The organism is Candidatus Dojkabacteria bacterium, from assembly GCA_016927995.1.
GTDB lineage: Bacteria > Patescibacteriota > Dojkabacteria > JAFGLO01 > JAFGLO01 > JAFGLO01.
The window spans coordinates 1-57,428 of sequence record JAFGLO010000006.1; the positions used below are offsets into that span (position 1 = coordinate 1).

The following is a 57,428-nucleotide window of genomic DNA, read 5'->3' on the forward strand; positions in this document are numbered from 1 at the left end:
AGTTAAACAGTAATCCGGAAGATACCTATGAGAGAAGTGGCAAGCTTTAACAAAAAAATAAAACAGATAAAGGGTTCACTTCGAACATAGGAATCAACGGAAGCTTGCGCAGTAAAGCATTACGAATCACCAACAAAAACAAAATATACCATTTAGGCTCAAATCACGGTACAATACATCGAAAGATTATTTAAAATTCTAAAAAATATGAAACAGGAGATAAAACAAAAAGAGTCACCAGTTGTCAAAGAGAAGGAAAAACCGAGATTCGGAGTAAGAGATTTTATTGAATTTCTAAAAAACACCAAGACCATTATTGCCTTTTCTATTGCAATAATAAGTGGAAATGCAGTAAACGAACTTGTTTCGGCCCTTGTAAACGGAATTATTACACCCGCAATCGAACTTATAATTCCTAAGGGAGAATTTGAAACAATAACCGTTAAGATTGCAGAAAGTGAATTCCTAATCGGACAATTAATCTCGGCTGCTATTAACCTATTTATAATTCTTGTGCTTATATATATATTCGCAAAATTTGTCTCGAAAGATGACGATCTACTTAATCAAGCTGTTGTAAAAAAGGCAAAAGCAACTGTCAAAAAGACAAAATAATCTAACCGATCTAACCTAATAATGCTTATTGCGCACCCGGCACTTGGATACCTTGTCGGAGAAACCTACAAAAAAAAGAAAAAACTAAAGCTTAGCGACTCTCAAACCGTATTTTGGGTAGTATGGGCGGTAGTAACCGGAATCGGTCCCGACTGGGATTTTTTTCTTGCCCCGCTTACAGGCACTCCAGTGTTTCTGCACAGGCATATGTTTACTCATACCCCTGGATTTTGGATTATTTTAGGGTTAATTCTGCTTTTCACAATTAAGCTTTGGGGCGACAAGTTAACAAAATTAAAACTAATCATTAATCCCAAGCATGCAAAAGATCTAGTTTACGTACTTTTTATAAATGTATTTTTACATCTTTTCACCGACGTTATATCGGGTGCTATTCCCGTATTCTGGCCATTTTCTAACTCTGTTTACACTTTACTAGGAACGGTTCTACCCTACCGATACGACCGTTTGCCACAATTAACAAGTGTACTCATTGTAGCCGAACTGATTATTTGGGTCACTGCGGTTAAAATGTTTTTTACCCGAACACGTCGTGGAAACACGGTTGCTGGCAGTCGCACGACCCTGGTGACAGCCATTCTGGCCTTATTGCTCATATTTATACCCGTGTGCACATTAAGTATACTGACATATCGCCCCGCTCCTTTAAACATTGATTATGATCCCGATTACGATAAAGATAAAATAAAAAATACTGAAGATAACGATATTAATGGAAATGGACTATTAAATATATCGGAAATATACACAAACGAATATCACGAAAAACTTAAGATTGCCACTGAATTTACAGCAAACAGGACAACCCTAAGTCTTCCACAAGAACTTACAAAATATTCGCAGTATGGCACACTTTTTAATTTGATTCCCAACAATGAAACACTCGTTTCATACCTGCTTATGGAAGTAGGATTTTCAATAAAAAATGATATACTCCAAGACGCAATTATATATCCCGAAAGGTATGGAATTCCAACCAAAATCAATTCATATACCTATCCTGCAACTTATACTGTTGAAAACCTTTACACCTATATAAATACTTACAACAACATGCCAACAAAACTTGACACAGGAATAATTGTTTTTACAAAGGATATATACACCGAAGAGCTTCAGGTTTTTGTTATATATTCGGTCAACAATGCCTTAAGCGAAGTAACCGTATTAACCACTTCGGACGGTTGGACTCTGGAAAAGAGATTAATACAAGTATCAGAACTTGTCCCTTACTAAAAACCCAATATCGAACGAAGCTGCTCTATCGATCCATCAATTGCAGTATCTAACTTTTCCTTTTCATCAGGTTTAAAGGGTAGAAGCACATAATCCTCCGGTGAAATTTTATCTCGATCGGAACCTATCCTACTATCTACACCAAGTCGTACATGCATATAATCTGAACCCAGCATTGATCGCACAGACAAAACGCCCTTATGGGTTTTAGGACCAATTCCCTGTTGAAGTTTAACTTTGCCTAGTTCAATATCAAGATCATCAAAGACCAAAATAAGCTCTGTCGGAACATCCAATTGATACATATTTACAAGTGAGTTTACCGTTATCCCGCTTCGGTTCATAAAGGTGGTTGGTTTTACAAGGATATACTCAACCGTTGATCGTGTGTTTTCCTTTCTTACTAGACAAATATCGGCATCGAACTTACTTTTATGTGTCCAAGGACTTATTGAATATATATTGGTTTTTAGAAGTATATTGTATAACCTATCAACCCACATAAACCCCGCATTATGTCTGGTATTTTTGTATTTTTCGCCGGGATTTCCTAAGCCTACAAAAAGTTTCATTACAGATTACTAAACTAAACAATACCTAAATCATACCAAAATTGTCTATTGCTGGAAAGAAAAGTTTCTAAAAAATTCTGAACAGACTATAAGTGACCTCTGTTCCTTTGCTTTTTGGCAGCTGACCTTCTTCTGCGCTTACCCTTGGCCCAAATCTTTTCAATTTCGTGTTTCTTAACAGACTCCGGAGTATGATACATCTGTTTATGATAGATTTCGAGAGTGCGCTCTCTACTTACATCCTTTTGTAAAAGACTAAGTGCAGCATCCAATGCCTTGTTACTTTTTACGACAATCGCCATGACGTGTAATTAAAATTAAATCCAATTATTTTGAGCTTAATTATACTAAAGCTCCGCCTCTATTTCAAACATTTGCTGTCTTTGGGAGAACCTAATAATATCATTAATAATAAAAAGTCCGCTTACAATCATTAGAATAATAAATCCGATAGCCATTATTGTTTGTTGAGTTTTGTACGGAAGTTTCTTTTTAAATACGGCCTCAATCACATATAAAAGCAAATATCCGCCATCTAATGCAGGTAGTGGTAAAAGATTTACAAAAAACAAGTTTAGACTTATAAATGCCGCTAATTTAACAATTTCGATTACGTCTTGTTGCTTACTTACCTGTTCAACCGTTTGATATACAGCTACAGGACCGGTAAAAACGTCTGAAAGGATATTAAGCTGCTTTGATTCAACCGCAAAGGTAATTATTCTTGAAAGCATGCGAAGTTGATACGAAAGGTAGTTGGCTCCATGCAAAAATCCGGAGAAAATTCTGTCAAGTCCATTGTATGAAACCTTAATAAGCGAAACACCCAAAAGTTGAACTCCCATGTAGCCATCGTTACTAATGGTAAGTTCATATTCCGACTCATTTCCATCAAAATCACTTACTTTAACAGAAACCATCTGGTTAGGTCTTGCATTAACATATTCGGCAAGCTCATCTCCATTATTAAATGTTATTCCGTCAATTGAAACAACTATTCCCTGATCTATCATGCCAACAGCTTCTGCGGGATATTCTTCAGTTAAGCCACTATAAACAAGTCCCCGTTCCGACGTAATCTCTTGTGTTCCAAACAAAAATCCTTTTTCCGTTCCTAAAAATGAAAAATCAAAACTTTCTGAAAATCCACTTCTAAAAAGTACAATATAAAAAAGCAAGCCTGTTAAAAGAAAGTTGAAAATTGCCCCTCCGGCAACAACCAGGAATCTTTGCCAAACCGGTTTTGCACTAAAGCTATCTTTACCCTTTTGGGGTTCATCCTGACCGTAAATACTAACGTATCCTCCAAGTGGGATAAGATTCAGCATAAACTCGGTTTCACCAAATTTTTTCGACCAGAGTTTGGGACCAAAACCAATAGCAAACTGCTCAACCCTTATCTTGAAAAGCCTGGCAAACAAAAAATGTCCAAGTTCGTGGGCAACAATTAAAACACTAACTATTACAATAAACCATACAATTGCCATTTTACTTTACTCCCATTAAATCAGCTTCTTTTTGTTTCGTAAGTTCCTCTATTTTTGTAAGTCCGGTTTTTATCAATTTCTCGATATCTGCTTTAATTAGCTTTTCATCGTCTTCACTAATTTCACTTTCGGCAAGCTGATCTCGAACCCGGTCCATCATTTTATTGCGAAAGCCCCTAAGCTGCTGCCTGGTATCTTCTGCAAGTTCTTTAGTAGTTTTCACGTATTCTTTCCGACGTTCTTCCGTAAGTGGCGGAGCGGAAACATATAGGTTATTTCCATCAATTCTAATTGAGAAACCACGATCATCCTCGCGAATTGCTTTTTCTATTGCTTTTACTCCACTTGTATCCCACACTCTTATTACAAGCGTTGCTGCATCGGCAACCGAAACATTTCCAAGCTGATTAATACTCATTGTGGAATTATACATCTCTATGGTCAAGTTATCGAGAATCCCCGGCATAATACGTCCACTTCTTATAGCCGTAAATTCTGATTCCAGATGTTTTATTGCAGAATCAATTTTCTTTTGACCTTCTTCAACGGTTATTCCCCTAATCTCCATAACAAGAACCTCCTTACGTCAATTTTTTCACCGAATTTCACGGTGTTTTCATTTAGTATATCGCTAATTGTCTTTTCATCGTCCTTAAAATAAACTTGCGCAGTAAGACAGTTTTCCTTACAGAATGTGTCAAATTTACCCTTAACAATACCTTCTATAACGTTTTCGGGCTTACCCTGTGCCTTAAATTCTTCCGCCCACTCTTCCATAAGCTTTTTCTTCTCGGACTCGGGAAGACTCTCCGAAGAAACGTATTTGGGATTCATAGCCGCAACTTGCATTGCAATATCATGGGCAAGTTCTCTAAATTGCTCATTTGTAGCAACAGAATCGGTGGTACAGGTAAGTTCGACCAACGCAACAGTCTTGTGATCGGTTCCATGAACATAGGTGCCAATTACTCCGCTGCACGAAGTATTAACTTTTGATTCATCTACCGGCTTACCCCAACCACGCTCCTCAATAATTGCCAAAGCCTTTTCATAATTTTTATCTGCATCTTTAAAGGCAACCTTACAAAGTGCTAATTTTGCGCCTGTAGCATTAAAAAGTCTTACAATTACATCACTTCGTTTATTAACGTATTCAATTGCTTTTGATTCGTCTCCCTTTTCCGCTACCAAGGCTTCCTTACATATACCAAGTCCTGCCCCTGTCTTAGCTCGAAGTGCCTTTATTTGATCAATCGTTACTACCATTATGTTCAACTATAAATTTAAAATTAAAAATTTTCAACCTTTTTAAGAATCTTATCCACAGTTTTAGGTCCAATTCCGGTTATTTCTAAAAGTCCTGTTTTACCACGCTTTTTTATGTCGTCAATTGTTTTCACACCACCCGAAGACAAGATCTCAACTTCACGCTTGGTAAGTCCAACTTCATCAATTCCCTTTGCTTTCTTTTCAACCTTTTTTACAACACGTGTTGTAGTAACAGCCTTCTTGGGTGTCTTACTTGGTTTTAAAGATTCAGATGTTACGACCGCAGTAATTTTAGGAGCTGTACCTTCTTTTATCCGTCTGATTTTTTCGGCTTCGAGTTCACGCTGCTTCCTTTGCTCTTCTTTTAGTTCGTCGCCTTTAGCTGTAAGTTTGGCAATTTCGTCAGCTCTCACGGACCGTCTTGCTTGAATATCGCGAGCTGTAGGACTGTTTTTTACAATTTCAGCAACAAAATTAAGAAACAGTGTTACAGATTTTGTGGCATCGTCATTACCCGGGATAACAAAATCAAATTTTGATGGATTCGTGTTTGTGTCCACAAGTCCTATCGTTTTAATTCCAAGATTTGTAGCTTCCCTTAATGCGCTTTTCTCGATTTTTCCATCAATAATAATTATACATTCGGGTTTTTCCGTCATTAGACTTACTCCCTCATAAAGAAATTTCTTTCGAGAAAGTTCTTTTTTCATTTCTAAGATCTCTTTTTTAGTTCGATCAAGCATTCCCGATGCAATGTCTTCTTCAAGTTTCAAGGCGTCTTTTATGCATTTTCGCACAGTCGAAAAGTTTGTTAAAAGTCCGCCCGGCCATCTGTTTGAGACGTAAAACATGCCATTTTGAGAGGCAACTTCCTTGACCACGCCTGCTGCCTGTTTTTTGGTTCCAACAATTAATATGCTTCCTTTTTTTGAGCAATCAAACAACATGTCAATAAGTTCAGTTAGACATTCGTGTGTTTTGGAAAGATCAATTATATGAATTCCCTTTTTTGTTGTGTAAATATACTTTTTCATGCCGGGATGCCACTTTGCCGTTGTATGACCAAAGTGAAATCCAGCCTTGAAAAGCTCTTGAACTTGAGGAACTGTAACATTTGGTTTATCCATGATAAAACTCCTTTCTGCTTCGCCCGCTTAAAACCAACACAAGGAGTAAAAAAGCGGGTTGCTTTTTAAATAAATTGAGAGATAATAACAAAATATATACGGAAAATCAAGAAAGTCCTACTTAAGATTAAAATGTAGCTTTGCAACCTCGGACAACTTTTCCGCTCCAAACTTTTTTATAAATTGCTTACGTACTTCTTTTACTGCCGCAGATACCCCTTTGGGAAATGTTAATCCGTATTTTTCAGATAGTGCATCAATTTTTCTTACAAACTCAGCCCTCGCCACTATTGATGCAGCGGCAACCACAACATCTGACTCCCCCTTATGTTTTTGGATAATTTCAACTTTTCGTCCACGCTCCATAAGTACATTGTTTACCCTACTCTTATGTTTTGCAAATTGGTCAATTACTATTTGGTCACAGTTAACAGCCTTGTTACCTAGCAGATTTTCAATGACTCGGGAATGTCCCCAAGCCAGAATCTTGTTCACATTTTGTAGCTTATTATATAGCCGATTGTATGTGGATGGCCCAATAGCAACCGTATCAACAATACAAATTGTTTGGATTTCCAATGAAAGTTGAAGTATCTTTTTATCGGAAAGAGCCTTCGAGTCTTTAACACCCATAGATACAAGTTTGCCAATATCATTGGACCCCGCATAAACACCACCTACAACCAAAGGTCCGAACAGATCACCTTTCCCCGATTCATCAACCCCTATCTTATTAAGCCCCGATGCCTTTATTTCTGTTTCTAATAATTGGTTTAATTTACTTTGTAGATCTGATTCTTTACCTTGAATAACAACTGAATATGTATCGCCTTTTATATAAACATTAAGAACAAGGGTTACAGAACCTTTAGTCAATTTATATGACACTCCGAACGGAATACTTTTGACATCAACCGATGCAAGGGTATCAAGTTTATCTTCTATAATTTCCCATTCAACTCTATTCAGTTTTATACTTTTTACCATTGCCATTTTGTTAACTTACACATCCATTCTATTTAAAAGCGCCTTCTGGATCGTATTACTGTCTGCATATTGTAGATCGGCCCCGGTAGGAAGTCCCTGTGCTAGTTTTGACACGGAATATCCCTTTATTTGTTTTTTAGAAATCTCTTTAAGGGCGTAGTTTATTGTTGCCTCACCGTTTAATGATGGGGTAAACGCAAAGATAATCTCAACACTATTGGCAGTCATAACTGCTTTTTCAATGCGTTTAGCAAGCTCATCAAATAAAAGTTCATCGGGACCTACCCCGTTTGCAGGATCAATAATTCCACCCAAAACAAAGTAGTAACCATTATAAATTCCGGTCTTTTCTATTGCTAAGACATCGAGATAATTTTCAACTACACAAAGAAGTGTTTTATCTCTTGACGTACTTGCACATATTGAACAAGGATCAGACGAAGCCTTATTAAAGCAAATCTTACAGGTTACAGTATTGTTAACCATTTCCTTAAGGTACTCAGCAAGCCTTATTGCCTCTTCTTTAGGGGCCCTAAGATAAAAATACGCGAAACGTTCAGCCGTTTTTTCACCAACACCGGGAAGTCGTTTTAATTGTTCTACTGTTTTTCTAATTACATCGATACTCATTGATTACATCCCCATCATTCCCTTAAGCTGATCCATATCAAATGAGCTTGCCATTGTTTTTTGAAGCTTTTTAGTGTAATCCCTAAAGGCCTCTTTTATGCACTTTTTAACATCATCTGCACTGGTTTTTGACAGCCATTCGTCATTTATAAACACGTCTTCAAGCTCCTGGGCTGCATTCATATAAAATTTTATCATTCTGTTTTTTGATTCGCCAACAAGTTTTTGTTCCTGCATTTTCTTTTGCATGGTTTTAGCTTCTTTTCGAAGCTTCATAAGATCAGAGACATTACTAAAGACATTCATTGAAGGATATGTAAATTTACTGTAGGATGATTCTCACATGCAAAGCGCTAAATGTCAAGAAGGATTGTAATTTATATGACATCTTTAAAAATGTCTTCAACTTCCGAAACGATATCATTGGCAGAGACAGCTTGTGTAATTTCCGGATTGTCCTCATTATTTGTTTCATGATCTGACGAAGGCTTTGCAACTGTTTGAGCTAAAATTGTGCACCAAATCTGAGGTCTTATCTTAAACACCTGCTCAAATGCATTTTGAATTGCATCCTTGCTTTGAGCCGAGGTAATACGCTCTTTATGGAAAGCAAACGCAACCTGAAGTTTTAATACATTGTCTTTTAGACCCTTTATTGTTGCCTGCTTTAGGAACGCATACAAATGACCGTTGTAACTTTTAACATTTTCAACGACCTCAGACCATTTCGCCTCAATCTTTTTGACGGGAAGGTCAACCCCTTCTATTTTTCCTTCGGGTTCTGCTTGACTTAATACCTTTTCAGGATTTTTTACCTCGGTATTGTCATTAGCCTTGTTGACGGACTTTGTTTTTTCTTCCTTGATATTGGATTCCCGGTTGACATTCTCTTCGATGTCTTCTTTGACACTTTCGGATGTTTTCTCAATCATTTGTGCAAGCTCTGCAATTACAAGTTCAAGTGGCAACGTAGGAATGGGTGTATTTCTAAGTTCACGTTCGGCCTCAATAAAAAGCTTTATGACCCTAAGTAGATCAATGTCCGAGAGTTTTACAAGGAATTTATATTCACCGCCATCGTATGCAGGATTTATTGTTAACTTGACAATTACATCTTTAAGTACACCTACAACGGCATAAGCAAATTGGCTTAGACTAACACCTTTTCCATAAACCTCGGTTAACATGTCAATTGCTTTTTGGTACTTTCCGTTAAAAATATTTTCTAAGAAATAATATACCATTGTATCGTCGGGCAAACCTAGAGATCTCCTAACAAAATCCTCAGAAATAATGTCGACCGAAGAGCCTGTCAAGACTACATCGAGCAACGAAAGCGCATCACGATAACTACCTTTTGCACTGTTCACAATTAGTGAAATTCCAGAAGGATCTATTTCACGAGTTTCACTTTTTATAACTGCTTCAATTAATGAGTTAAGCTGTTCATCGGAACCAAGATGGAAGTCATATCGCTGACATCGTGAAAGAATCGTTGGCGGGAGCTTATAAACCTCGGTAGTCGCCAACACAAAGATTACATGAGCCGGTGGCTCTTCCAATGTTTTTAGAAGTGCGTTAAATGCCTCATTTGTAAGCATATGAACCTCATCGATAATGTATATTTTGTATTTACCCTGTGTTGGCTGATACGAAACTCGCTCCTTAAGTTGACGGATCTGATCAATGCCCCTGTTTGATGCAGCATCAATCTCGACAAGGTCATAAAAATTTCCTGCATTTACAGCCAAGCAATTTGTACATTTGTTGCAAGGATTGCCGTCTTTACCCAGGTCGGTACAATTTAATGCTTTGGCTAAAATTCTAGCAGTTGAAGTTTTACCCAGTCCACGGGGTCCCACCAAAAGGTATGCATGGGATATCTTATTATTGATAATTGCAGTTTTTAAAAGCTCGGAAATATGTTCCTGACCAATGAGCTCATCGAAGGTTTGAGATCTATATTTTCGGTAAAGTACAGACATGAGTTATGGCATAAGCTAAACAGCTTATTATGTGCGGTAAGTACAAGATTGTCAAATGCAAAGAGATCTTAATACCCAACAACTTATCCAATAAGGGATTTAGCCTATTAATCACCCGTGACGTACACCTACGGTGAACAAATGTCGCGGTCAATATCATGTTCTATGTTAAGATTTACCCGAAAAGTATTGACAATTACCGTGTATAATGATAGGCTGATGGTAATATCTTAATTAACTGCCTTACAATATATGTTCAAACTTGCTAAGAGGCACAATCGCCTTATGAAAGGCTTTGTGTTTCTTATAGTTGGCACTCTTGCAACTATAACCCTTGCACAACTGTTTATCCGCCCAGTTGAAGCTGCGCCGTTTACAGTATTCTCAATTAGACCCTCGAGAATTGCCGTAAGTCAAACGGACGTAAACTTTTTGATAAAAGCAGACGCAGTAACGACAGCGACAGAGGACTCAGTGAGAGTTACTTTTGGTACCGGATTTACAGTTGACACAACGGCTTCAAATGTTACGGTGTCAACAACGGATATTACAAGCTGGGACTCAGCTTGTACTAATGCATGGCCAGGAATCGGATCTGCCGCAACAGGTGTATCCGGACAGGCTGTATCCTTCGCCTCAGGCGACCTGACTGTTGGTCAAACCTACTGTTTTATAATTACAGCCGGTATTGACAATCCTGCAACAGCAGGAAACTATAGTGTCGGTGTTGAAACAATTGCTTCTACGGTTGTTCAAGACTCCGGAGTTATGATTCTTCCTATTGTCGATGACGTTGGCGGAAACCCCGGCGACGAGGTTCATATTACTGCAGAAGTAGGTTCATTTGTACGATGCAGCGTAACTACAACAGCCGGAACAGATAACGACATTAATCTTGGTACCCTTACTTACGGTACTGTAACAACATCCGGTGGTGCCGACGAAATTCAAATCCAGGGATCAACCAATGCAGCCCAGGGAATGGTTTGGTACTACAGAAGTGATGCTGCCAATAACGGTTTATATTCAACCACGGCAACCGACTTACTAGACGGTTCGGATGCAGAAAGAACAATTTCTGCTACAACAACTAGTTGTTCTGCTACAACACCTTGTTTTGGTATTTACTTTAACGGAACAAGTTCAGCAGGAACCGGTGCCTTTAGTCCGGACGCTACATTCAATGGTGGAACAGTAACAACTGACGTTGGACCACTTACAACAGCAATCTACGGAACACCAATTGGAAACAGTGGTGGAGCCGAATGTTCACAGGTTGTTGCTCATTACAATGTGAACGCAACGGCTGCAGAAGATACTGTCGCAGCAACTGACTATGCCGAGGTCTTGATCTTTACTTGTAAAGCAGACTTATAATTGACATAGAAAGTAGTGCTTGGTAGACTTAGCATAGAAATTTATTTTTTTGCCTACCAACATGAAGAAGTTGCTTTCGACGTTTACTCTGATAGCTATAATCCTCGCCCCAGTCATGGGGCGAGGATTTCCCGTTTTTGCCTCAGGTACCCCGGTAAATGAACAAGGTATTGTGGCAAGTCCAACTCATATACTTGAAGATTTATCACCCGGTCAGACAAAGGTGCAAGAATTCAAGATTACAAATCATCTCTCGTATCCACAGTCATTTAGAATGGAAAGTCGACAGATCAGTATTGATACTAATGGCAATCCTTATGTTCCGGAAGGAACCGAAGTTACACCTGCAAAGCTAGAGTCCGATGGATACATAGCAATCTCACCCAAAGAATTTTATCTTGAAATTGGGGAAAGCGTCTTGGTAACAGTACAAATAACACTTCCAATTGATTCAAATCCAACCGGATATTATCTGGAACTTGCAGTTACACCAAGTTCACCACAATTATCAGATGACACCATGCTTGGTGGATACGAAGAAATAGCAATCCCTATTGCACTAAATTATACGGGCGAATCTGAGGAGATTTTTCGTAATATCTTAATAAACTCCTTTCGTGTAGAAAATCCAAATCACAATTTTTATACACGATTAATGAAATCCTTCTTCAAAGACAATTCACAAATTGAAGTTTTCGAATATCTCCCGGCCAACTTCATAACCCATTTAGTTAACGATGGAAATCAACACGTTGTTGTAACCGGTCAAATATTTATCTCAAAAGACCCTGATTTTAAAAATCCAATTACCCTTGACCTAAACCCCGGAAACAAAGTAGTATTTATGAGCGGTGGTCGATATTTTACAAACACCTGGGACGACTCATTTATCGTAATTGACGACTCCGGCAATACTCAATTGGACTGGTCAAAATTTAAAGACTTTAGATTTGGTAAATACTATGCACAGCTTAATGTAATCTGGGATAAAGGCATAACTGATGAGATTAAAAGCTTTACAACCTCTACCATAACATTTTATGTTATACCAATAAGGTTAATACTCATGATAATTGGAATAATTTTACTTATCGGTCTTATTCTCTTTGGACTTTTCAAACTTGGTAGAATATCTGCAAAGTCCTCAAAAGACAAAAAGCCCACTACAAATGATAACAATGCAAAAAGAACTTAAAACAATAAGACTTACAGTAACCATAATTGGTCTTATTGTTTTTATCTCCGGTTTAATATTTTCCATAGATTTTGCACCGATATTTGCTGACGAAAAGCCTAACGAGACCATAACCTTATACCCAACATTAAGTGATTTAGAGGTAATCCAAGGTTCAACAAAAGAAATTGATTTATTCATAAAAAATGACACAAATTTAGAAACTAGCTTTAAAATATACCCGGCGGAGATTGACATTAATAGATATATTGAATCAAATGAACTTGTTCTTCTGGAAGATTCCGAAATATCATCCTGGATAAAAACACCAGACTCTATTACTGTATCCCCAACCGAAACGGCAAATATCAAATGTACTATATCAGTGCCACCCAATACATTTCAAAAGACATATTTTCCCGTTGTGGTTTTTGAACAATTGCAATCAAATGACCCGGAATCACTGCAAGTTAGTATTGAGCAAACCAATGGTCAAGCTGTAAACGCCAAAATCATCACCTACATATATCTTACTGTTTTAGACTCAGCTGAATCAAGAATTGAGAGTCTACAAATCACGTCATTTACAACCGAAAAACAAATTACCTGGGAACGTAAAAACAAGTTTATTGTCGAATATAAAAATAATGGGGTAATAATATCAAAACCTAGAGGATTTATTGAATTAACTGTAACACCAGGAAGATTAATTCTTGACACAGATATTGTGATAAACGATAAATTCAATTATATGTTACCACAACTAACAAGGCAGGAAGAATTAACATGGCAACACGAATCAGTAATTGGGTCAATACTACCGTTAATTAAGATTAATTCATCGGCAAAACTTTTCTCAACGGACGGAATCTTGGTGTCCGAAAAAGAAATATCATTCTGGTATATAGACATTACAAAGCTTATCTTCTGGCTACTTGGGATTATTGGGATATTTTGCTTATTATACCGATTAAAGCTCGCCCGCAATCGTAAAAAATAAAGTGTCTGAATAATCAGAAGCTGCCGTATTTGTCTCGTCTATTCGAGCCTTAACCTCTACCCCTGCCCTTCCATTGTACAGTGGTTCATAAGAAGATGAGTAAATCGCCCTTGAGTAGATATCATTTATTAATCCACCTACATTGTCACCTGTACCACCGTACGGAGATAAAGGAATAATTGGACCCAATGCACCCTGATCAGTGCTAAAACTTCTTAATCCATATCCGGAATTGTTTGACAAATCGGTAGTTAGCGACAAGATAATAGACGAAGTACCCGAACTGTACAAACCTTCATTCTGATCACGAACAAACACTTGTACTCCATCTGTCATATTTGTTCCCAAATCAATCCATATTTTATCAACCGAGGTCACAACACTCCCGTAAAATATTGTTCCAAGATCAACTAAATATGGAGGGCTTGATTCAACACTAGAGCTTGTACCTATGTCTATATCAAATACAATTGACGGGTATCCGGTAGTTGCACTAATAGCCGGTCCGGGTGCAGACTCAGTATAATTACCGTCGAGTGCAACGGCCCTTAAATAATAGGTTTCACCGTAAGAAAGCCCTACTACATTAAAAAGCAAACTATTCCATGAATTTAGGGTTTTAAAATCATTTACTACGGTTATCGATCCGGGGGATTTTAAAGTATATGTAGATCCATCAACATACATATAAGACCCCCAATTAACATCTGTAGATATTTGTACTGCGTAAAGCGTATCTGTTGCATTATTTTGGGCATTAAGCTCGAAATGTGCCCTGTCATAACACCCACCATTTCCACAAACCCCAAGCATCCCGTTTGAAGACACCGAAGTATGTGTACAAGTTGTTGTTCCACCGGTAGTATCAGTCTCAAAACAATCAATCGTTGGTACATTTGCAGTCCACACATACATTGAACCAAACCCAAGTTTATATGAAGAACTTGAGAGCTTTTCGGAATTTAGATTGTCACCTATTGCAATCATTACTCGATAATCCTCTAAACCTTCACTATGCTGATCCACACCGCCCGCAGTTCCAACCGTTATGCCTTCTATTTTGTAGGTAGATCCGGGATCATCAGAATAAAGATCATCCGCAAATACAAAACCCAACGGCAGATTTACCCAAAGCATAACAACGAAGGCTCCAACCGCAATTAATTTTGTACTCGTTTTAAGGAATTTGTTCATCTGTTTTAGACAATTGAAATCTATTATTTACCAAGATCCACTGCTTCCACCACCAAAACCGCCGCCGCTAAATCCGCCGCTAAATCCGCTTCTACCTGATGCAGCATGAGAACCTTGCGTATTTGGAGCACCGTAAGCAACACTAACCATTCTACTATTCATACTCGAAAGTGAACTCATTAAGTAGTATGAGTTAAAGCCAACACGATCGTATGTGGAATACCATTCGGGTGGTTCTCTGTATATATCCTCGAACTCTTCGGCCCACTTATTCTCGAGCCCAAATACCATTGCATATGGAAGTAATGTCTCAAAAATTTTTATTTTTTCTTTCTCGTCGATTTTGTCGTGAAACTTAATTCGTTCTTTTTCAGCTATATTTATATACATTTTAAGCCCCAATGCCTCACCGTACTTCTCTGTACCAAGTTTCGTTCGTTTTCCCATAAATAGTCCGAATATAATTATAATAATTCCGGAAATAATGCCACCAATTACGTAAGATGTTCCCCCTGTAATTACTGTAAATACAACCCAGCAAAATCCTACAAACATAAGCCCCAAGACTATAAACATTACAACTCGGCTAATAGGATTACCAATAAAGTATTTATTATTAACAGTTGTTTGGGCTACTTCCGATTTGGCAGAATTAACACTAAGATAAAACTTGTCAGTTAGATCTTTGTCGGAAATTTCGAGCTTTTCACCGTCATTTCCAAACAAACCCTTTAGTATTTTCTGCTCGTACGTAAAAAGTACTTCCCAATCTTTTGCGGACTTTAGGTTATGGAATTTGTACTCTCGCTTGGCAACCTGCTCTATTTTGACAAAACCTCGTATTGCTAAATCTATTATTGTTGCCGAGACATCCTTATTATTTAGACTCATTTTGGATATAAAAGCAGCAATCATTGGCGTCATACCATCGGTTGGTCTATACTGGGGAATCACGTTTGTAGGTTTTAAGTCCTTCCCCCAAAGCAACCAGACAACAAACATTAGAACAAAAATTGGAATAGGCATACAAAATCCCAAGTTGGGTAATATGAAATTCCAGAAGAAGTCAAAAATACCGGGTTTGCCAAGTGAATCTTTGGGATAAGCAACTACAATGGCATATCCCTCAAACGGGGTAAGTGATCTTGTGAGGTAAACCGTAAGTTCACCTGTTTTAGATACATTCATATCACAGTCAGTTCGATCAGAACCGTATGCACCTGTATAACAAGAGTATTTTAACGGTTTTTCGTTTTCGTGGTGTTTAATTACTGTTTTTGAGTTTATCGTTGCATTTTCGGCTCCGGTACCAATAACGTTCCAATAAAGCTCATCGGTATCTTTGAACTGTTTGACTGCATGAGTCACTACGTAGTCAAGATGATATTTGTAGACACCATCAATGAGGACATCCGGGTCACCAATTTTTATTTGAAACTCGTTATATGTTTTCTTAAGAGTATAGTTTGTACAGAACGACTTTGCATTATCTCTGCCAAACTCCTGGTAACAAACATTTTGGAATTTTATTGCTACGTTCTTTGTTATTCCCCAATCTGTATTATACCTGTATGGAAGATGGAAAAATATTCCATGCCTATGTACCGGAAAATAGACATAGACATCACGGGAAACAGTGAATTTGCCATCCCCTATGAACGTAATTTCGTTCTCGTCATAAAGAAAAGTTACATCGTTATAATCGGAAAGATCGTATTCCTCTCCCGCAATAATTATTATTTCGTTATTACCGTCAGAAAAAGCACTGGTTGTACTTACAAATGAATAAAATACCGATACAAAACCTACCACAAAAATAGTAATGAAACCCAAAATTTGTTTAATTCTACCAAACATATACAGCTCCTATTACGCTATTAACACAAGAACCCGCTTCCATATTGGGTAGATATGGATATAAAATTACAAGTCTTTTTTGTGTAGTGGTTCCGGTTAAGACGAAATTTTCAACGGTTTCATCTATGAGAACACTAGTATCAAACTCGCCTTCCTCTAAACAGCCAATTGGAAGTCGGTTAGAATTGTTTACGCCGGAAACAGTTTCAAGCCATGCGTGAAAATTCTCTTCGTGAAACTTATCAATAATCAAATAAACAACTCCTGATTCGGTAACAAAATGCCCATCAATAATACTTCGAGACATATTCTCGGTACCTTTTAATACTGAAACGTCGCTTGCAAGCTTATTCGAAATAGATTCAAGTGTAGTAATTCGCTGCAAAAGATTTTCATCGCTTCCGGAAATATTAACCTTATCCTCGAGTGTAACCAACCGAGTATCAAGTACAACAATTGCCTTGAACAGTCCTTCAAGTTGCATTGCACTAACAATCATTACAAGAATCATAATAATCTGACCCGCAAGTATGAAAATAACAGACACACGACTTGCCTGAATCCGATTAATAAGTGCAGTAAATTTGCTCATTTATTCTAGAAACTAATTTTAACATTTTCCTTTTCCTCTTCTGAAGCTTCGAAAAATGCTCTTGGCTTAAATCCAAGCATTCCTGCAACTAAATTTGCAGGAAAAACTGAAAGACCTTCGTTATATTCTTTAACGGATCCGTTATAGAATCTTCTGGACTTTTGGATATCTTCCTCTAAAAGAGAAAGCTTGTTCTGGAGATCAAGAAAGCCTTGATTAGCTTTAAGATCAGGATAATTTTCGGCCACTGCAAAAAGTGTTTTTAATGTGTTTGTAAGTTGATTCTCAGCCTTGATTTTCTCGTCAAAGTTGGATGCATTCATCGCTGCATTCCTAAACTTTACAACATTCTCAAGAGTTTCTTTTTCATGTTTTGCATAACCTTTAACAATTTCAACAAGGTTTGGAATCATGTCATATCGCTTTTTGAGGAAGGTCTCAATATCCGACTGAGCCTCATCTACTAAAAGCCTTTTCTTAACTAGTCCATTGTAAAGCCCAATTCCCCAGGCAATGATTCCGACAATAAGGACACCGCCAATGCCCAAACACCCGATTAACAGAATAACGGGTAATGTTAATGCTGACATCTTTGTAAAAAGATAAATTTATATTGCACTTTACAATGGTAACACAGATAAAAAATCGCTGCAATTATTTAAGAATAACGGTTAACTCCCCTTCAATGCTTAGTCCGTTATAACCTTCCTGAGAATTAGTTTCACCCCAGAAATTAAACTCTATATGATCAATATTGTTAAATTCGGGATTGATATAAAAAACATAATCAATAATATAATCTCCGCTTTGGTAAACAGAATAACCATAGCCATTATTGGGAAAATATGTCGGATAAGTAATACCATGCCCGTGAGCCTCACTAACAATAAATAAATCCTGACCGAATTGATTATTCCAATCGGTATTTGCGTTGTCAATCAATCCACCAAGCGTAGTAACAAACCAACAAACACCAAAAGCAAAACCTTTACTTGTTTCTACATATCCGTTTTCCGGAACGAAAAAGAATAGTTTGTCGCGGATGAGTGAAATCTGATTGTCCGGATAAACGTTCGAATATTTAGACATAAATGCATTAAGTCCGGCAACCGCATTATCGTACTTACCCTCATAGAAATCTGTTTCAGCTAATGGCAAGCTTATGGAATATGTGAAGTTAACGGGAGTATCTTCTTTTTCTGCTGATTCAGTTGGATCTATTGAAGGTTGGTCTATATTATTCCCCAAACGCTTTAAAAAATGGGGGTAATTAACCCTCTGATCACGAAAAACGATAAAAGTTCCAATGCCCAGAACAGATATAACTACCATCGCTATGAAAAGCTTGGTAGAGTTTTGTGATTTCATTAAATATTAAGAAAGTGAATAAAAGAGGTTGTGGCCACTACAACTGTCGTGACCACAACAATAAACTTTTTAACTACTTAAGATCAACCTTACCACCGGCTTCCTCAACCTTTGCCTTTATTGCGGCTGCTTCATCCTTGGTGACCTCTTCTTTAATAACTGCACCGGGACCTTTTTCAACAAGATTCTTAGCTTCTACCAGTCCAAGTTCAGCGATCTCTCGAACTGCCTTTATTACATTTATCTTGTTGGCACCAACATCAGCAAGAACAACATTGAAGGTTGTTTTCTCCTCTTCGGGTTCGGCGGCCACAGGAGCAGCAGCAACTGCCACAGGAGCAGCAGCACTCACGCCAAACTTCTCTTCCATCTCGGAGACAAGATCAGCAAGCTCCAAAACGCTCATTCCCTCGACGAGTTCGAGCACCTTCTTTTGGTTTTCATTTAGTTTTGCCATTGTAAATATAAATAAATTAATTTATTTTTAATTTGCTTGTTTTTTCTCACCATATGCTTTTACTACCTGTACAAAGCTCTTGGCCACACCGCTGGAAACAGTAATGAATCCACGCACGGGTCCGACCATTACACTTAGTACCTGTCCCAAGAGCTGATCCCTTGTTGGAAGTTTTGCAAGTCTATCAATGTCTGTTGCTTCTATTATTTCGTTATCCAGAATTCCCTTTTGAGGAACAATTACTTCTGCATATTCTTTATGTCTAGTTTTAAACTCATCGACTAGTTTAGTTGGTATTACGGCATCTTCGAAGGCAAAAACAGCCCCTACTTGCCCAATAAGATCAACAAATTTTCCTTCACCAAATACTTCGTCAACTGCTAGCTTAAAAATATTATTCTTAACCATTTTAAATGAAGCATTATTTTGCTTTAGTTCTTTCTTGATTTCGGTAATGTCGTTAGCGGCAACGCCCTTTGCAGAAAACAAGTATACTGCTTTAACCTTTTTTAGTTCCTCAATATAACTCTTAAGCATATTCTGCTTTTTTGTCTTAGTAATCATAAAATAGTTGTCCTAAACTTAACCTTTTTGAAAATTAATCCTTCTCGAGAGGCTTTACGTTTTGTATAAACAACCTCTTTTCTTCGAAGAATACGTATTTATACAGCATTAATGTAGCAATGTCAAGCCAAAAATGCTTCACAAACCGGGACAAAAGTGATACGATGCACTTATTAAGCTAAAAACTACAGAATATGGATACCGTCACAATTTACGGGGTTAGCTTACCTTTCGAGCTTATTCTGCTTCTTACATATGTTCCTTTACTTATAACCCTTGTTGCAACTATACGTTATGTACTCGGAATCAAGACATTTGGAGTATATGCGCCAATTGTTCTTAGTTTTGCTTATTACTATCTGGAGTCAGATCACTCTTCGTCAACCGGATTAAAATATGGAATACTATTAACCGGAATAATTATTATTTCCGCAACAATTTTCCATAACCTTATCTCAAAACTGCGAATGCATTACTTAACAAAGATCTCCTTGATTTATACCGGCGTTGTACTTGGACTTATTCTTATCACCGGACTTCTTTCAAGATTTTACCCCGGAAGGCTTCCAAGATTAATTCCACTGCCAATACTAATGATTGCTACAATAACCGATCGATTTGTTGCTTATCAAATTAAAAAAGGTTTTAAAACTACCCTTATTCTTACCCTTGAGAGTGTATTAATTGGTGTATTAGGATATGTCTTATTAAAGTGGGGATTCTTAAGCACTTTGCTTACAACTCATCCGGAAATCCTCATTCTTGTTTTTGTTTATAACCTTATTCTTGGTCAATACACAGGTTTTAGATTAACCGAGTTTTTAAGATTTGGCGATGTATTCTCCGAAGAAGAGGAAGAAGAAGAGCGCGAAGAAGAATAATCTTTTATACTAGACCATGAGCCAAATCCTAAAAGTCATTACCGGACAAAAAATAAACCCTGTACTTGGACTCAACAGGCGAAATCAATTATATATTCGTCCAAACAATCCTAAGCGAGCCAAACGAATTGCAGACAGTAAACTTCTGTGTAAACGAATTCTCTCAAAAGAAGGTCTGCCCGTTGCCAAGACCTATAAGGTCATATATGCCAAGAATCAGCTTTCAATGATTAATTGGGATACACTTCCCAAAAGTTTCGTGATTAAGCCAAACGAAGGTACCGGCGGAAGTGGAATAATTGTGTTCTTCGGAAAGAAAAAAGGCCGAACCGAGTGGATCAGATCCAACGGTTCAATAATGACTGTCACCCAAATAAAGCAACACATCGAAGACATTATTGACGGTAGATATTCCATGGGTAGTAAAAAGGATGTTGCAATCCTGGAAGAACGAATTATTAATCATCCAACGTTGAAACAGTTTTCTTATAAAGGTATTCCCGATATACGTGTGATTATATTTAATAAAGTACCGGTTATGTCAATGGTTAGACTCCCTACGAAAGCATCAGATGGGAAAGGAAACGTACATGCAGGTGCAATTGCCGTTGGAATCGATATTGCTACAGGAATTACTACACATGCAATAGTAAACAAAAAGTTTTCCTTACTTGACTACACCCAGGATGAGATTGATCGAATGGTTGATGAACCTTACCTTCCACTTCGAGGTATTCAAATTCCCTTTTGGAACAAAATACTCACAATCGCAGTAAAAACTCAAGTTGCCTCAGGACTTGGATACATAGGAACCGACATTGCACTCGATAAATTTAAAGGTCCAATGGTACTTGAACTTAATGCACGCCCAGGACTTGCTATTCAAATAGCAAACAAGGCCGGACTTGCCGATAGACTAAGACGTATAGAGGGACTTAAAACTACATCCATAGAACAAGGTATCTCAACAGCTAAAGCACTCTTTGGAGGTGAGGTAGAAGAGGCACTTGAATCGATCAGTGGAAAACAAATTGTTGCCCCGATTGAAGACGTAACGATTTTTGGTGCCGATAAAATTATAAAAACAAAGAAGAAGCGAAAGGAAATACTTGTTCAGTCCAAAACAACAGTAAAAGCTCGTATAGACACAGGTGAATTTGTCTCACAACTTGATACAAACTTACTTAAAAAAATTGGGCTTGATTCAGTAACTTCTGACTTCGACCAGATTACCGGAAACTCCGAAGCCGAACTAAAGGAAAAGGCCGACAAATTAATGAAAAAGTACACAGATAACGAATTTATTCATGACTATGAAATCACAAAAAAACTAACAGTTAAACCAATTGTAAGCCTTAGAGTAACACTGGAAGACTTTGATCAACAGATTGAATTCAGATTAAGAGATGGAAATAGTCTAACCTATCCAGTAGTTCTAGGTCGAAAAGACCTTAAAAATGTGCTGATTGACCCAAGTAGAACAATATCAGGAACATAATTTATTTAAATCAATAGATGCAAGACATTGTATCAAGATTCGGATTTGATCCATCAATTAACGTTTCTGACATTGGTATAAATACTTTATGGTTCTACGTACAAGCAGCCCAAAAGCTTGGAATTTCATACAAACTAATAAGTAAAGGAAATATAGTGGAATTCTCAAAAGATGAAAAAAGATTTCTTATTAAAAAGGCAATTCTACCAATTACAAACTATACAGCTGCAGATATCGCCGGTCGAAAAAAACAGTCAAACTTAGTACTTTCATACTACGGACTACCGGTTCCACGTTCTGCTAAGGCAGAAACCCTTGAAGATCTCGTATCCATTTTTAGAAGCTTTGATTCTAGCGTTGTAGTAAAACCTGACACTGGAATTGGAGGAAAAGGAGTAACGATTCTTCCAACAGAATCGGAATTAAACTCGGCCTGGGAATATTCAAACAAATACAAAAATGTTGGAAGTGTCATCGTTGAGGAATTTATTAAAGGGGACAACTACAGGCTTCTGGTTCTGGGAGACAAAGTAATAGCCGCAGCAAAGCGTCATCCAGCACATGTAATCGGGAATGGTCTAAATAGTGTAGCAGAACTTATAAATATCCAAAACAAAGAAAGAGAAAAAGTTGGTCTTGCAAAAATTGTACTTGATTCCGAAGCATTAAGACGATTAAACAGCGAAAACAGAAACGAAGATACAACTCCACAGACAGGCGAAGTTGTATACTTAAGATATAATTGTAATCTTTCGCTTGGTGGAACAACCGAAGAATGTCTTTCAAGTGTTCATCCCGAGTATCTTGCAACTGCAGTTAAAGCTTGCAAGGCAATTGGACTTGAGCTTGGTGGACTCGACCTAATTACCCCTGACATCAGTAATCCCAATTCCAAGTTCGCTATAAACGAAATAAATCGCGCACCGGGTCTTAGAATTCATTACTACCCGGATAAGGGTGAACCCGTAAATGTTGCAGAGACCATACTTAAATACACCTTAGAAAAAATATGAAATTTCTTATTCTTGCAAAACGTAAGTTCTATTCGGTTCGACAACTTATGGCAGAGCTGTCCAAAAGAAAAATCTCCGTAGATTTCTACACATACAAAGATATAACTATTTCTGTTAACTCCGGAAAACTCTCAATTCTTGTTGGAGACAAAAATATAAAACATTACACCCACATATTACCAAGAAAACACTCTAACAAAATCGAACTAAATATACGATATATTCTTGCAAAATATTGCAACAAACATGGTATAAGAATGTTGAATAAAGATGTGCTTTTAGCAATGCCCCATTATACAAAACTCTACCAAATGTACCTACTATCAGAAAATGGAATTCCCTACCTAGACACATTGTACCTTTCAAGTGGTCAATATAATAAAATCCCCAAATTACCCTATACATACCCTGTTGTTCTAAAAAAGATTGAAGGCCATGCCGGTAATGAAGTTTGGTTAATACACAATGAAAAAGAACTTAAGACCTTTTTATATAATTTAAAATACAAGCGGGAGTGCATTCTTCAACGATTTGCACCCGTGAACGAAGATGTCAGACTTATGATTGTCGGACAAAGGGTTATTGGCGCATGGCACAGAAAATCGCTTGATGAATTTAAAACAACCGCCGGCGAACGTGAGTACAAAAATTATGACAACCCTCCTATTGAGCTCAAAACGCTTGGAAATAAGGTTGGCAAATTACTTGCAGTTGATTATGGTGCTTTTGACGTAATGTACTACAAAGGGAAACCTCACATTTTGGAAACCAACCTCGATGCGTCATTTAAGGCCTACGAAACCAAAGTCGGAACACAAAATGACATGGCCAAACTTATAATTGACCAAATGCTTAAATCTCGTTAATAAACCGACTTACTGCATCTTTATCCATAAGGTATTTCGGCATATTGATTATACTCGAATCTAAAAGTGAGACCCATTTAAATGGGATTTTTCCGGCATATAACTTGTTATATATCAAAGGATCGTTATCAATTCTATATCTTGTTAGAAAGAACCCCTTGAGATAAACAGCATCTTTTGTATACCCACCGGGTTTAGATGTATCGGTTAGACCACGCTTAGCTCTATATGCCAAAGAAAAAGCTTCTTTACTCGGGAAAAATGTATTATTTATGTTGTACAACTGTCTAAAAGAGTAACCCCGCTCATGCGCAAGATAAATATTGTAGCTCATGAGTGCAAATCTATTTAACACCCTCCTTGTTAAGAGTCCGTAGAGTTCCTCGTTTACGGCAGTCAACCCCTCCTCCGTGTACAAATATGAAGAAACAGTTGGTTTGCCCAAAAACTCAAAGCCCGTTTCAAATCCATTTGCAGACCTTAATACATGTGATCCTATCTCGTGAATTAATATTTTCTTTACCCTAAAGGCACTAAACTTTGCATCTTTTGCAACGTAAATTGTCCTAAATTTTGAACCTACTTTGACAGATGCACCTTGAAACTTTGATTCCATAACACACCAGGTATTCGGAACAGTTCCCTTCATAAGGAGTTTATTATACTCTCCCGAATCAAATGCAGGTTCATTGGAAACATTAATTCCTAAAAGACCCAAGAATTGCCTAATCAGATTCATGACTTCCTTGCTTGAATATTCAAAGGTTCTACTGTTTAAATCGGCATCGGTTATATTAAACTTCTTGGTTACTCCTCTTAGAACCCGCTTTGCACGTTCTGTATACTTGAGTGACGGGACCTTAAACTTTTTGCAAGACAACCTATTAAATTCGCTGTCCTTTGAAATGGACATTATTATTTCTGCTGTTGAGAGTTTAGACTTTATAGTCTTTCTAAGGCAGGCCCAAAGCTCCATTGGTAATCCTTCCATATGTGACACGGCTGATAAACGCTTCAGGGTAGCATGGCTTTCCGAGACATTAACCCCCGGATAAGAAAAAACCGGGTTATATTTTTCACTAGCAAAAAATTTTCTTTTCTCCTCATTTAAATTCCGGGGAGTGAGTGCAACACTTACGGGTAAAAAGATCTTACCTACATTCTTTAAATACTCTTTGTATGAAATAACAAGTTTTTCAGTCATTAGTTTACTCATTAAATTACTCGTACATAATACAAATTTTCACACAAATTTACAAATACGTGGAATTTTGATATAATTATCTTATGAAAACACCTATACATTCTGAAATTTATCATGGTGTAAATGCATACGGTGAACAAAGCTGTGTTGTCTTCTATCTTGATGATAATAAGAAGCTTAAAAATAATATTCTAACTGTTTTAAAACATCTTCAGAAAACTTATTCAAATATAATTACCAGAATTTCAATTAATTCTAATAACATTATTGCGTTTACATACTTTCCCTGGTTTTTTAATTCCGCAATGACAAACCTTCAAAAGCTATTTGTCACTAATCCCATGGAAAATGAGCAAATCTGGGAAGAAATAAAAGAGCAAATCAGACATGAAATTGGTAACACAACATATAAAATTGTATTTGATGCACTAATAAAGAAAGGTATTCCATTTTTTCCAATAAGATATTCAAATAAACGAATTTACAATATCGGATACGGGAAAGGAAGCACTCACTTCCAGGCAGCCACTACCCCAAAAGATAGTGCATTCGGATTTAAAACTCAAAAATCTAAAAATCTTACAAACGAAGCCGCTGAGAAACTCGGAATCCCAGTACCCAAATGGTTTCTGGTTAATACATTGGCTGAACTTAAAAAGGCTTACAAAAAATTCAATGGCAAAGATATTGTATTAAAACCTTACAATATGACTCGCGGAATTGGGGTTTACGTTGGAATAAAAGACCAACCTGATGCTATTTCCAAGTTTAAGGAGATCAAAAAGATTTACGCTTCTAAGAAATATCCGATAAACGATAGACTTGTTCTTATTCAAGAACGCCTTATTGGAAAGGACTATAGAATTCTTTGCTTAGGTGGAAAGCTCGAAATTGCTACAGAACGAATCCCCGCTTACGTAAAAGGTGACGGAGTGCACACAATAAACCAATTAATCAAAACGGAAAATCTCAACCCACTTCGGGACAAAAGGAATATTTTCAACGTACTTAAGCCTATATTTATTGACAATATCCTACTGGACGTAATAACCGAACAGGGCTATTCGCTAGATAATATCCCACCAAAAGGAAAGACTGTATGGGTTCGAAAAGCCGCAAGTGTTAGCCAAGGTGGCTTCACAAAAGACGTTACCAACAATGTACATCCTCAAATACGACATTACTGCGAAACAATATCTGCATTTATGCGAAGCCATGTTGCCGGAGTAGATATAATGTGTGAAGATATAAGTAAGCCACTTGACAATCAATCAGGAGGTCTAATCGAGGTGAACACCAAGCCGGAAATTTATCTTAATGTCTTCCCCTCAAAAGGTAAACAGTATAACAACTTTGGTGAAAAATTCGTTACTTCTTTTGTCGAAAACAAGCCAGATCAAAGCAATGTTGTCGTACTTAAAGGTTCATTAAAGCTAAAAGAAATCTTGAAGCAAACTGACCGCATTATTAGACGTGGACGTTTCGAGAAGATTGTCGTTATAGACAAATCGGGCTCATGGATTACCGATCGGAACGGTTCGTATCAAGCTCTTGACTCATTGGATCTACGTGACGCATTTGTGCTTTTGGCGCCCAATAACACTATAGACCTTTTTGTAATTAATCAAGGTAGGGACAAAACGTGGATTAAGAGCGGATTGTGTTTTGAAAAGGTTCACGAACTCCTTGACCTAAAAAAGTACGTAAATTCTTGATATTTAGTGTGTATTTCCAGTTGAAAAGACGCTTGTGCATCGTAACATCATTTTGGGTTTTATAACATTTTTATTTTCCTTGTTATATAGGTTATCTCCAATTATTGGATAACCTATGGTAGCAAGATGCACTCTTATTTGATGCCTACAACCTTTCTGTATTAATACATCAAACGTGTTTAAATTTATATCTCTAATATATGAAACCACTTTATTTATATTTCGCAATCTAGACTTTGATATAGAATCAATTACCGGAATCATTCGCTTCATGCTTTTCTTACTATGACCAATAGGTATGTCAACTTTTTTATATTCGGTATCGCTCAGTTCTACGTCTTTTGCACTAACATTAAAAGCTAAAGGATAATACTCACCTAAAACTTCTCTGGGTTTGAAAAAGATGCTATCCATTTTGTCAAAGTTTTTACCTTTGCATTGATTTATTCCAAACTCGGTATGGGCTATATATCGTTTAAAAATTTCTCCTTCTTGGGATAATGCAATAAATTCGTTAAAATTTTCGTTACTCTTAGCAAAGAGAACAACTCCCGTTGTTTCATTATCAAGTCGATACAAAAGTCCCCCTTCCCTCTCCTTATAACCCTTAACTGATAACAACTTCGGATAAAGCTTAATAATCCGCTTTACAAGACAATCACCTGTATCCTGTTCGTTTTTATATGTTGTAGGAAGCCCATAAGGTTTATCAACAACAATATATTTTGGTGTTTCCCATATTTTCATAATTAATTATATCTCTTTATTAAGAAAAGTTTAACACTACTTACCTATAATATTCAAAGTCAGGTAAACCATATGCTCCTTTAGGTCAATTTTACTTTTTATTTAGAAGTCCACAAAAAATTTTCGTATCATTACGTAACAACTAGCCGAGGCAGGCTTTAATAAATCTTAATACATACAAAGGATTTTGCCACAGTAATTATCAAAACGTAACTCTGTTAACATCTACTGCCTACGATTCAACAATAGGAAATTTTGATCGGGAAATTATAAGCCCGGAGAACAAAATAGCTATAATATTAGCCTAACGGAAACCACAAAACGTCCGATATGTTCACTTTGCCCGCTAGTAACATAGCTAATCTATCCACTCCCAGCCCAACTCCGGCAACTTTTTTATTGCCGAATTTCCTTAATGATTCAACAAAATCCTTATCCCACGGGTGACTGGGGAGATTGTTAGCCTTTCTATACTCTGCCTCACGCTTAAAATTCTCTTCTACCAAATCTGCATTAAAGTTTTCTGTTGCACCATTACCAAGTTCTAGTCCATTTATAAAGAATTCAAACCGTTCTGCTATTCTGGGATCAGCTTTCTTGGGTTTGCATAATGGCGATAATATTGCAGGAAAATCACTTAAAATAAACTGTTTATGCTCGGTAAGTAGCCGTTCCTCGACTTTATTTAAAAATACTTGATTAAATAACTGTTCCCAATTGGCACCCTTTGTATTGTACCCCTGTGTTTTGCAATATTTTTGCATTTTTTTATCATCAGCAAGTTCTAGCCAGGAAATTTTTGCATATTTCTTAAAAGCCTCATCCATTGTGATAATTGGCCAGTTGAACTTGAACCTAATGCCACTTAGATCACTACCGTTATTTAGCTCGGCTACCCTATTTTGTACATATTTTACAAGCTGCTCACAATCCTTCATAACAACGGTGTAATCAGCGTTTTCTCTATACCATTCGAGCATTAAAAATTCGGGATTATGTCGCTTGCTTGCAGGCTCTTTATTTCTAAAACTATGCCCTATTGAAAAACAATTAGGGGTATTTGCGCGCACAAATGCCTTTTTAATGGCAGTTTCAGGAGACGTAAGCATGTATAAATCTTCTTTCTTACCTTCACCGTTATCCCATGTAGTCTGAAATGTATAAATAGTGGGTTCTAAAGTAACTTCGCGGGATAATACAGGCACGGTAATTTCGGTAAAGCCCTGCCCGAAGAAGTACTCACGAATAGAACGGATTACATATTCACGAACTAAAGGCAAGGCCACGAGACGCTTAATTTTAGTATTCTTGCCCCCCGCAGCCTTGGTACAATTCATAAGTTAATTGCTACTTTCTAAAAACTATCTTTCAGCATTCCAACTAGTACTTACCCTAACAGCCGTTCCATTATCAAATTCGACAACAACGTCTTTTATTAAAGTCATATCCATTCGGTGAATTTTTATAACGTACTTACTCTCTTTAACCTCAACCTTACCTACATGTCTAAAATACTTATCAGCCGTAGAACCTTCTTCTGATGTTGATACGTTTGTATCTTCAACTTTTATTTTGGCATAAATTGGCTCACTGGCCGAGGCAGCCTCCCATTCTTCCTTCGTAATCTCAATCCAAACACTCGTTGGATTACCGTAATTAGCAAGCATGTCATATTCCCTGTTAGTACCAATCTCCAGACAAGCTACACGATAATCAACAATTTCTGAACCATTGGCATTCTTCATTACGTTACCATCACTGTCTCTTCTGGGAACATACTCAATAGGAGTAAAAACCCCATTAGCTTGAGGTAAAGCTTTCATAAGGTCGTATTTTGCAAGCCCGTTGTCTGTTTCTGTTGCGACAGTAGCCTTCTCCTCTATATTTTGGGCTGTGGCAATAGGTGCAACTGTAGCTGCCTCTTTGGTGGATTCAACCTTAGGTGTGGCTGTAACTACATCGGATGTAGCCGTAGCTCCGGCCTTGACATCAGATGTGGCTGGAGTCGTAGGTACAGCTGCAAAAGTTTCTGTGGCCTGAGGTGGATAAAGTGTGGCTGTAGGACCGGTTGTAGCTGTAGCATCACGTGTAGGTGGTTGTTGGGTAGCTTCCGGAGTCCTTGTACACGCAGCTACAACAACACCTGCCGCGGCTAAGGCACCACTTATTAAAAAGTCTCGTCTTGAAATTTCGTTCATTAAAATGAAATATAAAAACTTAAATACCATATTATACACCCTAGCGGACGGTTTCTGCAACAACTTAAAACTCGAAAATTTGGGCTAATTTTGCTACTATGTAATCTATGAATAAAATATCACGAAGAGAATTCCTACGTTTGTCAACTATGGCAGCTGCAGGAGTGGCTATTGCTGCATGCACTAAACCTAAACAACCCGGCGCTGTAACAGATCCAGGCACTGATTCCCCTAAGTCAGAAATTGAAACCACACCAGGAGAAGGAGATCCACCAGTCCAGATAAGTAGAGAAGATATTCAAGAGAGAACAGTTGAAGGTGTCAAGCTTCTTCAACCTGTCATTGGAAAAATCAATGAATTAAGGGCATATTTACTTGAGAAACTTGGAATAACAAAGCCGGAAATATCGTTAGCAGTACAAGAAGAATCTAATCCGAAGTCAGTTAGCCCTACCCCAGCAATTGAAAATCCAGAAAACCCCAAAGAACCGACATTACAGGAACCTAAATCCGATGAAAGAAAAGATCAGCCGGAAACAGAGTTTGATCCCCGCAAAACTACATTTACACTTACTTTCAGACAAGAAGACTACTATATTGGCAGGTTCGAAAACGCAGTGGCAGCAGCAAATCAATTTATTGAAAATTTAAGCCAACCAATTCATCCAGGAACTGAAATCGCACTTATTCGTGATGGAATTATCGACTTTAACGACCAATCGGCAGGATACCAATCGGCAGGAACAAATAACCTAAACGCTTCCGGAGCTTGTGCATTTACAAGTGCACTAGGTGCTGCAATTGATCACTTTCCTTTTATAGAGATACTAGAAGGTATCGGTCACGGGCACAAACATGAAACTTATTCAGGAATAAATGATGGGTATGGCTATACAGTTTATCAAACGGGCGAAAGGAGTGCTTCACCAGACTTTATTTTTAGAATAAAGCAAGATCTACCGCAAAATACAAATGGTGTAAAAATATCAGTAAGCCGTGACGGAGAACCAAGTGGAAACGATCCAAACAACTGCAGTATAACCGTAACCATTGAACTGGTTAAATAAGCAAAAACCCTCGTTCCCAGGTTGAAATATCTCACGATTGAAGTTAATATTATCTAAGAGATTATAATTACACATACAAAACATCCATGCTCAAGATCAAGGACCTGTCATACGACGAGATCGATAAATTAGACAAAACAAAAACTGTAGTCCTTGTAACCGTAGGACCAATAGAAGTTCACGGCACTCACTTACCCATAGGAAACGATATACTTTGGGCAGAAAGTTTACGAGATTTCGCCATAAATTTTCTTGAAAGACATAGTCTGATCCCACTTGTGTACCCTACAATACCAATAGGTGCACAAACACTCTGGACCGAAAAGGGCTTTGGAATAGGAAAATATACATTATTTAAGATTCTCAAGAGTGTAATAAATCAATTAAATACATTAGGGTTTAATCGAATTATACTATTTAACGTACATGGTGGACCAGATCATATAATTGCAATTAAGAAAGCAAAGAAAGTTGCTCAGAAACTCGGAATAACCATATTTTCCACCCTTGAAGTTATAGTAAAAATGGGATTAATGGAGTCAAAATTTAATGGAGTCGATCTAAGAGAGGATCTACATGCAGGATATATGGAAACGTCAATAGGCATGTATAAATATCCCCAGAAGGTTACAAGTGTTAATAACAACAAACAAATTTCCCGTATTAACCCATTAAATAACCTAATCTTAAAACTCTTGCTGCCAATACGGTATTATCTGGATAAAATTAGAGGGATACCATATGACTACAAAATATATAAGGTTCTAGGAAAGTTTTGTGTTTCTAAACCCAAACCTCTCTATACTGGATTTCCATATATGGCGAATCCCAAGGACGGAAAAATTCTTACACAGAGAATAGAAAAGTATATAGGAGATGAAATCTCCAAGAGATTTTTAACCCCAACTGTTCCTATATAAAGCAAAAACCCTCCTACGCACCTTTCGGTGTTTCGGAGGGTTTAATATTCAAAAGTCCTGGCAACGACCTATTTTCCCATTAGCCCGTGGCTAAAGTATCTTCGGCGCTGGAGCGTTTTACGACTCTGTTCGGGATGATAAGAGGTAGGACCGCTCCGCTACAGTCACCAGGCGAAAACTAAGCAATAAATGCCAATTTTCGTTTGATGACGTAATTAACAGGTTAAAAACCTGTACTATACACGTGTGGCCTTTATTGCAGGAAGAAATAGAAAAACATTCGGTCTATTAGTACCCCTCGGCTATAGGCTAGTCAAAGAACCTAGCGATCGATCCAAAGCAAGCTTTGAACTTCACGTTTTGGTACTAAGGACTAGACCTAGAACAATTCTTGCGAATCTTACACCTAGGGCCTATCAATCCAGTCGTCTACTGGAGACCTCTCCCCCGATAAATCGGGGCAGGATGAATAATCTTAGGGGTGGCTTCGTACTTATATGCTTTCAGTACTTATCCAAATAGCGACGTAGCTACCCAGCATTGCAGGCAAAGAACTTTGTCTACAACTGGCACACTAGAGGTCACCTCACTCCGATCCTTGCGTACTAGGAGCAAATCCCTTCATTCATCCAACGCCCACACCGGAAAAAGACCGACCTGACTTACGTCGGTCTGAACCCAACTAACGCGCCGCTTTAATGGGCGAACAGTCCAACCCTTGGGGGTTTCTCCACCCCCAGGATGCGACGAGTCGACATCGAGGTGCCGATCCGGGCCGTCTATATGAGCTGTCGGGCCCGACTAGCCTGTTATCCCCAGAGTAGCTGTTATCCGTTAAGCACTGGCGCTACCAAGAGCAACCAGTGGATCACTTTGACCTGCTTTCGCAACTGCTCGACCTGTCAGTCTTACAGTAAAGCCTTCTTATGCCAATGCACTCTTCTCGCGATTTCCATCCGCGATGAGAAGACCTTTGTACGCTTGTGTTACTTTTTAGCAAGCAACCATCCCAGTTAAACTGCCCACCATGCACTGTCCAATCCCTGTATTTTCAGGGAATCGTTAGATACAAAACAACCAAAGAGTGGTATTTCACCGTCGACTCATTCCAATCCGGAGATTGAAACTCAAAGTCTCCCACCTATCCTACGCATTAGAAATCTTGCATCAATGCAAAGCTGCAGTAAAGCTTCTGGGGTCTTTTTGTCCGGGTGCGGGTAAACCGCATATTCACGGTTATTTCAATTTCGCCGAGCTCCTTGTTGAGACAGTATCAGAATCGTTACACCATTCAAACAGGCCACTAATTAAGTGGCGAGGGACTACGCTACCTTAGGACCGTTAGGATTACAGCCGCCACTCACCAGAGCTTCAGTCAAAGGCTCATCCCGATAAATCGGAAATCACCCCCTTCCTTAACTTACTGGCGTCGGGCAGGTGTCAGTACCTATACATCCTCTTTCGAGTTAGCAGGCACTTGTGGTTTTGGTAACCAGTCGTTCTGATCTCTTCACTGAGGCCTACTTAAGCAGAATAAATCAACCATAGTAGGCACCCCTTCTTCCGAAGTTACGAGGCAAATTTGCCTAGTTCCTTAACAAGGAATGACTCGAACACCTTAAGTATACTCAACTAGTCCACCAGAGTCGGTTTGCGGTACGGCTGCACACAACGTTACCCTTTGATAAATCAAAGAACGCTTAGAGGTTTTTCTGGGAAAAAGAATCTATCTAATCCTCCGATCTCTCGGAGTTTGCATCAAAGCTTGTTTTCATCCCGACAAGTCGGGAATCGAATACTCCGGATTTGCCAAAAGTACTCTAACTCACTTCTTACACCTGCAATAGGCTAAACTTTTCCTTTTTCGTCACCCCATCACTTGTTGTGTGTAGTACAGGAATATTGACCTGTTGCCCATCGCCTATGCCATTTAAAAAGGCTTCAGCTTAGGACCGACTAACCCATGGATGACCAACATTGCCATGGAAACCTAGGACTCGTACGGTGTCAAGGATTTTAACCTTGAATTTCGCTACTCATTCCGGCATTCTCACTTCTATCCACTCCAGCGACCCTCACAGGTCCACCTTCACTGCAAATAGAACGCTCCCCTACTCCTTCATCATAAAGACGAAAGTTGTGGCATCGGTAGTATGCTTAGTCCCGTTAATTATTGGCGCAAATTTCCTTCGCCAGTGAGCTATTACGCACTCTTTAAAGGATGGCTGCCTCTAAGCCAACCTTCTGGATGTCTAAGAAAATTCACTTCCTCTGACACTTAGCATACATTTAAGGACCTTATCCATCAATCTGGGATGTTTCCCTCTCGCCCATAGGAGCTTGCCCCCTAGGACTAACTCCCGTGATAAAAACGATGGTATTCGGAGTTTGACTGAATGTGGTAAGGATTGCTCCCCCCACGACCCAATCAGTGCTCTACCCCCATCGCCTAATTACACGAGGCCAGTCGTAAAACTGTTTCGGGGAGAACCAGCTATTACCGAGTTCGATTGGCATGTTACCGCTATCCACAGTTCATCTCACAATTTTGCATCATTGATGAGTTCGGGCCTTCCCTTGCTTTTACGCAAGGTTCACCTTGACCATGGGTAGATCACTCGGTTTCGGGTCTTACATAAGATACTAGACGCCCTATTAGGACTCGCTTTCGCTGCGGCTTCCCCTTTTAAAAGAGTTAACCTTGCATCTTACATAAACTCGCCGGATCATTCTTCAATAGGCACGCCGTCATCCCGATAAATCGGGACTCCGACTGTTTGTAAGTACACAGTTTCAGTTCTATTTCACTCCCCTTCCCGGGGTTCTTTTCACCTTTCCCTCACGGTACTTGTTCACTATCGGTTGCAAGAAGTATTTAGCCTTATCCCTCGGCCGGGATTGCTTCCCGCAGAGTTGCACGTGTTCCGCGGTACTTAGGGATATAGTAAGAGAGGTCCTTTTCCGTAAAATACGGGGCTTTCACCCTCTATGGCAGTGTATTCCAACACTTTCTTATAAAAAAAGACTTTCTGACTCTCTAGATAAATTTGTAGCTTTATCTACCTATACCCTACAACCCCAGTACTGCACGCACTACAATGTACGGGTTCAACTCCGCGATCATCGCAACGCGAATCACACTTTGTATCATCCTTACACAATACTGGTTTAGGCTTTTCCCTTTTCGCTCGCCACTACTCAGGGAATCACAACAATACTAAGCACAAGTGCAAAGTAAAGTTAAAATTCGTTTTCTTTTCCTGTGGTTACTGAGATGATTCACTTCACCACGTTCCCTTCCTTAAACCTATGAATTCAGTTAAGGATTCTCCGATAAAATCGGAGTGGGTTACCCCATTCAGATATCTCTGAGTATAACGCTTGTTGTCAGCTTCTCAGAGCTTAACGCAGACTACCACGTCTTTCATCGGCTTCTTACACCAAGGCATCCACTGTATACTCGTAGCTTGTTTTTCTACTCTTCCTACAATAAAGACCACACACTTATTCAATTTTTAAAGATCGGTAAGCTTTAAAAGCCACCTGTTTCGAAGACTTACTGAAATCTTCAAAAAAATAGCTTCTAATAACTCAAAACAAAAATGGAGCCGAGGGGAGTCGAACCCCTGACCTCTCCCGTGCAAGGGGAGCGTTCTACCAAACTGAACTACAGCCCCATTGCCTTGTTTTAATGAACTCTCTATGACTATTAGATAGTGGCGGGATTAAAAACCTCCTAGAAAGGAGGTAATCCAGCCGCAGATTCCCCTACGGCTACCTTGTTACGGCTTCACTCCAATTACTAAGTATGCCCTTAACCTTATCATTAATATAAAGTCTTCAGGCCTCCTCAACTTTCGGAGCATGCCGGGCGGTGTGTACAACTCCCGAGAACGTATTCACCGTGGTATGCTGACCCACGATTACTAGCGATTCCAGCTTCATGAGGGCGGGTTGCAGCCCTCAATCCGAACTAAGGCTAGCTTTAAGGGATTTGCTTACTCTTGCGAGCTAGCTACCCATTGTACTAACCATTGTAGCGCACGTGCAGCCCAAGACATAAGGCTAATGCTGACCAGACATCATCCACCCCTTCCTCCCCGTTTTACCGGGGCAGTTTCTCAAGACACATGTAACATGAGATATGGGTTGCGCTCGTTACCGGACTTAACCGTACACCTCACGGCACGAGCTGACGACAGCCATGCAGGACCTGTCACCACCACTAAGAATTGGAGATTAATCCAAGACATAGGTGGGATTTCAAGCCTTGGTAAGGTTCTTCGTTCATCATCGAATTAAGCCATGCGCTCCACCGCTTGTGCGGGAGCCCGTCAATTCCTTTGAGTTTTAGCCTTGCGGCCGTACTTCTCAGGCGGTCTGCTTAACGCGTTAGCTTCGACACCAATTTTGAAGTTTTAAAAGCTAAAAGCTAGTAAAGTTCAAAACTGACATCCAGCAGACAATGTTTAGGGCGTGGACTACACGGGTATCTAATCCGTTTTGCTACCCACGCTTTCGAGCCTGAGCGTCAGGAAAGAGCCAGAGAGTCGCCTTCGCCACTGGTGTTCCTTCCGATATCAACGCATTTCACCGCTACACCGGAAATTCCACTCTCCTCTCTCTTCCTCTATTAATGTAGTATCGTCTGCAACAGTAAGGTTGAGCCTTATGGTTTCACAGACGACTTACAAAAACGCCTACGCTTCTCTTTACGCCCAGTAATATTGGGTAACGCTTGCACCCTACGTATAACCGATGCTTCTGGCACGCAGTTGGCAGGTGCTTATTCAAATAGTACCTTCAATCCCCGACAAGTCGGGGACTTATTCCTATTTAAAAGGAGTTTACAACCCGAAGGCCTTCTTCCTCCACGCGGCGTCGCTGTATCAGGGTTTCCCCCATTGTACAAGATTCCTAATTGCTGCCTCCCGTAGGAGTCTAGCCCGTGTTTCAGTGCTAGTGTGGCTGTCCATCCTCTAAGACCAGCTACCCGTCATAGCCTTGGTGAGCCATTACCTCACCAACAAGCTGATAGGACGCAGGCTCCTTTCCAAGCATCCCGACAAAGTCGGGACTTTACTCCAAGTAACATTATGTCCCTGGAGACCATTGCGGATTAGTCTGTCTTTCGACAGATTATACGCATCTCGGAAGTGGATTCCTACGCATTACTCACCCGTCTGCCACTATCTCCGATAAATCGGAGACCGTTCGACTTGCATACCTAAGGCACGCCGCCAGCGTTCACCCTGAGCCAGGATCAAACTCTCAATAACAAGGATTGACCCCTAGCTGTAAAGAAAACTTTACATAATAGGGAGAATGAATTCAAAAGAATTCAACGAGACCATGTATATTTTTAAAAACATACAAAAAATCCCGCCACTATCTAATTTTCAAAGAGCGACGTTATATTACACTGCTCTTTAGGCTTTTGCAAGCCTTTTTCTAAAAGTTTTTTGAGAACATCCCGAACGTCAAATACCTGACATAATCAGGTGAAGGTATTTTAGCATAGTGTAAGGTGTGGTGCAAGGGTTATTAGTACCCGACAGGAGCTCGAGATTAACCTTACTCGGGCTAAAGCTAAGTGCGAATACAGGGAGCACGAAAAGGGAAATCACAACACTAAAACTAGGTTCGATAACCTAGCTTTAGTACGCACCCGACACGGAAGCCTGCGATATACCTTACGCAGGCTAAGTCCACGAGATACGTGGACACTTTGCGAACACCTGCAGCAAAGAACAGAATATTTAATGTAATGATTCCTGTCGGCATTGAATCTTTACATGCGCACCCGACAGGAATCGAACCTGTAACCTCTCGCTCCGCAAGCGAATGCTCTATCCAATTGAGCTACGGGTGCACAAAGATACAACTAGAACCCGGAGCGGCCTGTCTGCCTATGGCAGAAGCTACGGGTGCTTATTAAAAGAACGTGTAATTATATCAGAAGCGTTAAAGATAAAATAGTTAGGTGTCAATTGGTCACAAGTAATCCGGATGGAAGCTTATCAAAATTGACACAAATTGCATATATATATATAATTTACATGGGTTATGTTACATATTTTTACATTAAATATGGAAGATCGTACACCTACTGAAAAAGCAATCGACGCACAGAGCGTATGGGGATCTACCCGTCAACATGTTGAGACGTACAGTTTTGCACCTTCTATGCCATTAATCACTTTAGAACCAGACAAAAATGATCCAAATTGGATATTTTTTAAGAACCCCCAAGATGAAACTTTTCCCATTTGGCTAAACAAAGAAACATGGCCGGAGGTATTCGGACAACCTCTAGATACTAAAGAAGTAATCTCTAATCTACCCACTCAGCAAGAAATTATAAGGGTCTGGGGTGCAATGTCCAATCTAACAGAAGGAGTGAGAGTACCCGACACATACGCTGATCAAATAATTATCGCATCAGAGATTGCTAGACAGGTATCATTAGATGTCCCAGTAAGAACTCGTAATATCATGCCACTTGTAATTGGAGGACTGGTCGCAACAGGTACATTTTTACTACTTGCACCATTACCGGCAGACTGTAATATAATCGCAACTGTAGGAGCAATTGCTATGGGAGCCATTTCGTACAACATTGGGAGAAGATTTGGTCAAGATAGAGGTCCACAAGCTAAAACATTTAAACAAATTATTGACGAAGGTAATCTTCATAATGCACTAAGAGTTGGAATGAAGGTATACGAATCCGTACGCCCGCCAACAAAACCAAAAGAAATGGCAGCAGCTGCCGCTTTACCCTTACCTCATTAAAATTGAGAAGATTTTCAATCACCTATATATTCGGAATAATCACCCGAGATTACAAAACCCAAACAAAAAAGGGGCGGAGCCAAAACAAAAAAGTTTTAACCCCGACCCCTTTTATTACTTACCTTTCCTCACGATCTTCACGAGGCTTGGCTAACGCAACCTTGATGGCGCGTCCGTCAAGCTCCTTACCGTCGAGTTCGGCAACTGCCTTTTCGGCAAGTTCATCGGTTGCCATTGTGACAAATCCGAATCCCTTAGACCTACCACTGAACTTGTCAGTGATGATCTTTACGTCGACAACTTCTCCAACTTCCTCAAAGAAAGCTTTCAAAGAGTCTTCTGTGGTGCCCCATGCGAGACTACCAATAAACAGTCTGTTCTTCACAGTACTTTGAAAATAAATTTAGAACACGAACTACGGATAAGTGAAGAATGCACTCCAACATACACAGGACACGAACTGGTGTCGTTTTTAACGTAGCCAGAGTATTATACCAGATATCTGACAAAAAGTGGTAAAATAATCAAATTTTGAATTAGTAACAAGAGGTATGAATTTAGACTCTTTATCTGAATCTATCGGAATAAACAACGGTGCAATAAGCGTTTACCTTGACCTTATTAAAAACGGAAGCACCAATGTCCACAGTCTTTCTTTAAGAACCAGTATTAACCGTACAACCCTTTATAAGTATCTTTCGGAACTCGAGAAAAATAAGCTTATTGAAGTCGGTCATCTTAATAAAGGTAACAGCACAAACGTTAAGCCACTACCCCCTTCAAATATCCAACCTATCATTAAGAAAAAACAGTCAGAGCTTAAGAAGATCAACAATTTCATCGGTAATCTTGAAAAACAAATCCGTCAAATTCAAAAGGGCGACAAAAACTTACCCGATCCCAAAATCCAGATTATCACTAACTACAAGTCGCTTCAAAAGGAATATCTCAGGATTTTTTCAGCTAGATCTGTAAAGGCTATTGGCTGTTCAAAAATTATAGAATACTTCCCCGACAATGCTGATATTTTTTTCAAAGGCATACAAAGAAATCCTCAGGTTAAGGTAATGGATATTCTTGAAGATTCTGAGTTAAATAGGCAGCATATTAAGAAAATTAAATCCCACAACTATTCGTACAAACTTATTAGATACCAGCCATTTGCAACCGATCTATTGATTTATGATGACAACCTATTTATAGTTACAGGAAACTCTAAAGAAACACTCGTCGGGATGCTTACTCGTAATTCAATAATTCTTAGCATGGCAGAAACTATTTTTAGCCTCCTATGGGATATGTTACCTACAGACGATAATTTTTAGAATCTATCCTCATAATGAATGAATCAGCCAATTTATCAAGACGGCTAAAAAACTTGTTTAATTTCACAGATAATGAATGTAACGTTTTCTTACACCTTAACTCTAATCCTGACACCTCTATACTCAAGATTGCAAGAATCACAAGGATTAATAGAAGTACTGTAAACGCAATAATCGAAAAATTTGTACATGTCTCAGAAACGTTTAAAGCAGAGGTTTTTAATGGAAAAAATAATGTAAAATCCCTATACAAGGAAATACTTCTGGCAAATTCAGTTTACTCACTTGCCGTAGTTTGTTTGAACAAGATCAATCCAAAGGCAATTGTTATTCGATCGGAGACCATAGCTCAAAGTTTTATTTTATTTCATCAGACCCTATGGAAGCTATTATAGGTAGTACATTATTAGCCAATAGTGTACAAATTTTCCAAAAAGAAATATAATCAGTGTCCACACGATCAAATCATTTAAAGGTAATGTAACAAGATGGTAGATCTTTCTAAAGCAAACAAGATCTTACAGAAAATTGCTGGCAAGCATTCGGAGATAAGCCCAATTTCTAAAAGTGATATACCTCTATTTGAGAAGTTCTTTAAAAAGACCCAAACTTCTTACGGAAACTCGTGGATTTATGTTACTCAAGGAGTTTATGGTATAGGACCAAACAATCTCGGGTACAAATTCTACGACGGTAAAAACCTTTCAGTTGTAATTATATATCCCAAAATAGGAAATGAATCTGAATTAGTTTTTTATTGGATACGACCTATGGGTCCAGGAATCTTACCAATAATTAAAGATTTTTCTGATGAAGTACTCAAAAAATATGGAATTTTTACATTTATAAAGAAAATCTCTAAATATCAGTTTACCGAATTGGTATCATACGGTTTTAAAGGGACAAAAAAACACCCATGGCATACTTCCGCCCATTCAGAAGATGACACATTCCCTGAGATGATATATGAAATTCCAGAAACATTAAAAGAACTAAACAACGCATCCAGAAGAAGAAATATTAAAAAAAGTTTCAAAAAGTCAGTGCAAATTAAAGACGAGTACCAAATAGAAATATCTGACAGAAACTTTGAAAAGACCGCTTGGAAACTAACGACAACTTTCTTTCAGAATCATTACCCTCTTAAAAAGATAAATCTCTCTTCCAAATTTGACTATTACAACCCAATTTTCTCAAGTCCGCATAACAAGAGAATAGAGAAGAGAATAGTCTATCTAAACGGAAAACCCGAAGGATACTACATACTGGAGAAATTTAATAATAAAAATTCATTTCTTTACGTACTAATAACGCTCAGAAAAAATGTTCCTTATCTCGCTGATTTTATTTACTTTCATTTGTTTGAAACCTGCAAAACACAATTCTTAAATACTGGCGGGTCAGAAGATGAAGGTATTCACAGCTTTAAAAGGAAATTCAAGCCCATAAAGTTACAACAAATGTATTGGGCAACAAATTATTCCCAGAGAAAATAACTCTACGGTTCAGGTAACATACCCCACATTAATTTGAAGACCTCTTTTGCGTTTTCATATAAATTATGATTCTGAATTATTAGTCCACTAGTATTTCGATCAAGGTTAACAATTGCGACCTTACTGTCAAAAATCATATAATCAATTACCGAAAGACTTGTACCTTTTGGAATAAATTTATAGAAATATCGTTCTTTCGGCATTTTCTTTGCATATTCTATTGACTCCGGAGTCATTTCCATAATTTCCCAAATTTGCATTTCCGTTCTAGCCTTATGCCTTTCAAGGAAGTCTGGAACATTTGCAGGAAAGTATTTAGCCAGCTCACTTGCGTTTACGTACGCTCTAAATTCATTAGCCTTCAATGCCTCGTCGTAAATATAACTAACCTCTTGATTTCCCTCATAATACTTGATCTCCGCACTTGTATTCTCATCAACCCTTGGAATTAAGGCTTTAAGATCGGAAAGCATGGTGTCATAATTCTTTTTAGTAGTTTCAAGTTCTAACCTTCTTTGCGCTAAAATATCACCCAATCGCTCAGGGGGTTCTGCAATTATCTGTCTTCGCTTTCCTCTACCCTGTTTGGTTTGAGTTACAAGCCCCTTCTGCCTAAGGTTCTCGATGTTTAAATGTACTGTCGCACGGTTTACACCAGTGTACCTGGAAATCTCTAAAACAGTGCTAATACCTTTTTGCAAGAGACCAAGGTAAATAACTGTTTCTGTATCGGAAAGTCCAAATTCGTTTAGCAGGAAACTTCTTATCTGTTTTATATCAGCCATGACACTTTATGTTAACATTTTATATTAAGCAACAAATTATACTACAAAAAAAACCGTTGTCAAGACTAAGTTTTAAGTCCGATAGTAATAAAAATTTTAAGATATGACACACTAACATAACACAATTTGTTGTTGTGGATGCTTCACATTGAAAAATGTATCTGCTACAATGACCCATGTGATTAGTTACATAGAGTTATAATATGCATCCTAAAGACCTAATAATAGATACCTTCGATCTTGCCGAATATAGGAAGGGATCTAAAAACAGCAAAATAAACGAGATAATAGAGGAGATTAAGTCACAACTTCCTAGATATCTACTTCCCGGTCCATTAAAAATTGACTTTGATATAAAGAAAGTAGACGAAGATGGCCTTGCATCTTATTGGAGATTGGTAACAGAAAATGCCACCCGAAAAATAAATGAATACTTAAACAAAAAGCTCTATCATCTTACACAAATTACCTGCTTAAAAGAATAGTTTTGGGTTGATAGTTATTATCAATAACGCTAGCTTTTAATAGCTAAGCGCGGTTTCTTCACCCCTAAGGACTCTTAATGCACCATCACGCATTGCTCCAAGTTCAAGTTCGGAAGGATAAACAGTAACCCCAAGCCCAATCGCCGAAAGGTCTTTTCTAATAAATTCCATTACAAACGTCTCATTTGCTACACCACCCGTAATTAAGACCTGATCAACCGGCTCACCATCAAAGTCCGGAATCAATGAACAAATTGTTCGAGTAATACTTTTAAGCATTGCAACAAATACATCCTTATGAGGCTGACTTAACTTATCGAACTTCCTGGAAAAGTTTTCTACATGTTTATCTCCTGTGTGTGCATACAAACCACCATTACCTGCAATCATTTTTAATAGCTCTTCCTTTGTAAACTCCCCCGAGAAACACAGTTCAATAACCCCCTGTGCCGGTAAAGCTCCAGCACGTTCGGGAGTAAATCCTCCTTCACCCGACAAAGCGTTTGTAACGTTAACTACTCTTCCCTTTTTATGTGCACCAAACGAAGCTCCTCCACCAATATGCGCAACAATAAGATTAATATCTGAAACTTTTTTACCCATATCTGCTGCATATCTTCTTGCAATTGCACGTTGATTCAATGCGTGCCAAGCAGCATACCTTCTAATTTGGGGCAGACCAGTAAATCTATTATGATCAAGCATTTCGTCAGCGGTAACCGGATCAACAATAAAAGCAGCTTCTTCAATACTAAACTCTTTTGCAATTTCATATGCAAGTTCTGCACCAAGATTGGAAGCATGATCAGCCAGCGGACGTTCACACAGATCTTCCATCATCTTGTGGGAAATACGATAGGTTCCGGGCTTAACAGGTTGCATCATTCCACCACGCCCCACAATAGCATCAAGCTCTGTAATATCATTTAATTTCAAAAATGTTTTTACATCAGTTCTACGATCATCGAGCTGATCAAATATATTGGTACTCGTTGAATATTTTTCAATGAATTCCTTATTTTCGGAATAATCTATTTTATCGGAAAGGAAAAGTTCTTCATCATCAAACACTGCCAACTTTGTTGATGTCGAACCAGGATTTATTACTAAGACTCTCATTTTGCGTTTTGATGTTATCAGTTTATGTGAGCGTAATATAGCAGGGGAAGGTTAAACAGTCAATGAATGAAATATTGCGGGGGTCGGATCCCGAATGTCGATTCATCGACTTCGAGGATTCGCGATAGCTCTATAAGAGCGTATCGGAATTCGAGCTCGCCTCCACTTGCGAGCTATGGCTTATTCCCGATGGCAATCGGGATGAACAGAAACAGAGGTTCGAATCTGACTCAACCAAAAATGGAAAATTGCGGGGGTCGGATCCGAGCTCGCCTCCACTTGCGAGCTATAGCTTATTCCCGATGGCAATCGGGATGAACAGAAACAGAGGTTCGAATCTGACTCAACCAAAAATGGAAAATTGCGGGGGTCGGATTCGAACCGACGGCCTCCAGGTTATGAGCCTAGCGAGCTGCCACTGCTCTACCCCGCGAAAAAATTGTTGTCAGTATCCTCAGACAGTGTCTACCCTTGATACTTAAAGACTTATTAAAGATGATTATACCATACCTGACCTATTTAATTTCCAGAGGGCAGGATTTTGCACTTTGTGCAAGACGCGCTTTTATTTCATTTATGGTGCGTTCCGTACCTTTCCGCCGTCGGCGGAACAGGTTCTCATCCTCCCTATTTAATTTCCAGAGGGCAGGATTCGAACCTGCGAAGTCTCACGACGCCGGATTTACAGTCCGGAGCAATTGACCACTCTGCCACCTCTGGATAATACAGTATTTTACAGGTTAATAAACCTCAAGGCAACTTACGGTCGTGTAATCCAATTACGATAACTTTGGAATTATCTGCTTCTTTCTGGAGACAATTCCCGGCAAAACCGCAGTATCATCATCAAATTTGGCTCCAAAAGTTTTGGTAATTTCCTTCTGGGCATTTTCAGAAAAAGCGATAAACGTGGCTTCCTCTTTAAGAATATCAACAACGAAAAGAAGTATCTCATCTAGATTTTCTTCCCTTTTTAGCTCATCTGCAGCCAATTTAAGCTCAGCTTTCATTACAAGGGCATTTTCAGGTTTTGTTGTTTCAACAACGGAAACCCTTGTGTTACCTATGTTAAGCTCAAAAATTTTGCTATCAAAAAGCAAAACATCTCTGGCGGAAAACCCGCTAAGGTCGGACTTTCGAGTAAACATCTCATCGGCTAATGACTCAATACTCGTATTAATTTTTTTAGCAATTGTTTCAGCAAGTTCCCTGTCAGTAGTTGTAGTCGTTGGACTTCTAAACATTAAAGTGTCAGAAATTATACAAGCCAAAATCAAGCCTAATATATCATCCGGAATACTCTTAGTATCTTTTATATATTCTTTAAAAATCACCGTTGCTGTCGAGGCAAACGGTCGAATTGTTACACTCAAGGGAGTCGATGTAACCAGTCCTCCAAGTTTGTGATGGTCAACTACATGAGTAATCGTAGACTCACCAAGATCTAAAAGCTCTTCTGGGTTTGTGGTATCAACCAGTGCAACTTCATCGTTCGATGACAATGATTCCAAAAGCTCGGGAATCTCGACTCCAAATTTCTCAAGAACAAAACTTGTTTCTCTGTTTATACCCCCTAGTCGAAAGGGTTTTGCATCTATTCCTTGTTGCTTTAGAACCCAGGAAAAAACTATTGCAGAGCAAATTGAATCGGTATCCGGTGATTTGTGACCTAAAACTTTTACCATTTAAATACATGAAAATTTAACAACCAATTATAACCAATCCCCAAGGTCTCTACAATGTTAATTCCCTTTTTCTGCAATATCTCGTATACTAAATTAATAAATAATATATTATTAAAAAAGATGACAATCAACACACAAAGAATAAAGCCAATTTTTATATACGTAAGCATTACAATTATCTCACTTACTCTGTTAGGATTTATTATTTATATCTTTGTTAAAGGGGATTTCTGGAGAACAAATAACACTACTACAGATGAAAATAATGACAGCACTGAGTCTCAAACGGAACGTGATACAAATAACGTGGAACCCAAAACAGGTGAACTCAAATCTATTGAAACAGAATGTGGTGGCACAATAACCATTCCTAATGACCTAGATCTAACAAGTTCACACTTTAATGGAAGTGAATCTTCTCCGGAAAAAGGTATCTGTTTTATAATTCTTTCGCTTAATGATAACCCCGAAGAATCCATTATCGTTGTTATTGATGATACGCCTGAAAGTGATATGATCAATTGTTCGGAAGAGCTTGGACTAAGCACACTCGAATGTGCAATTCAGGGTCATTCCGCAAATCAAGTTTTTACATTCTCTAATTTTTCTACTACTTCTGTTGGAGATAAAATTGTTATAACAAGCGAGTACCAAGCTGAAATAGATTTTTATGGAACTCCCATGATCCTTGATGAAATTGTATATGGATACGAAGTGGAACCTGGATTACGTTTTATAGTCTGGGGAGGTAAAAATCAAGCTGACTTAATCAAAGAAATTGTAACAAATTTTAATTAGAAAAAATGGGACTTTTAGTAGATCAAAAAATAAAGGAATATATAGCCGCCGGAAATATCAAAATCGATCCATTCAATAACAAAAATATTGGACCTAGTGCCTATTACTTTTCTCTCGGACCAATAATCCTTATCCCCAAGTCCAATCAGATAGCAACACTTTCGGGAGGTAAAGATCCGGAATACGAGAGAATAGATATAACAGACAGCCCATATACAATAAAGCCCAAGGAATTCATTCTTGCTCAAACGCTTGAGAAAATAACACTTGCTCAGAATATTGCAATGTTGATAGACGGAAGAACCACTACCGCAAGACTCGGTTTGTCAATCCACCAAAGCGCAACCCTTATCCATCCTGGGCACAAAGACAGCATAATTACCTTAGAGATCTTTAATGCAGGCATCTTTGATATTGTAATTAAACTTGGCGACAAGATAGGAAAGGGCATTTTCTTTTTATCAGATACTTCAGCAGAACAAGCGTATGCCAATGTAGGTACATATAAAACACAGACGGAACCCATGGGCGCAGATTTACCACCATTTGATGATTGTTCTTAAATACGGCAAAACCCAGTTATTATCTATTTAGAAAATAATCTCAATAAAACGTTAGTTAGCAATCAATTAATTACCAAATCTTGCGATATCTTTAAACTCTTTATGAAGTAACAACATTATGGTAATATTAGGCACTCTTAACTAAACTGGAAACTTTGCTGGTCGTGCACTAGGCAGATCTGCATCTGGTTGGAGTTTTGTGGAGAGGTGGCTGCCTTGCCATAGGCAGATGCGCCTCTTGCTGGAGTTTTGTGGAGAGGTGGCTGCCTTGCCATAGGCAGATACGCCTCTTGCTGAAGTTTTGTGGAGAGGTGGCTGAGTGGTCGAAAGCAGCGGTTTGCTAAACCGCCGTACTCATTTTTTGGGTACCGCAGGTTCGAATCCTGTCCTCTCCGTTGCTGAATGATCCCAGCGAAGATGGGGTCAACCAGCAACGGACAAAAACGGTGAGAACCTGTTCCGCCAACGGCGGAAAGGGACGAAACGCACCATAAATGAAATAAAAGCGCGTCTTGCACAAAGTGCAAAATCCTGTCCTCTCCGTTCTAGTGTTTTGGTAAAACCAAAATACAGAAGGAAAGAGATCTGCCCATGGCACGGTCCTTTCCGAACTCAAATTATACTTCTGTAATCCCACTTCGTAACAATCACATGGTCACAAAAGTCCAACTCAAGTAGAAATGCAACCTCCCTTACCTTTTCCGTAGTTAGATAATCCTCCTTACTAGGCTTACATTCTCCCGAAGGATGATTATGAACCAGGACAAAGGCAAAAGCAGAAAGCCTAAAAGCCCAGAATAAAATTAGCTTCACATCTATTGCCGCACAGTTTGTACACCCCAAAGCAATTTCCCGCTTTGCAATAAACTGCTTCCTTGAGTCTAAGTAAATCACAAAAACACACTCCTGTCTTTTACTTCCAATATCTTTCGTGAGCAACCAAACATCTTTTGTACAGTTAATTTGAGCTCTGGGATTCTGAAACAATCGCTTACCCAACTCAACAGCGGAAATAACGGAAAGTGCCTTTGCATCACCAATCCCTTTAATTCTACAAATTCTCTTATATAACCATTCTGCACTGGAATCTCCATTATTAATTATTTGTGAGATCTGTCTAGCCAAAGAATATACTGACCTTTTTTTACTTCCACTACCTAAAATAACAGCCAAAAGTTCTTTGTCAGAAAGAGATCTTACCCCCAGGACTTTAATTTTATCTCTTGGTTTCATTCTAAAATATATACACAACTTAACAAAATATATACAGGCTATAAATACAAAGCTGAACTAGCGTCAAAGCTTACAGCGGTTTGGGATTTATGTGGTTACTTGTCTTTTTTAATATACTTGCACTTAGGGTAACCGCTACATCCAATAAAGGTCCTACCCCACTTACCCTTACGTTCAACAAGATTGCTACCACATTCGGGACATCTTTCTCTTAAAATAAGGGGAACGGTTTCTTTACATTTCGGATAATTTTCACAAGCCCAGAATTTTCCATACTTGCCGGTTTTAAGAACCAAGTCTCCTTTACAACTTTTACATTTACCAGGGTCTTCATATTTTTCCATATCGAGCTTTTGCTCTTCCAAAGAAAGAATTCCCTTACATTCAGGAAACTTTTTACAGCTTAGGAATTTACCATTTCTACCAATTTTAACAACCATTGGTCCCCCACAAACGGGACACTTCTCTTTACTCTCCTCCAAAACGACTACATCTTCTTTTTTTATCTTCATGTGGCCGGATTCAATCTTCTTATGGAACGGTTTGTAATATTCTTTAAGTACAGATACCCGATCCTTGTCACCGTTTGCAATATCATCTAGTTCATCTTCCATTTGGGCAGTAAACTTTGAATCTACAACTTCTGTGAAGAATTTTGTCAGAAAGTCCGAAACAACAATACCCATATCAGTTGGATGCAATTTCCCCCTTTGCTTTTCAACGTATGTTCTGTCTATTATGGTTTTTATTATTGTTGCATATGTAGATGGCCTACCAACCCCTTCTTTTTCAAGCCGTTTAATTAATGTAGCTTCTGTATACCTTGCTTTGGGCTTAGTCTCACCTTTTTCAAATTCATACTTGTCGAAAGTAATTTTCTCACCTTCCTTTGCGAAACTTAAATCAGGACTATTTCCCTCGTTTCCAACATAAAGACTTAAATAACCTTTATCAAGAACTGCAAACCCATCGAAAACTAATGATTTTGCAACGGCTCCAAATATGTATTTCTCCTTAACCAAAACCTTAAGGACAGTCTCAGTTATCGAAACTTGTTTCATCTGAGTCATTAGAGCTCTGTTATATATTAATCTATACAGTTTATATTCTTCCGGAGCCAAGCTATCTTTTATCTTCTCAGGATCCAGATCAAGGTGTGTTGGTCTTATTGCTTCGTGAGCCTCCTGTGCAACCTTCGATTTCTTCTTAAACACGTTTATTTTCTCACTTAGATACTTTTCACCAAACCGTTTGGTCACCGTATTTCTTATTTCTTTTATCGCTTTTTGGGAAAGCGTAAATGAATCAGTTCTCATGTATGTAATAAGTCCTAACGCCTCGCCTTTTATCTGCACCCCCTGATACAGTTTTTGGGCAATTCCCATGGTTCTACTTGCACTAAATCCTAATTTTCTATTTGCGTCCTGCTGTAAAAGTGCCGTTGTATAAGGAGGAGGAGCACTAAATTCCCTTTGTTTGGTTACAACACTTTTTACAATTCCTGTTTTTGTTCCCTTTAGGTCTTTTTTAACCTTTTCGACTTCTTCTGCCGAAAGCCTGCTAGCTAGGCTGGTATTTTCCTTCATTAGTAAAAGTGCCAATTTTCCAATAAGCCCCTTTACCGTAAAGAATTCCTTGGGAATAAAGGCGAGAATCTCTTTTTCTCTATCTACAATAAACTTAAGAGCAACAGACTGAACCCTTCCGGCTGAAAGACCATATCTTATTTTCTTCCAAAGTAATTCCGATAGTTCGAACCCTACAATTCTGTCAAGAATTCTTCTTGCCTTTTGAGCATCAACCAGGTTAATGTCAACTTCTCGAGGATTTTTTAAGGCCTCGGTTACTGCTTCTTTTGTGATTTCGTGAAATACTACCCTTTTGGTCTGTTTCTTTTCTTTTTTTGCAATATTATCGACCTGCCAGGCAATTGCTTCGCCTTCCCGATCAGGGTCCGTAGCAAGATATACTATACCTTTGATGTTCTTAATCTTTGATTTTAAGTCGGTAATCACCTTTTGTTTTCCTTTTGAAACTACATACTGGGGCTTAAAATCTTTTTCAATATCTACTCCAAATTTGTTGGGTGGCAGATCTTTCATGTGACCTAATGTGGCAACAACCTTGTAATCTGAACCCAAGAACCGTTCAATTGTCTTTGATTTTGCGGGAGACTCAACAACTAGAAGATTCCCTGCGGTTTTACTCATCTTATAAAAACTTTCCCGAATTTATTCACATGTAAAATACCCTTTAGTTCTAAATATGTCAACTTTTTAACCAACTTGCTTTCAGATAAATTTAAACCCCTTGCAAGTGATGTAACAGTATCAAAGCCTGATTTTATCAGTATTAAAAGCTCTTGTGCAACTCCACCCGTTTCAATTAAAGGACCAATACCCAAAAGCTTATCAAGAAAACTCAATGACGGTACTATTGTGACACCCACCTTAGTCAACAAATTATTACATCCTTCAGATGATTTCGAAAAAATGCTTCCCGGTATAACAAACACAGGTTTTTTACGCTTAATACACTCTGAAGCAGTATGTAGAGTTCCACTTTTCAATGGGGCTTCAACCACAAACAACATATCAACCAACTTACTTAAAAGCGTGTTTCTGCCAAGAAAATGTCCCTTGGTTATCTCGGGCTTTTCTATATTACAAATTACAGCACCACCGGCATTTAAGATCCTCTTGATCGGAATACGCTGTGTATGGGGTGGAGCTGTCACAAGAAAGGGTGCGACAGCTACCGTTTTTACTCCAAACTTTAATGCCGCCTGATGTGCGGCCATATCAATCCCACTTGCAAATCCGCTCCATACCGATAATTTGCCATCTACCAGACGACTTACAAGCTCCTTCACCACCAGAGCTCCATAGGTAGTGGACTTTCTAGTTCCAACTATACCAACCTTTCCCCTCTGACACATTAATTTCTTGTTTCCAATACCCCAAAACGCCTGTTTGAAAAGGTCGTATTCCGATCTACAATCACCCCATAACCACAAGCCACAGGCTTGGTTAAGTGAAACCCTCTTCCGAACTTCGATTTCAAACGATTTTGGATTTCGGACAGAATTTTTTATACTCAGTATTCCGGCAAGATGTACAACCCCAAAGTCTTTCTCAGTAACAGCTTTCAGCCTATCGACACATTCGGAAAGTGAGTCAGTCCACAAAAGTTCATTTTCAAGGAGCTTGCAAATCAGTCGATTGCCTACATCTGGTAGACTAGACAAGTAAGAAACCACCCCGGAAACGTTATTATTTCTTGGGTTTTGACGACACACCTTTTCGTTTCTTTTTTATGGAAAACTCCAACTTGGAAACCTGTACTTTTATATCCATCAATCTTGCAGTTAGATCATCAAGTTTCTCCTTTTCTATCGAGCCTAAATCCTCCTGAATCGTCAATAGTGCATGTAATCTTACGGCGCTATTATATGCAATTCTAAAATAATATGTTGAGCCTCCTGGATTCGGGGCTTCGAGTCCTTGCGAAACATTACCCAATAATGTTAACGAAGATTGCCTAAGATTTGTTCTTGATATTGGCTCACTATCAAAATAACCATCATTGGTTATTCTGTAAATGTCAACCACGAAAGCTTTTACCGTCTTCCATAAAGGAGTAGATCTAGCGTCCCATTCTTGTTTTTTAGCCATTGTAAGTATAAAGAAAATTACATTAATTCTGCTAGTGATAAGCGCGCACTTTACAAAAGCTAACTACAGTTTAAACGATAAATTGCTATAAATTCTTAACAGGAAATTAATAAAAGTTGACGTTATGACGAGTTATATCCGGGACAAATTGATTGACCAAATAACTGACAGGCTAATTGTTTAAAATGACTTTATCAGAGGTGACTTACTTTTTAATATATCCAAGATCCAACATAAAATCTATAAGCTCTCGCATAACAGTTGCTGCATTATTACTCTCCCCCCCATCCTCTATGAAGACAACGAAACTATATTGCGGATTTTCCGCAGGAAAATACCCGGTAACCCAGGCGTGCGTATGCTCATAATACCCCTTTTCGTTTATAAGACCGAATTCCGCAGTTCCTGTTTTTGCGGCAACCCTAACCTCAGAATTAAAAAACGGAACAATTACACCGCCCCCGGTATTTGCCGTACACTCCATACCCTGCCTTACATAATCTAATACACTTTTAGAAACAATATCCCTATCACGAATTTCTGCAAAATTTTCTTTCGCTTCACCACTTGGATACACAATCTTATCTACAATGGTTGGCTGCCAAAGAATTCCTCCATTAGCGATATATGTAGAAACACCAAGCAGCTGAATAGGCGTTACAAGTGTTATTCCTTGACCAAATGCGGTAACGCATGAATCTCCTAGATACCAGTAAGGATCAAGCCACGTTGCGTATTCTGCTTGAATTGCCTTATTTTCAGGCGATGGTAATACTCCTTTTGATTCCCCGGGAAGATCAATACCCGTCTTAGATCCGATACCGTATCTAACTAAATAATTATCAAGCTCATTGATACTCAAATCCGAGTCAATAAATCCCCTACAAAAAAAGATGTTACTTGATTTACAGATTCCGGAAACAACGTTCAGAGGACCATAAACATGCCCATGATATTCCTGAATAGGCAATTTATCTTCACCAATATAAGTTACACCAGTACTATTTATTATTGTATTTGGGGTTATTGCCCCTGTGTGTAAGAGAATCTGCGCCATTAATATTTTGAATGTTGATCCGGGTGGTTGTGCCCCTGCAATTGCTCTGTTTAAAAGCGGCGCGGCAGGGTTGGTAATTAATTCTTGATAGGCCGGTAACTCCGATTCACTTATTCCCCCTACAAAGAGATTATTATCATATCCCGGATAATTCGTTAATGCGATAATTTTTCCTGAATTTACATTTTGAAGAATAATTACACCTGCAGTTCCTTCATATTTGGGAACATATTGTTGCAAAAGTTCATACGCCTTTTCCTGAATTACAATATCTAGTGATAAATAAAGCGAAGCCCCTTCTATTGGATTTGTTAACTCTCTAAACTCGCTTGATACAGGATTATTCAAAGCATCAACCTCTATTATTTTTTGCCCTTTTACACCTCTTAGAATACTGTCATAGCTGTATTCTATACCTTCTTTTCCAACAATATCCCCTGGTATAATAATGTTATTGCGTTCTATATCAAAATCAGACGCCTCTCCGGTATATCCGATTACATGAGAAGTTGCAATTGTCCCTAAATAATTCCTATATTTAGTTTCGACAAGAGATATATATTCAAACCGATTCTGAATAGCCTTAAACTTTAATACAAGCTCTCTCGGACAGTTCTCAACTAGAACAATATCAACCAACGGATTATTTTCATAAGCTTCAGTGTACTTGGCCGTCAAGTCGTCAACTCCTATACCGGAAACGCCGGAAAGCGCGTCAAGTTCACCGGCGACAATACTTATCCCTACAGAGGTTTTAACAACAAGCTTATAACCATTAACATTCTCTACCAACTTAACACCATTGACGTCATAAATTATTCCCCGATCAGAGTCAATAGGTTCGTAGGTCAAATGATTTGTAACAGATCGCTCTCTCAGACTAGCACCATGAACAATCTGTAAATCTATAAGACCCCAAAAGATATACGAAAAGACGAAAACAACAAAAAGTGTACCTATAAAAAGATTGATTACATGGCTTTTATGTGGCAATACTTCTTCTTCCTCTGCCCCCGTAAACGTATCAAACCACTTTATTCTCCTCTGGAACGGAGACGTAACAGATTTTCTACTTAATCGTTTCATATTTTTAGTTTTCTTGTTAAAGCATCCTTTAGACCAACAATAACAAAATATAACAAGGTTACGGCAATAACATTATACCAACCCCAGGTTAACTCGAAAAATGACATCATACTTACTCCGGAAATAACATAAACTATCCTTATAATTATAAAAAAAACTGCATAGCCGAATACTCCGAAAACCACAGTTTTAAGTATATCGTTTATAGATAAAAGACTTCTTAAACCTTCAATTATTAATAGTAAAGTACCAAGTGCCAGGAAATGAGTTCCAAAATAATATGAAAACAAAAGATCTTCAAAAAACGAGAGTAATAATAAAATCCCTATTGCCTGTTTATGAAACGCATTGTCGTCAACAAGCATTAAAACAACTGTCAGAACAAAAAGTGGTGAAATAGCCTTAAGCCCGATAGCATTAAGAATCCACAACAGCACCCATAACCCCAAGAATCGTATTGTCCAATATTTTGTAAACATTATCTTCTTTCTAAAATATATACGTATTCCAGATCGTCAATTGTGACATATTGTTCGATTTCGGCACTTTTAGTAGTAGCCGTTGGATCATCAATTACTCGGATAACCTCACCCACAATCAAAGTTATGGAAAGTTTTTCATCCCAAACAATTATTACATCACCTATTCCAATTGAATCTGACGGCAAGAGTTCTTCAATAAATAAACCATCCTTTTTCCCTCGAACAATTCCAACTTTCCTACTCCGCTGAACCTCGGAATACAAATTACTTGTCGAGCTATTTACTAATTCAACATTTGATGTATATGCATCCGCATCTTGAATATATCCAATCAAATTATTTCCGTAAACGACCACATTTCCATTTGACACACCATCGGCAGTTCCTTTATCAAGTTTTAACCCCCATCCAAGCACATTTGGCCCATACTTAACAATTCTAGCCTGTGTCGTTTGAACTGCACTACGTGAAAAGGAACCAATCTGCGATTTAAGTTCCTGATTCTCCTCAATTATATCTTCCAAAAGTGCAGTTTTTGCCTTAAGTTCAGATAATTCGTTACGACATTTTATATTTTCTTCCTTTAACCCAATCCAATAAACAATAGAATTTCCTATTGACCCAATCGTTTTACCAATATTATTAAGCTCAGTTTCGACAGGAACAACAAATTGACTTGCAAAATCATGAACAGAACTTAGATATCCGTTAATATCGGCAAAGACGACCAAAACTCCTGCAAAGATAACAGCCAAAAGATATGAAATTGTGGTGTCTTTCGATTTTTCTGACACTTCGTAAATTCTACTAAATAACGTCGGCCCATGAATCCTGGGCCTTTCTTAAAAGTTCGAGATCATCAAGCATTACTGCTGTTCCATCAACCACAGACGTCATAGGACTTTCCGGTATCCTAACGGGAATGTGTAAGTATTCAGAGAAAAACTTATCGAACCCTTCCAAAAGTGAGCCCCCACCAGTTAAAACGATTCCGTTTGCATAAAGGTCAGACACAAGTTCTGGAGGAGCCGCTTCAATTGCATCATGTGCAGCATCTGATATGATTTTTATTGACGACATTATTGCCTCACGGATTTCAACACTATTAACCTCAACCGACTTGGGAAGTCCTGTCATAAGATCACGACCCTGGATTGTTACGGATTTTTCTTCTTTAAGGGGATACGCAGATCCTATCTTTATTTTAACCTCTTCTGCAGTTCGCATGCCTATTAAAAGGTTGTATTTCTGTCTTACGTAATCGGTAACATTTTCATCCATTTCATCACCGGCAACACGTATTGTTTTGTCTACAACAATTGAACCAAGTGAAATTATTGCTATATCGGAAGTACCTCCCCCTATGTCTATTATCATTGAACCACAGGCGTCTTGCACGGGCAACTTACAGCCAATTGCTGCAGCCATCGGTTCTTCAACAACATAAACTTCACGCGCTCCGGCATATTTAGCGGCATCAACAACAGCCTGACGTTCAACCTCGGTAACAGATGAGGGAACACCCACAACTACACGTGGTCTTGGAATTTTAATAAACCTACTAGACATTCCGTGAACTTTTCTAATAAAGTACCGAATCATTGCATGGGTTATATCGAAATCCGAAATTACTCCATCTCGCAATGGTCGAATGGCCGAAACACTTGAAGGAGTTCGTCCGAGCATTTTTTTCGCGTCACGCCCAACAGCTAAAACCTGTTTATTCCTGGTATTTATTGCCACAACTGAAGGTTCATTTAAAACGATTCCCTTACCTTTAACATAAACCCAACTATTAGTGGTCCCCAGATCAATTCCTATATCATATGTGACTAAACTCCAGAAAGAATCAAACATAAATAATCAAATAGCTTATTCCTCGTGCAATTGTAACACATACTAATGGGAACTTAAACGCCGACTTTGCTAATTTTCTTGTGGCACTTCATACAAACCTTAACGCTCTTTTTTACACCATCGACTTCTAAACTGACGGCTCGCAAGTTAGGTTTCCAAATTCGCTTCGTTTTAGGAGCCTTTCTTTCCCACTTACCTGCGTGTTTGTGTCGAATATTATTTCCGTGCACAACTCCCTTGCCACAGATTTCACAAACCTTACTCATCAAAATAAAAATATTAATTTACAAATAGCTCTGTTATAATACATCAATATAACGCTAAAATCAATAACAATGATTACACTCTTAATAGTTGTTTCTTATGTTTTTTATGCCATTGCCTATCTATTAGCTGCAACTGTACATAATTATTTTCAAGCACTTGTTGCAAATAAAATGGGTGACTTGACTGCAAAAGCCGATGGATATCTTACGTTAAATCCCTTAAAACACGTGGATATTCTAGGACTTGCACTGTTCTTCGTTTCCCGTATTGGTTGGACAAAACACGTACCAATAAATGAATATAACTTTAAAAAGCCAGGTAGAGACCAGGTTATTGTTTACCTAAGCGGAATCGGAGCAAATATACTAACAGTTATAGCGTGCCTTGGATTAATAAAAATTACAAACCCTGTGGCTCCAATTCTTCCCACAAATAATATTATCTCAATAATTTACCCATTGATTGGTGAATTTCTATTTGCATTGACTCTCTGTAGCTTTGTTGTTGCAATTACAAACTTATTACCACTTCCCCCACTTGATGGTTATTACATACTTCAGGGAATCCTTCCAAAACAGATCAAATTTTCCTTCGAGACCTTTGAGTCATATTCACCCTGGGTAATAGCCTTGATATTAAGTCCTTACAGTCCAATTGGGCTTCAAATTAGTTACTACATCGTAGAAACCGTATACAAGCTTGTTGCATTTGTCAGCTAAAGCTGATTGATTTTACAACGTCTGTTAATGTATAATGGGAGTGATGGGAGGCAGATGTCCCTACATCGTGTTTTTGTTGGGATTCCAAAATCGTCTTAGCCCGTGGGCTAAGATTGAGGAAACCCACCTGTGCTTTTTGGGCACGGACCCTCCCATCAAATTTCATCAAGACGCAACTAAAAGAAAAGGCTTTAAATAGATCTTTTACTATGTTAGAATAGCGCCGCTAATAGATAAAAGCCGACTTAGCTCAGTTGGTAGAGCAACCGCTTTGTAAGCGGAAGGTCATCGGTTCAAGTCCGATAGTCGGCTTATATATAAGTCGGAACTTGAACCGATGTTCTTTTTCATCCCGGTTGCCACCGGGAGTAAGTCTTCCGC

General features: G+C 38.5%; 54 protein-coding genes, 6 tRNA genes and 3 rRNA genes. 22 read left to right on the plus strand and 41 right to left on the minus strand.

What is annotated here, in order from left to right; genetic code table 11:
- Positions 1-207 precede the first annotated feature (207 nt).
- Both JW962_01420 and JW962_01425 read left to right on the plus strand, forming a co-directional pair.
- Positions 208-615: an MscL family protein gene (locus tag JW962_01420; protein ID MBN1373978.1), complete on the plus strand. Its 408-nt coding sequence runs from the start codon at positions 208-210 to the stop codon at positions 613-615.
- Positions 616-636: 21 nt separating this feature from the next.
- A complete protein-coding gene (locus JW962_01425; GenBank protein MBN1373979.1) occupies positions 637-1,872 on the plus strand; it encodes a metal-dependent hydrolase in 1,236 nt (411 codons plus the stop codon).
- Here the strand turns inward: JW962_01425 and JW962_01430 are convergent.
- The 10 genes from JW962_01430 to dnaX form a co-directional block, all read right to left on the minus strand.
- A complete protein-coding gene (locus tag JW962_01430) occupies positions 1,869-2,444 on the minus strand; it encodes an aminoacyl-tRNA hydrolase (GenBank protein MBN1373980.1) in 576 nt (191 codons plus the stop codon). The two genes, JW962_01425 and JW962_01430, sit on opposite strands and share 4 nt — an antisense overlap.
- An 86-nt stretch (positions 2,445-2,530) precedes the next feature.
- The gene (locus JW962_01435; GenBank protein MBN1373981.1) at positions 2,531-2,746 is read right to left on the minus strand and encodes a hypothetical protein; all 216 of its coding nucleotides are present in this window, start codon (positions 2,744-2,746) and stop codon (positions 2,531-2,533) included.
- 45 nt (positions 2,747-2,791) lie between these two features.
- Complete coding sequence (locus JW962_01440) at positions 2,792-3,931, minus strand: site-2 protease family protein (protein ID MBN1373982.1); 1,140 nt, start codon at positions 3,929-3,931, stop codon at positions 2,792-2,794.
- Position 3,932: 1 nt separating this feature from the next.
- On the minus strand, positions 3,933-4,499 hold the full coding sequence (gene frr, locus JW962_01445; GenBank protein ID MBN1373983.1) for a ribosome recycling factor: 567 nt from the start codon (positions 4,497-4,499) through the stop codon (positions 3,933-3,935).
- Positions 4,481-5,197: an elongation factor Ts gene (gene tsf, locus JW962_01450; protein ID MBN1373984.1), complete on the minus strand. Its 717-nt coding sequence runs from the start codon at positions 5,195-5,197 to the stop codon at positions 4,481-4,483. The genes frr and tsf overlap by 19 nt, the downstream gene beginning before the upstream one ends.
- 23 nt (positions 5,198-5,220) lie before the next feature.
- Positions 5,221-6,327, minus strand: a complete 1,107-nt coding sequence (gene rpsB, locus JW962_01455) for a 30S ribosomal protein S2 (GenBank protein ID MBN1373985.1) — start codon at positions 6,325-6,327, stop codon at positions 5,221-5,223.
- A gap of 117 nt (positions 6,328-6,444) precedes the next feature.
- Positions 6,445-7,314 carry a ribonuclease HIII gene (gene rnhC, locus JW962_01460; protein MBN1373986.1) on the minus strand — a complete coding sequence of 290 codons (870 nt, stop codon included), beginning with the start codon at positions 7,312-7,314 and terminating at the stop codon, positions 6,445-6,447.
- A 15-nt stretch (positions 7,315-7,329) separates the two neighbouring features.
- Positions 7,330-7,944, minus strand: coding sequence for a recombination protein RecR (gene recR, locus JW962_01465; GenBank protein ID MBN1373987.1), 615 nt, complete (start codon positions 7,942-7,944; stop codon positions 7,330-7,332).
- Between the two features lie 3 nt (positions 7,945-7,947).
- Positions 7,948-8,250: a YbaB/EbfC family nucleoid-associated protein gene (locus JW962_01470; GenBank protein MBN1373988.1), complete on the minus strand. Its 303-nt coding sequence runs from the start codon at positions 8,248-8,250 to the stop codon at positions 7,948-7,950.
- 71 nt (positions 8,251-8,321) lie between these two features.
- Entirely contained in the window at positions 8,322-9,929 is a 1,608-nt protein-coding gene (dnaX, locus tag JW962_01475) for a DNA polymerase III subunit gamma/tau (protein MBN1373989.1), read from the minus strand.
- Between the two features lie 252 nt (positions 9,930-10,181).
- Between dnaX and JW962_01480 the strand changes: the two genes are divergently transcribed.
- The 3 genes from JW962_01480 to JW962_01490 all read left to right on the plus strand — a co-directional run bounded on the left by JW962_01480 (position 10,182) and on the right by JW962_01490 (position 13,480).
- Positions 10,182-11,306, plus strand: coding sequence for a hypothetical protein (locus JW962_01480; GenBank protein MBN1373990.1), 1,125 nt, complete (start codon positions 10,182-10,184; stop codon positions 11,304-11,306).
- A 115-nt stretch (positions 11,307-11,421) separates the two neighbouring features.
- Positions 11,422-12,501, plus strand: a complete 1,080-nt coding sequence (locus JW962_01485) for a hypothetical protein (GenBank protein ID MBN1373991.1) — start codon at positions 11,422-11,424, stop codon at positions 12,499-12,501.
- Entirely contained in the window at positions 12,485-13,480 is a 996-nt protein-coding gene (locus tag JW962_01490) for a hypothetical protein (GenBank protein MBN1373992.1), read from the plus strand. Before JW962_01485 ends, JW962_01490 begins: the two co-directional genes overlap by 17 nt.
- Here the strand turns inward: JW962_01490 and JW962_01495 are convergent.
- From JW962_01495 to JW962_01525, 7 genes are all read right to left on the minus strand, one after another.
- Positions 13,451-14,674, minus strand: coding sequence for a hypothetical protein (locus JW962_01495; GenBank protein MBN1373993.1), 1,224 nt, complete (start codon positions 14,672-14,674; stop codon positions 13,451-13,453). The two genes, JW962_01490 and JW962_01495, sit on opposite strands and share 30 nt — an antisense overlap.
- A 27-nt stretch (positions 14,675-14,701) precedes the next feature.
- Entirely contained in the window at positions 14,702-16,531 is a 1,830-nt protein-coding gene (locus JW962_01500) for a DUF2207 domain-containing protein (GenBank protein MBN1373994.1), read from the minus strand.
- On the minus strand, positions 16,521-17,123 hold the full coding sequence (locus JW962_01505) for a hypothetical protein (GenBank protein ID MBN1373995.1): 603 nt from the start codon (positions 17,121-17,123) through the stop codon (positions 16,521-16,523). Before JW962_01505 ends, JW962_01500 begins: the two co-directional genes overlap by 11 nt.
- A gap of 5 nt (positions 17,124-17,128) precedes the next feature.
- Positions 17,129-17,713 (minus strand): LemA family protein, encoded by a 585-nt coding sequence (locus tag JW962_01510; protein MBN1373996.1) that lies wholly within the window; start codon positions 17,711-17,713, stop codon positions 17,129-17,131.
- A 64-nt stretch (positions 17,714-17,777) separates the two neighbouring features.
- On the minus strand, positions 17,778-18,491 hold the full coding sequence (locus JW962_01515) for a hypothetical protein (protein ID MBN1373997.1): 714 nt from the start codon (positions 18,489-18,491) through the stop codon (positions 17,778-17,780).
- A gap of 73 nt (positions 18,492-18,564) precedes the next feature.
- Positions 18,565-18,948, minus strand: coding sequence for a 50S ribosomal protein L7/L12 (gene rplL / locus JW962_01520; protein MBN1373998.1), 384 nt, complete (start codon positions 18,946-18,948; stop codon positions 18,565-18,567).
- A gap of 27 nt (positions 18,949-18,975) precedes the next feature.
- Positions 18,976-19,512, minus strand: a complete 537-nt coding sequence (locus JW962_01525) for a 50S ribosomal protein L10 (protein ID MBN1373999.1) — start codon at positions 19,510-19,512, stop codon at positions 18,976-18,978.
- A gap of 194 nt (positions 19,513-19,706) precedes the next feature.
- Between JW962_01525 and JW962_01530 the strand changes: the two genes are divergently transcribed.
- The 4 genes from JW962_01530 to JW962_01545 are packed head-to-tail and all read left to right on the plus strand — an operon-like array spanning position 19,707 to position 23,770.
- Positions 19,707-20,393, plus strand: a complete 687-nt coding sequence (locus JW962_01530; protein MBN1374000.1) for a hypothetical protein — start codon at positions 19,707-19,709, stop codon at positions 20,391-20,393.
- Between the two features lie 16 nt (positions 20,394-20,409).
- Complete coding sequence (locus tag JW962_01535) at positions 20,410-21,891, plus strand: ATP-dependent zinc protease (protein MBN1374001.1); 1,482 nt, start codon at positions 20,410-20,412, stop codon at positions 21,889-21,891.
- A gap of 17 nt (positions 21,892-21,908) precedes the next feature.
- The gene (locus tag JW962_01540) at positions 21,909-22,904 is read left to right on the plus strand and encodes an ATP-grasp domain-containing protein (GenBank protein MBN1374002.1); all 996 of its coding nucleotides are present in this window, start codon (positions 21,909-21,911) and stop codon (positions 22,902-22,904) included.
- Positions 22,901-23,770 carry a hypothetical protein gene (locus JW962_01545; protein MBN1374003.1) on the plus strand — a complete coding sequence of 290 codons (870 nt, stop codon included), beginning with the start codon at positions 22,901-22,903 and terminating at the stop codon, positions 23,768-23,770. The genes JW962_01540 and JW962_01545 overlap by 4 nt, the downstream gene beginning before the upstream one ends.
- On the opposite strand, the gene JW962_01550 is transcribed toward JW962_01545, so the two are convergent.
- The gene (locus JW962_01550) at positions 23,757-24,974 is read right to left on the minus strand and encodes a DUF1704 domain-containing protein (protein MBN1374004.1); all 1,218 of its coding nucleotides are present in this window, start codon (positions 24,972-24,974) and stop codon (positions 23,757-23,759) included. The two genes, JW962_01545 and JW962_01550, sit on opposite strands and share 14 nt — an antisense overlap.
- 83 nt (positions 24,975-25,057) lie before the next feature.
- On the opposite strand from JW962_01550, the gene JW962_01555 reads away from it, so the two are divergent.
- Complete coding sequence (locus tag JW962_01555) at positions 25,058-26,689, plus strand: hypothetical protein (protein ID MBN1374005.1); 1,632 nt, start codon at positions 25,058-25,060, stop codon at positions 26,687-26,689.
- A 3-nt stretch (positions 26,690-26,692) separates the two neighbouring features.
- On the opposite strand, the gene JW962_01560 is transcribed toward JW962_01555, so the two are convergent.
- The 3 genes from JW962_01560 to JW962_01570 form a co-directional block, all read right to left on the minus strand.
- Entirely contained in the window at positions 26,693-27,436 is a 744-nt protein-coding gene (locus tag JW962_01560) for an RNA pseudouridine synthase (GenBank protein MBN1374006.1), read from the minus strand.
- A 299-nt stretch (positions 27,437-27,735) separates the two neighbouring features.
- Positions 27,736-28,773, minus strand: coding sequence for a hypothetical protein (locus tag JW962_01565; protein MBN1374007.1), 1,038 nt, complete (start codon positions 28,771-28,773; stop codon positions 27,736-27,738).
- A 24-nt stretch (positions 28,774-28,797) separates the two neighbouring features.
- Positions 28,798-29,634: a hypothetical protein gene (locus tag JW962_01570; protein ID MBN1374008.1), complete on the minus strand. Its 837-nt coding sequence runs from the start codon at positions 29,632-29,634 to the stop codon at positions 28,798-28,800.
- Positions 29,635-29,741: 107 nt separating this feature from the next.
- On the opposite strand from JW962_01570, the gene JW962_01575 reads away from it, so the two are divergent.
- Together JW962_01575 and JW962_01580 are read left to right on the plus strand one after the other, a co-directional pair.
- Positions 29,742-30,701 (plus strand): twin-arginine translocation signal domain-containing protein, encoded by a 960-nt coding sequence (locus JW962_01575; GenBank protein MBN1374009.1) that lies wholly within the window; start codon positions 29,742-29,744, stop codon positions 30,699-30,701.
- Between the two features lie 86 nt (positions 30,702-30,787).
- On the plus strand, positions 30,788-31,621 hold the full coding sequence (locus JW962_01580) for a creatininase family protein (protein ID MBN1374010.1): 834 nt from the start codon (positions 30,788-30,790) through the stop codon (positions 31,619-31,621).
- Between the two features lie 55 nt (positions 31,622-31,676).
- Here JW962_01580 and rrf read toward each other — a convergent pair.
- From rrf to JW962_01605, 5 genes are all read right to left on the minus strand, one after another.
- Positions 31,677-31,793, minus strand: a 5S ribosomal RNA gene (gene rrf, locus JW962_01585).
- Between the two features lie 188 nt (positions 31,794-31,981).
- Positions 31,982-35,088, minus strand: a 23S ribosomal RNA gene (locus JW962_01590).
- Between the two features lie 136 nt (positions 35,089-35,224).
- A tRNA-Ala gene (locus JW962_01595) sits at positions 35,225-35,298 on the minus strand.
- A 63-nt stretch (positions 35,299-35,361) separates the two neighbouring features.
- Positions 35,362-36,900, minus strand: a 16S ribosomal RNA gene (locus tag JW962_01600).
- The 16S, 23S and 5S rRNA genes sit together here with 1 tRNA gene alongside, the layout of an rRNA operon.
- Positions 36,901-37,419: 519 nt before the next feature.
- Positions 37,420-37,493, minus strand: a tRNA-Arg gene (locus JW962_01605).
- A gap of 218 nt (positions 37,494-37,711) precedes the next feature.
- On the opposite strand from JW962_01605, the gene JW962_01610 reads away from it, so the two are divergent.
- Complete coding sequence (locus JW962_01610) at positions 37,712-38,416, plus strand: hypothetical protein (GenBank protein MBN1374011.1); 705 nt, start codon at positions 37,712-37,714, stop codon at positions 38,414-38,416.
- Between the two features lie 118 nt (positions 38,417-38,534).
- Here the strand turns inward: JW962_01610 and JW962_01615 are convergent, their stop codons facing one another.
- Positions 38,535-38,801 carry an RNA-binding protein gene (locus JW962_01615; GenBank protein ID MBN1374012.1) on the minus strand — a complete coding sequence of 89 codons (267 nt, stop codon included), beginning with the start codon at positions 38,799-38,801 and terminating at the stop codon, positions 38,535-38,537.
- A 166-nt stretch (positions 38,802-38,967) separates the two neighbouring features.
- On the opposite strand from JW962_01615, the gene JW962_01620 reads away from it, so the two are divergent.
- From JW962_01620 to JW962_01630, 3 genes are all read left to right on the plus strand, one after another.
- Positions 38,968-39,741, plus strand: a complete 774-nt coding sequence (locus JW962_01620; protein MBN1374013.1) for a hypothetical protein — start codon at positions 38,968-38,970, stop codon at positions 39,739-39,741.
- Between the two features lie 14 nt (positions 39,742-39,755).
- Positions 39,756-40,136 (plus strand): hypothetical protein, encoded by a 381-nt coding sequence (locus JW962_01625; GenBank protein MBN1374014.1) that lies wholly within the window; start codon positions 39,756-39,758, stop codon positions 40,134-40,136.
- 93 nt (positions 40,137-40,229) lie between these two features.
- On the plus strand, positions 40,230-41,237 hold the full coding sequence (locus tag JW962_01630) for a hypothetical protein (GenBank protein ID MBN1374015.1): 1,008 nt from the start codon (positions 40,230-40,232) through the stop codon (positions 41,235-41,237).
- A gap of 2 nt (positions 41,238-41,239) precedes the next feature.
- On the opposite strand, the gene JW962_01635 is transcribed toward JW962_01630, so the two are convergent.
- Positions 41,240-42,022 (minus strand): hypothetical protein, encoded by a 783-nt coding sequence (locus tag JW962_01635; GenBank protein MBN1374016.1) that lies wholly within the window; start codon positions 42,020-42,022, stop codon positions 41,240-41,242.
- Positions 42,023-42,225: 203 nt separating this feature from the next.
- On the opposite strand from JW962_01635, the gene JW962_01640 reads away from it, so the two are divergent.
- Positions 42,226-42,507 carry a hypothetical protein gene (locus JW962_01640; GenBank protein MBN1374017.1) on the plus strand — a complete coding sequence of 94 codons (282 nt, stop codon included), beginning with the start codon at positions 42,226-42,228 and terminating at the stop codon, positions 42,505-42,507.
- 36 nt (positions 42,508-42,543) lie between these two features.
- Here JW962_01640 and buk read toward each other — a convergent pair whose 3' ends face one another.
- The 4 genes from buk to JW962_01660 form a co-directional block, all read right to left on the minus strand.
- Positions 42,544-43,626, minus strand: a complete 1,083-nt coding sequence (gene buk, locus JW962_01645) for a butyrate kinase (GenBank protein ID MBN1374018.1) — start codon at positions 43,624-43,626, stop codon at positions 42,544-42,546.
- 361 nt (positions 43,627-43,987) lie between these two features.
- A tRNA-Met gene (locus tag JW962_01650) sits at positions 43,988-44,059 on the minus strand.
- 204 nt (positions 44,060-44,263) lie between these two features.
- A tRNA-Tyr gene (locus JW962_01655) sits at positions 44,264-44,346 on the minus strand.
- Between the two features lie 59 nt (positions 44,347-44,405).
- Positions 44,406-45,311 (minus strand): manganese-dependent inorganic pyrophosphatase, encoded by a 906-nt coding sequence (locus JW962_01660; GenBank protein ID MBN1374019.1) that lies wholly within the window; start codon positions 45,309-45,311, stop codon positions 44,406-44,408.
- Between the two features lie 120 nt (positions 45,312-45,431).
- On the opposite strand from JW962_01660, the gene JW962_01665 reads away from it, so the two are divergent.
- The 3 genes from JW962_01665 (at position 45,432) to JW962_01675 (ending at position 47,067) form a co-directional block, all read left to right on the plus strand.
- Positions 45,432-46,109 carry a hypothetical protein gene (locus JW962_01665; GenBank protein ID MBN1374020.1) on the plus strand — a complete coding sequence of 226 codons (678 nt, stop codon included), beginning with the start codon at positions 45,432-45,434 and terminating at the stop codon, positions 46,107-46,109.
- A 5-nt stretch (positions 46,110-46,114) separates the two neighbouring features.
- Positions 46,115-46,672 carry a dCTP deaminase gene (gene dcd / locus JW962_01670; GenBank protein MBN1374021.1) on the plus strand — a complete coding sequence of 186 codons (558 nt, stop codon included), beginning with the start codon at positions 46,115-46,117 and terminating at the stop codon, positions 46,670-46,672.
- A 305-nt stretch (positions 46,673-46,977) separates the two neighbouring features.
- Positions 46,978-47,067: transfer RNA gene (locus JW962_01675), tRNA-Ser, on the plus strand.
- 217 nt (positions 47,068-47,284) lie between these two features.
- Here JW962_01675 and radC read toward each other — a convergent pair.
- The 9 genes from radC to rpmB form a co-directional block, all read right to left on the minus strand.
- Entirely contained in the window at positions 47,285-47,905 is a 621-nt protein-coding gene (radC, locus tag JW962_01680; protein MBN1374022.1) for a DNA repair protein RadC, read from the minus strand.
- A gap of 95 nt (positions 47,906-48,000) precedes the next feature.
- Positions 48,001-50,115, minus strand: a complete 2,115-nt coding sequence (gene topA / locus JW962_01685) for a type I DNA topoisomerase (protein ID MBN1374023.1) — start codon at positions 50,113-50,115, stop codon at positions 48,001-48,003.
- Complete coding sequence (locus tag JW962_01690) at positions 50,112-51,152, minus strand: DNA-processing protein DprA (protein ID MBN1374024.1); 1,041 nt, start codon at positions 51,150-51,152, stop codon at positions 50,112-50,114. Before JW962_01690 ends, topA begins: the two co-directional genes overlap by 4 nt.
- Positions 51,153-51,177: 25 nt before the next feature.
- Positions 51,178-51,579 carry a four helix bundle protein gene (locus JW962_01695; GenBank protein ID MBN1374025.1) on the minus strand — a complete coding sequence of 134 codons (402 nt, stop codon included), beginning with the start codon at positions 51,577-51,579 and terminating at the stop codon, positions 51,178-51,180.
- A gap of 205 nt (positions 51,580-51,784) precedes the next feature.
- A complete protein-coding gene (locus JW962_01700; GenBank protein MBN1374026.1) occupies positions 51,785-53,722 on the minus strand; it encodes a hypothetical protein in 1,938 nt (645 codons plus the stop codon).
- The gene (locus tag JW962_01705; protein MBN1374027.1) at positions 53,719-54,201 is read right to left on the minus strand and encodes a hypothetical protein; all 483 of its coding nucleotides are present in this window, start codon (positions 54,199-54,201) and stop codon (positions 53,719-53,721) included. The genes JW962_01700 and JW962_01705 overlap by 4 nt, the downstream gene beginning before the upstream one ends.
- Complete coding sequence (locus tag JW962_01710) at positions 54,201-54,998, minus strand: rod shape-determining protein MreC (protein ID MBN1374028.1); 798 nt, start codon at positions 54,996-54,998, stop codon at positions 54,201-54,203. Before JW962_01710 ends, JW962_01705 begins: the two co-directional genes overlap by 1 nt.
- A gap of 13 nt (positions 54,999-55,011) precedes the next feature.
- Positions 55,012-56,061 carry a rod shape-determining protein gene (locus JW962_01715; GenBank protein MBN1374029.1) on the minus strand — a complete coding sequence of 350 codons (1,050 nt, stop codon included), beginning with the start codon at positions 56,059-56,061 and terminating at the stop codon, positions 55,012-55,014.
- A gap of 53 nt (positions 56,062-56,114) precedes the next feature.
- On the minus strand, positions 56,115-56,327 hold the full coding sequence (gene rpmB / locus JW962_01720) for a 50S ribosomal protein L28 (GenBank protein ID MBN1374030.1): 213 nt from the start codon (positions 56,325-56,327) through the stop codon (positions 56,115-56,117).
- Between the two features lie 69 nt (positions 56,328-56,396).
- Here rpmB and JW962_01725 point away from each other — a divergent pair, with 69 nt between their 5' ends.
- Positions 56,397-57,047, plus strand: coding sequence for a site-2 protease family protein (locus JW962_01725; protein ID MBN1374031.1), 651 nt, complete (start codon positions 56,397-56,399; stop codon positions 57,045-57,047).
- Between the two features lie 239 nt (positions 57,048-57,286).
- A tRNA-Thr gene (locus tag JW962_01730) sits at positions 57,287-57,359 on the plus strand.
- The last annotated feature ends 69 nt before the right edge of the window (positions 57,360-57,428 follow it).

Bases quoted from the DNA above. Each gene is read 5' to 3' on its own strand.
- JW962_01420 (MBN1373978.1), top strand. From the start codon at position 208: ATGAAACAGGAGATAAAACAAAAAGAGTCACCAGTTGTCAAAGAGAAG.
- JW962_01425 (MBN1373979.1), top strand. From the start codon at position 637: ATGCTTATTGCGCACCCGGCACTTGGATACCTTGTCGGAGAAACCTAC.
- JW962_01430 (MBN1373980.1), bottom strand. From the start codon at position 2,444: ATGAAACTTTTTGTAGGCTTAGGAAATCCCGGCGAAAAATACAAAAAT.
- JW962_01435 (MBN1373981.1), bottom strand. From the start codon at position 2,746: ATGGCGATTGTCGTAAAAAGTAACAAGGCATTGGATGCTGCACTTAGT.
- JW962_01440 (MBN1373982.1), bottom strand. From the start codon at position 3,931: ATGGCAATTGTATGGTTTATTGTAATAGTTAGTGTTTTAATTGTTGCC.
- frr (MBN1373983.1), bottom strand. From the start codon at position 4,499: ATGGAGATTAGGGGAATAACCGTTGAAGAAGGTCAAAAGAAAATTGAT.
- tsf (MBN1373984.1), bottom strand. From the start codon at position 5,197: ATGGTAGTAACGATTGATCAAATAAAGGCACTTCGAGCTAAGACAGGG.
- rpsB (MBN1373985.1), bottom strand. From the start codon at position 6,327: ATGGATAAACCAAATGTTACAGTTCCTCAAGTTCAAGAGCTTTTCAAG.
- rnhC (MBN1373986.1), bottom strand. From the start codon at position 7,314: ATGGTAAAAAGTATAAAACTGAATAGAGTTGAATGGGAAATTATAGAA.
- recR (MBN1373987.1), bottom strand. From the start codon at position 7,944: ATGAGTATCGATGTAATTAGAAAAACAGTAGAACAATTAAAACGACTT.
- JW962_01470 (MBN1373988.1), bottom strand. From the start codon at position 8,250: ATGAATGTCTTTAGTAATGTCTCTGATCTTATGAAGCTTCGAAAAGAA.
- dnaX (MBN1373989.1), bottom strand. From the start codon at position 9,929: ATGTCTGTACTTTACCGAAAATATAGATCTCAAACCTTCGATGAGCTC.
- JW962_01480 (MBN1373990.1), top strand. From the start codon at position 10,182: ATGTTCAAACTTGCTAAGAGGCACAATCGCCTTATGAAAGGCTTTGTG.
- JW962_01485 (MBN1373991.1), top strand. From the start codon at position 11,422: ATGGGGCGAGGATTTCCCGTTTTTGCCTCAGGTACCCCGGTAAATGAA.
- JW962_01490 (MBN1373992.1), top strand. From the start codon at position 12,485: ATGCAAAAAGAACTTAAAACAATAAGACTTACAGTAACCATAATTGGT.
- JW962_01495 (MBN1373993.1), bottom strand. From the start codon at position 14,674: ATGAACAAATTCCTTAAAACGAGTACAAAATTAATTGCGGTTGGAGCC.
- JW962_01500 (MBN1373994.1), bottom strand. From the start codon at position 16,531: ATGTTTGGTAGAATTAAACAAATTTTGGGTTTCATTACTATTTTTGTG.
- JW962_01505 (MBN1373995.1), bottom strand. From the start codon at position 17,123: ATGAGCAAATTTACTGCACTTATTAATCGGATTCAGGCAAGTCGTGTG.
- JW962_01510 (MBN1373996.1), bottom strand. From the start codon at position 17,713: ATGTCAGCATTAACATTACCCGTTATTCTGTTAATCGGGTGTTTGGGC.
- JW962_01515 (MBN1373997.1), bottom strand. From the start codon at position 18,491: ATGAAATCACAAAACTCTACCAAGCTTTTCATAGCGATGGTAGTTATA.
- rplL (MBN1373998.1), bottom strand. From the start codon at position 18,948: ATGGCAAAACTAAATGAAAACCAAAAGAAGGTGCTCGAACTCGTCGAG.
- JW962_01525 (MBN1373999.1), bottom strand. From the start codon at position 19,512: ATGATTACTAAGACAAAAAAGCAGAATATGCTTAAGAGTTATATTGAG.
- JW962_01530 (MBN1374000.1), top strand. From the start codon at position 19,707: ATGGATACCGTCACAATTTACGGGGTTAGCTTACCTTTCGAGCTTATT.
- JW962_01535 (MBN1374001.1), top strand. From the start codon at position 20,410: ATGAGCCAAATCCTAAAAGTCATTACCGGACAAAAAATAAACCCTGTA.
- JW962_01540 (MBN1374002.1), top strand. From the start codon at position 21,909: ATGCAAGACATTGTATCAAGATTCGGATTTGATCCATCAATTAACGTT.
- JW962_01545 (MBN1374003.1), top strand. From the start codon at position 22,901: ATGAAATTTCTTATTCTTGCAAAACGTAAGTTCTATTCGGTTCGACAA.
- JW962_01550 (MBN1374004.1), bottom strand. From the start codon at position 24,974: ATGACTGAAAAACTTGTTATTTCATACAAAGAGTATTTAAAGAATGTA.
- JW962_01555 (MBN1374005.1), top strand. From the start codon at position 25,058: ATGAAAACACCTATACATTCTGAAATTTATCATGGTGTAAATGCATAC.
- JW962_01560 (MBN1374006.1), bottom strand. From the start codon at position 27,436: ATGAAAATATGGGAAACACCAAAATATATTGTTGTTGATAAACCTTAT.
- JW962_01565 (MBN1374007.1), bottom strand. From the start codon at position 28,773: ATGAATTGTACCAAGGCTGCGGGGGGCAAGAATACTAAAATTAAGCGT.
- JW962_01570 (MBN1374008.1), bottom strand. From the start codon at position 29,634: ATGAACGAAATTTCAAGACGAGACTTTTTAATAAGTGGTGCCTTAGCC.
- JW962_01575 (MBN1374009.1), top strand. From the start codon at position 29,742: ATGAATAAAATATCACGAAGAGAATTCCTACGTTTGTCAACTATGGCA.
- JW962_01580 (MBN1374010.1), top strand. From the start codon at position 30,788: ATGCTCAAGATCAAGGACCTGTCATACGACGAGATCGATAAATTAGAC.
- JW962_01610 (MBN1374011.1), top strand. From the start codon at position 37,712: ATGGAAGATCGTACACCTACTGAAAAAGCAATCGACGCACAGAGCGTA.
- JW962_01620 (MBN1374013.1), top strand. From the start codon at position 38,968: ATGAATTTAGACTCTTTATCTGAATCTATCGGAATAAACAACGGTGCA.
- JW962_01625 (MBN1374014.1), top strand. From the start codon at position 39,756: ATGAATGAATCAGCCAATTTATCAAGACGGCTAAAAAACTTGTTTAAT.
- JW962_01630 (MBN1374015.1), top strand. From the start codon at position 40,230: ATGGTAGATCTTTCTAAAGCAAACAAGATCTTACAGAAAATTGCTGGC.
- JW962_01635 (MBN1374016.1), bottom strand. From the start codon at position 42,022: ATGGCTGATATAAAACAGATAAGAAGTTTCCTGCTAAACGAATTTGGA.
- JW962_01640 (MBN1374017.1), top strand. From the start codon at position 42,226: ATGCATCCTAAAGACCTAATAATAGATACCTTCGATCTTGCCGAATAT.
- buk (MBN1374018.1), bottom strand. From the start codon at position 43,626: ATGAGAGTCTTAGTAATAAATCCTGGTTCGACATCAACAAAGTTGGCA.
- JW962_01660 (MBN1374019.1), bottom strand. From the start codon at position 45,311: ATGGTAAAAGTTTTAGGTCACAAATCACCGGATACCGATTCAATTTGC.
- JW962_01665 (MBN1374020.1), top strand. From the start codon at position 45,432: ATGACAATCAACACACAAAGAATAAAGCCAATTTTTATATACGTAAGC.
- dcd (MBN1374021.1), top strand. From the start codon at position 46,115: ATGGGACTTTTAGTAGATCAAAAAATAAAGGAATATATAGCCGCCGGA.
- radC (MBN1374022.1), bottom strand. From the start codon at position 47,905: ATGAAACCAAGAGATAAAATTAAAGTCCTGGGGGTAAGATCTCTTTCT.
- topA (MBN1374023.1), bottom strand. From the start codon at position 50,115: ATGAGTAAAACCGCAGGGAATCTTCTAGTTGTTGAGTCTCCCGCAAAA.
- JW962_01695 (MBN1374025.1), bottom strand. From the start codon at position 51,579: ATGGCTAAAAAACAAGAATGGGACGCTAGATCTACTCCTTTATGGAAG.
- JW962_01700 (MBN1374026.1), bottom strand. From the start codon at position 53,722: ATGAAACGATTAAGTAGAAAATCTGTTACGTCTCCGTTCCAGAGGAGA.
- JW962_01705 (MBN1374027.1), bottom strand. From the start codon at position 54,201: ATGTTTACAAAATATTGGACAATACGATTCTTGGGGTTATGGGTGCTG.
- JW962_01715 (MBN1374029.1), bottom strand. From the start codon at position 56,061: ATGTTTGATTCTTTCTGGAGTTTAGTCACATATGATATAGGAATTGAT.
- rpmB (MBN1374030.1), bottom strand. From the start codon at position 56,327: ATGAGTAAGGTTTGTGAAATCTGTGGCAAGGGAGTTGTGCACGGAAAT.
- JW962_01725 (MBN1374031.1), top strand. From the start codon at position 56,397: ATGATTACACTCTTAATAGTTGTTTCTTATGTTTTTTATGCCATTGCC.